The organism is Jonquetella sp. BV3C21 (assembly GCF_000468895.1).
GTDB classification, from domain to species: domain Bacteria; phylum Synergistota; class Synergistia; order Synergistales; family Dethiosulfovibrionaceae; genus Jonquetella; species Jonquetella anthropi.
This window is the reverse complement of record NZ_AWWC01000029.1, coordinates 1-57,671: the sequence shown is the minus strand read 5'-3', so window position 1 is coordinate 57,671 and position 57,671 is coordinate 1. Positions and strand designations below refer to the sequence as shown.

Below are 57,671 nucleotides of genomic sequence, written 5' to 3'. Positions count from 1 at the left end.
AGAGGGTTGCCCGCCACAGCCTGAACAGCCGCGCCGTTGGAAGCGACGACCAGTGCTTCCGTGGTTACCCGCGCCTTGTTCATAATCTTTTCTTCCCACACTTCGAAGGTGCCCGAGCTGGTGTCCCGACCCACGACGGCGATGGCCTTATCTTCGCCGCCGACTTCCTTCCAGTTGGTGATCTCGCCGGCGTAAATGCGCTTCAGCTGATCCTTGGAAAGGTCAGTCACCGGGTTGGCCGGGTTGACGATCGGAACCAGCGCGTCCAGAGCGATTTCAAAGGGAACCGGGTACCGTTTGGCGTCGATAGCTGCCTTGACCTCCGCGTCCTTGATGAATCGGGACGAGTTCGCGATGTCCGTGGAGCCGTCGATCAGCGCCTTGATGCCGTTGCCGCTGCCAGAACCGGAAACGGTGATCGTCACGTCCTTGTGGGACTCCATGTACTTCTCCGCGGCCTTCTGGGCGATCGGAAGAACGGTGGTAGAACCGTTCATGTCGACGGTCTTCTTTTCAGCAGCCCAGCTGCACCCGGCAAACACCGACAAGCACATCAGCGACAGAAGAACTTTTTTCAATTCGCTCATCCTCCTCAAAATTTATCTTCCTGTGACAGTTTGAGTGTATTCGCCCTCCCTTAACAGAACGCCACGGAAACGTTACAGCTTTGTTACAGTCCCAAGGGGCTCTTCTCTGTTGCGCCGACACAGCAAGTTCGTATAATAAAAAGCATCGGCAGCCCGCCCGCCCCGAGAGGGACGGCGACGGGCTGACACGAGCGAAAGGATGGATCGCCATGCAGACTGCTGTTATTACTGACCGCATTTGGTGGGTCGGCGTGAACGACAGAACAACCGCCCGATTCGAAAACCTCTGGCCGCTGAAACGAGGGGTGTGCTACAACTCCTACCTGATCGACGACGAAAAGGTTGCCCTGATCGACGGAGCCCGAGCCGGGTTCCTCGACGACTACTTGGGACACATCGAGTCGGCCCTGGGGAAAGACCGGCAGGTCGACTACCTGATCGTCAATCACATGGAGCCCGATCATTCCAGCGCTATTTCTATGCTGCGCCGCCGCTTCCCCCGCATGACAGTGGTCGGCAACAAGCAAACCCTCCAGCTAATGCGCCAGTTCTACGGCCCAATCGACGGGACCCTTCAGGTCGGGGAAGGCGATCGGCTCGAGCTGGGGAGCCACGTCTTAAAGTTCATTCTGGCCCCGATGGTCCACTGGCCGGAGACGATGTTCTCCTGGGAAGAGACGACCGGCACGCTGTTCCCCTGCGACGCCTTCGGCAGCTACGGCGCGTTGGACGGCTCGGTCTTCGACGACGAGAACGACTTGGACAACTTGGAAAGCGAGACCCGCCGGTACTACGCCACCATCGTGGGCCGTTTCGGCCCGTTCGTCCAAAAGGCCTTAGCCAAGTGCAAGGACCTGCCGATTCAGCGCATCTGCCCGTCCCACGGCCCAATTTATCGGTCTCATGTGAGTCGGATCGTGTCGCTGTACGACCGGCTGAGCCGGCAGGAGACCGTCCCCGGCGCCGTGCTGGCCTACGGCTCCATGTACGGACACACCGCCCAGATGGCGGAAGCCTGCGCTCAGGGCCTGAGGGAAAAGGGCATCCTGTCGGTCAAAATTTACGACGTCTGCGGCTCCGACCTGTCGGAAGTCATCGCTGACGTGTGGCGCTACCGCGGTCTGGGCCTGTTCGCCTGCTGCTACAACATGGGCCTTTTCCCCGGCATGATGCCGCTGCTGGAAAAACTCAGAAACTGCAAGGTTTCTGACCGAATACTCGCCTTGGGAGGCAACTACAGCTGGAGCAAAGGGCTGGAACTCAAGCCGCTGATCGAATTTGCCCAAGAGGGCAAGTTCGTCATGGCGTCCGACCCGATAGAAATTCAAAGCGCCGCGACGCCCGAACAGCTTGAAGCCTGCCGCGAGGCCGGGCGGCGCATGGCCGAGATGATGGCCCAAGCGCCTCAGGCCTGAGGCGGCCGACCGGATAAAAAAGTCTCGCGCTCCTCTGTAAATAAGGAGCGCGAGACTTTTGCAGGTAAAAAAATTTGTGTTACTCGGCGAGGGCGACGACCTCGATCTCAACCTTGCCATCCTTGGGCAGGCGGGCCACCTGAACCGCGCTGCGGGCAGGCTCCTGACCGTTGAAGTAGGTAGCGTACACGCCGTTCATCTTGGCGAAATCGTTCATGTCGGCCAAGAAGACTGTGGTCTTGACCACCTTGTCCATCGACGAGCCGGCGGCTTCCAGAATGGCCTTGACGTTTTCAAGGGACTGTTTCGTCTGCTCCTCCACAGTGGCGGGGAAAACGCCCTCAGCGTTCATGCCCAGCTGACCGGACGTGAAGACGAACGGGCCGGCGCAGATGGCCTGGGAATACGGGCCGATGGCTCCGGGAGCTTTTTTCGTGCTGACTACTTTTTTCATAAGAATACCTCCCTCACTCAAGCTGAAAACGGCGCCCACCGAACTCTAAGCGCCCTTATTATTATACACGAATCGGAGAGTGGTCCTGAGTGCTTCGTCAACTGTTCACGGCTCTTTTCGCGCTAACCGCGGCGGCCCTTCCTGCTCTGGCGGTCCCTGCCGCCGGGAGCCAAGGGAACGCCTTGTCCGCTAGCTTTTTTCAGATGTTCATCGACGGCTTTCACCCCGAAAGCGGCAAGATGGTCATGGCATATCCGCCCCACGACGACGGGCTGATCCCAAGGGTTTACATCTCGCTCAAGGGGCTTCACATTCAGGGGATGAGGGTCGCGGAAGCGGAGCTGTCCGCGTACAATCTCCGCATGACGCCGCCGGAACAGTGGAAGGAACTCAAGCGGCCCCAAGTCCTCGGCTTTTTGGAGTGCAACGCCCGCGCCGTCGTGAACGAGCAGGACGTGAAGGACTTCTTATCCGGGCGCACGTTCAACCACGGACGCTGGAAAGACGGCACCGTCGACTTCTTCCCCGACTACGTCGATATGTCCTTCCGGCTGAAGGTGGACCTCAAGCTCTTTCACACGACCTTCAAGATGAACGCCCAGACGGCGTTCGACGTGAAGCAGGGTTCCCAGCTGTGGCTGGACGTCAAGTCGTTCTCGGTCAACGACCGGTCAGTGCCGCTCTCGACGGTCAACCAAATGATTCGGGGGGTTCAGCCCATCTTGGACCTGAAGAAGTTCGGCCTCCCGCTGAAGCTCGCCCATATCAAGGTGACCGACGAACAGGCGACCGTCGAAACGCTTCGCCTGCCGCGCCAGTTCGACGGGCCGACTTGGACGTGGAACGGCAAAGCGGTGAGCCGTACCAAATAGAACGCACCTGGAGGGGGGCTTCTGCTATGCCACGGCTAGAAAGCAGCCGGGCGCGGTGGCGCGTTACGGCGCTGAGTCATCTGGTCAACGACCTGCACGCCCAATTTGTTCAAGTTTTCACCCCGCTTTTGGCCGCCCGGCTGGGCCTTTCTCTCGGACAGGCCGGCGCTCTGACCAGTCTGGGCGGGGTCATGCACATGGTCGTTCAGCCGGTGGCCGGCTACCTGTCCGACCGAAGCGGCAACAACCACTTGATCGTGGGCGGCATGCTGGCCGCTGGCTTTTTCAGTTTCCTGATTCCTCTGGCGTCGAACTTCGCCACCGCGCTGGCGTTCGTCTTCCTCTGGGGACTCGGCACGGCCTGCTTTCACCCCCAAGCTCAGGGAGCCGCCAGCTATTCGGCCCGCCCCGAGGAGCTGAGCCGGTCGATCTCCCTTTTTTCGTTCGGCGGCATGCTCGGCTCGTCGCTGAGCCCGCTTTACGGCGTCTTCATGTACCAGACGTTTTCGCCGGCGATTTTGCCGCTGGCTGGCTTAGCCATTCCGCTTCTGGCCGCCGCCGCTGTGGTCCGCGTCGTGCCGCAGGTTAAGGACCCGGCGTCCGAACCTTCTGGGCTGAGACGGCTGCCAAGCAAGCTCGCCAACATGTTCGGCCGCATTTGGCCGGTCTGGTGCGTCACGTTCCTTCGCGACACGACCTGCAAGGCGCTGTCCTTCCTGCTGCCCCTTTTGGTGGCCCTGCGCGGCGGCGACTTGACCCAGGTGGGAACAGTGCTGTTCTTTCTCACGTTCTTTTCCGCGCTGGCCCCGCTGGCCCTCGTGCGGCTCTGGCCTTCAGCCCGTGCCTCTCGGCTGCTTCTTTTTACCCTGCCAATCGCCGCAGCGTTGCTCTTCGTCTCCCGGTGGCTGCCCCTGTGGACTGCCGTCGGCGCGATGAGCGCCGCGTCGCTTTTTCTGACCTGCTCCACTCCGCTGGTGGAGGTCATCGCCCAGTCGATGGCTCCCAACGATCGGAGCACGTCCAGCTCCCTCACGATGGGGCTGTCGTTCGGCGCCGCCGGCGTCATGATGACGCCGCTCGGCTTTTTGGCCGGCCGAATCGGCATCGAACACGCCCTGTCGCTGACCGCTCTGCTGCCGATCGCGGCGCTCGGCGTCGTGACTTTCATCTGGCCGCGCCGCATTCCCGGCGCGGCGCTCGGCAAGTAACGTCCCCATCCGCCCCTGAAAGGAGAAATGCTTATGCCGTTTCAATTCGGAGGTTTCGGCAATTTTCGGGACTTCTCCCGCCGCTTCACCGACGACTTTTCCGACGACGCGCCGTCTGAAAACCAGCCGGTCTTCCGCCGCGGGTTCCCTCTGCGGAAGCGAACCGTCGTCATCGGGCTCGTTCTGCTGTTCGTTCTGGTCGGGCTTCCGGCGCTGGCCAGATTCTTGGCGTCCTACTGGTGGTACGCCGCCGAACGCCTGACGCCGGTCTTTTGGACGCAGGTCCTTCCCCAGTGGGTCCTCTTGGGGGTCTTTACGATCATCGCCTGCGCCGTTTTGGCGCCGTCTCTCCTGCTTGCCCGCCGGCGCGGACGCCAGTTCGCGGAGAACTCCGGCAACGAGCTGGCCCCGCTGTTCGGCTTCCGCACGTCTCTGATCGTCGTTTGGGTGGCGGCGATCCTGCTGTCCCTCCGGCTGTCCCTGCCAGTGATGGACCAGTGGCCGATGGTGCTCCAGTTCCTCTACGGCAAGCCGTTCGGCACGACGGAAACGATCTTCGGCCGGGACGTCGGGTTCTACGTTTTCACCCTGCCGTTCCTGAGGTTCCTGCGCGGCTGGCTGGTGAACCTGCTGTTCGTCACCATCGTGGCGTCAGCGGCCGTGTACGCTCTCGCGCTGTTCGCGGCGCTGAAGCAGGGCGGGGTCGCGGCGATTCCTCACCCGGTCAAAAGTCACCTGCTGGGCCTCGGCGCGCTCCTGACGGTCTTGTGGGCCATCTCGTTCTGGCTCCGCCGGTATGACCTGCTCTACTCGCCCCGGGGCGTGGGGTTTGGCGCCAGCTACACGGACATGCATGCGGTGGTCTGGGCTTACTGGGCTTTAGCGCTTCTCGCCCTGTCCGTCGGAGTTGGCCTTCTGGCGGCAATTCGGGCCAACAGGAGCTGGAAATTCGTCGGCATCATGCTGCTGAGCTTCGTCGCCGCCAGCGCCGTGCTGCAGTCCATCGTCCCCTCGCTGGTCGAGAAGTACGTGGTCGAACCCAACGAGTTCCAAAAAGAAAAGCCTTACATCGAGTACAACATCGCCGCGACGCTGGCGGCTTACGGTCTGGACAAAGCCCAGATCAGCCCGATTGAACCGACGCCCGCGATAAGCCAGGCGGACGTCCAGTCCGACGCCGAGACGCTGGACAACGTGCGGCTCTGGGACTACCGCGCTCTGATCCGCAGCTACAAGCAGCTCCAAGAGATCCGGAGCTACTACAATTTTTCGGGCGTCGACACGGACCGGTATGTCATCAACAGCCGCCAGCGCCAAGTCATGCTGGCCGTTCGGGAGCTTGACCCTTCGGGCATGCAGAACCCCACCTGGGTCAACAGCCACTTGGAATTTACCCACGGGTTCGGCCTAGTGATGAACCCGGCAGGTCAGGTCGCCGCCAACGGACAGCCGCCGCTGTGGATTCGGGACCTTCCGCCGGTCACGTCCGTGCCGATTAACGTTCAGCGGCCGGAAATTTACTTCGGCGAGGAGACGTCGGACTACGCCTTCGTTAAAACGAAGGTGAAGGAGTTCGACTACCCGATGGGCGAGGCGAACGCCCGATCGTTCTATCAGGGAACCGGCGGCGTGCCGATCAACTCGCTGTGGCGTCAGCTGGTCTTCGCACTGGCGTTCAACGACTCGAAGATCCTCTTCTCCGACGTGTTTGACGACGACAGCCGGGTCATGTACCAGCGCAATATCATCGACCGGCTTAATCAAGCCGCGCCGTTCCTCCTCTACGACAGCGACCCGTACCCGGCGATCGTCGACGGGCGAATCATTTGGATTGTGGACGCCTACACCGTCACGGACCGGTATCCCTACTCGGAGCCGACCCAGCTTCACATGAAGGACCCTCGCTCATCCTACCGTTCCCTGACGCTGAACTACATCCGAAACAGCGTCAAGGCCACGGTCGACGCGTACGACGGCACGATGAACTTTTACGTCGTCGACGAACAGGACCCGCTGATCGCCACGTGGAGCCGGATTTTCCCGTCGCTCTTCAAGCCGGCGTCCCAGATGAGCGACGACCTGAAACCTCACCTGCGCTATCCGAAAGACCTGTTCTCCGTTCAGGCCAACGTGTACGCCACGTACCACATGCAGGACCCCAACACGTTCTACAACAAGGAAGACGTGTGGCGGACTCTGACCGGGACCGGCGGCGAAAACAGCTCGGTGGAATCGGACTACGAAAGGGACTGGCGGACTATTCCCGAGCTGACAAGCGGCAGCGGCTCGTTGGACTCGTACTACGTGACGCTGAAGCTGGAAGGCGAAAAGAACTCCGAGTTCATGCTGATGACGCCCTACACGCCGGTTGGCCGAGACAACATGATCGCGTGGCTGGCCGGCCGCTGTGACGGCGACAGATACGGCGACCTGTTGGTCTATCGGTTCTCCAAGCGAACTCTGATCTACGGCCCCAATCAAGTGGCCGCCCTGATCAACCAAACGCCTGAAATCTCCGCCCAGCTGTCGCTGTGGTCCCAGCGCGGCAGCGACGTCATCAGAGGGCACCTGCTGGTGATCCCGGTGGGCAAGTCGCTGCTCTACGTTCAGCCCTTGTACCTGAAGGCCGAGACCAGCGAAATGCCGGAGCTAAAGCGAATTATCCTGTCCAGCGGCGGGCGAGTCGCGTGGGACGAGACATTCGCCGGGGCGCTGGAAAAACTTCTGGCCCAGACGGCCGGCGGCGCCCTGCCGCCTCAGCCGAAGACCCCAGAGCCGCAGGAGAAGGCATCCGGCGGACAGACCGCTGGGGGGAACGCGGCAGAACTGGCCCGACAGGCCCAAGAGGCTTGGCTCGACGGACAGGCGGCGATGAAAGCCGGAGACTGGGCGTCGTACGGCAAGTCGATGAACCGGCTTGAAACGATCCTCTCCGGGCTTCTCGAGGCGACCGGCGCTCAACTTGAGGAACCGGAAGGCGCTCCAGCTGCTGACTCTTCCAAGTAGACCGTCAGTGGACGTTCCGTCGTCCCCTGACTTTTCCTTTTCCCGGCGGAACTGAGCGCGGCGGGCAAAAGCATGAACTTTTCAAAGGAGAAGTGACTTTTATGGCATCTCAAGACGTCTATCAGCGTTCTATTGACCTTCACCGTTCCTGCCGCGGCAAGGTGGCGATGAGCCCTAAAATGGCCGTCGGAAACATGGCCGACCTCGCCTTGGCTTATACGCCCGGCGTCGCCGGCCCCTGTCGGGTGATCAGCTCGGACCGGCAGGAGATTTACGAGCTGACGGCCAAGGCCAACACGGTGGCCGTCATCTCCGACGGCAGCGCCGTTCTGGGGCTGGGGAACATCGGCCCCGAGGCAGCGATCCCCGTCATGGAGGGCAAGTGCGTCCTCTTTAAAACGTTCGCGGACCTCGACGCGTTTCCGCTGTGCCTGAGAACTCAGGACCCAGACGAAATCGTCAAAATCGTCTCCGCCCTGACGCCGACTCTGGGCGGCATCAACCTCGAAGATATCTCCGCGCCTAGGTGCTTCGAAATTGAAACCCGTCTGAAGGACGCCTGCGACATTCCGGTTTTCCACGACGACCAGCACGGCACGGCGACCGTCCTGCTGGCCGCGCTGCTGAACGCGCTGAAGGTCACGGGCCGGAAGATGGCCGAGACGAAAATCGTCATCAACGGTGCCGGCGCGGCCGGAACGGCCATTGCCCTGTTGCTGGCCCAGGCGGGCGCGTCGGACATCGTCCTGTGCGACTCCCGGGGCATCCTGTCCCGTTCTAGGGATCTTTCCCCGTGCAAGGCGCGTCTGGCGGAGGCCACCAACCCGCGCGGCGTCGAAGGGACGCTGGCCAACGCGGTCAAGGGGGCGGACGTTTTCCTCGGCACGTCGGTCGCCGGGGCGCTCACCGGGGCGATGGTCAGGTCCATGGCGCCCGACTCGGTGATCTTTGCCATGGCCAACCCGGTGCCGGAGATCTTCCCGCAGGAAGCGAAGGAGAACGGCGCGGCGGTCGTCGGCACCGGCCGAAGCGACTTCCCCAACCAGGTCAACAACTGCCTCGGCTTCCCCGGCATCTTCCGTGGGGCGCTGGACGTCCAGGCCTCCTGCATTAACGACCGCATGACGTTAGCCGCAGCCGACGCGTTGGCAGGCCTCATTCCCGACGATCAACTGAGCGCCGACTTGGTCATCGCGGACAGCTTCGATCCTCGCGTCGTGCCGGCCGTCGCGGCCGCCGTGTCGAAGGCCGCGCGAGAGACCGGCGTCGCCCGACTGTAACATTTCTGAACCGCCGGGCCGTTTCCGCCTCACTGGGGGAACGGCCCGGCGTCTTTGTCATCAGTTCTACCGAATATCGGGGAGACGCGGGCGTTTGACTCTTCTAACTACTCTTCCAACAGGATAATCTTGCGGCGTTCTACGTTATAATTCACTTGTTTTGAGTTGACCCGGCCTGCCGGGTGATGAGGTGAGACGATGAAAAACATATCAACCGGCCAGAGACGGCTGGCTGCCATTTTAGGGCTGTCACTCGCCGGATTTGTCAGCTTGGCCGTCCAGAACCGAACCGGGCTCGCCATGTTCTTCGCCGGTTCCCTTCTGGCGTTCGCCCAGTGCGGCGCGCTTCTGGCGTCCGACGAGCTTCGCCGGCTGTTCGGCCCGTCGGACCGAGAGGACGCGACGAGAAAGAAGACGGTCGTTCCGCCGTGGCTCAGGACGCTTGGCGCGATCGTTCCGCTCGTCCTTTTGGCCGCCGTGTGGAGCTGGTTTTTCCTCATCGTGGGCGACTTGCCTCCCCAGGAGACCTTGTCGTGGCTCGACGGCATTTTGGCGGTCGTCCCGCTTCTCGTTTCGATTCTCTTGGCCAGTTGGTGGAGACTCTTTGAAGATGATGTCGCCGACGGCGCTCTGATCGGCGCGTTCCTTCGGGCCGACCGAGTCATTTTCGGCATTCTGGCAGGCGGCGCGGCCCTGTTCATCTGGACAGGCGTCTCGATTTCCCTGCCGGTTCGGATCGCGTTCATCCTGCTGTGGGCCTACGCTCTCGTCTCGTTTGCCGTCGGCGCCGTTGGGTTCGTCCTGTCCCTCAGGAGCGGAAACGACGCGCAGTTCGCCATGGCCGGCCGGCTCTTCGGCGGCTCGACGCTGGTCGATCAGCTTTCCGCCCACACCGGCCTGTCGCTCCACTCCCTCTGGAGCCTCGGGTACCTGCGGAAAAAACTTCCCCTGACGGCTCTGGCCGTGGCGGGCATCATATGGTACGCCACAGGGTTCGTGGAAGTCGGCCCCGGCCAGCAGGCCGCGGTGTACCACTTCGGCCGGCTGTCGGCTCATAACATCACCGGCCCGGGGTTTCACATGGTGCCGCCGTGGCCGCTTGGACGAGTCGAGGTCTTCAACACCGACCGGATTCAGGCGCAGGAAGTGGGCTTTCAGCCCAACCAGTCAAAGGACTTCCTCTGGGCCCAGTCCCACAGCACCGACGAGATGTCGTTGGTCACAGGCGGCGGCAAGGAGCTGGCCGCGATTAACCTGATCGTGAAATGGCGGATCGGGGACCTGTTCAGCTACCTGACCAACTACGCTGACCCGGAGCGGCAGCTCATCGCCCAGTCCTACCGACTGTTGGTTCAGGAGACCGCGTCCAGCGATCTGGACACCCTCATTTCCAAACGGCGGCACGACCTGTCCGAACGGGTTATGAACGGGCTCAGGGACTTCTGCAACAAAAACGCCTTAGGTCTCCAAGTCGAAGACGTGGTGGTCAAGAGTATTCACCCGCCGATCGAGATCGGCTCGGTCTACCAGTCGGTGGTCAGCGCCCAGATCGACAAGGCGACCGCCCGACTGGCCGCGCAGGGCGACGCCGACGCCGCGATAGCCGGCGCGCAAAGCGACGGCAAGCGAATGCTGGACGATGCCAAGGCCGAGTCGGAGCTGAAAAACGCCGACGCCAAGTCGGAGGCGACGAGTTATCTGGCCAGCCGGGAAGCGTACCACTCCTCGCCGGCCTGCTACGAGTTCACCAAGACGATGGCCGCCCTGACTCAGGCCTTGGCCGGGCGGAAACTGTATCTGCTAGGAGACGGCGTCGCCCCCGAGCGGCTGATCCTCTCCAACGGCCAGTCTCAGCTCACAGGCGCCGACGGCGCCGCTTTAGACTCAACTCTCTATCAGGACGGCCAGAACGGCTCAGCCGGCGCCGCTTCGACCGCGCCATCCGCCGCCTCGGGGCAGGCGGCTGGCAGCCCGGCGAGCACTGAACGCAAATAGGAGGAATTGACGAATGGCTAAAGAAAGAACTCTCGCTCAGGTCTGCCTCAAGTGGGTACTGGCCGCCGTGGCGCTGGGCCTGATCGCCTTTTTCGGCTTTACCTTTCAGGTTCAGGAGCGTCAGCTGGCTCTGGTGCTGCGGTTTGGCGCGCCCCGGTCTGTGGTGACCCAGTCGGGCCTCCACTTCCGGCTCCCGTGGCCGTTTGAGGAAGTTCGGCACTACGACGGGCGCCTTCGGTACCAGGAGTCGGGCTTTTTGGAAACCCTCACCCGGGACAAGAAAAACGTCGTGCTCCAGACCTGGACGACCTGGCAGATATCCGATCCGCTCAAGTTCGCCACGGCAGTCGGCAACGACGAACAGGCGTCCAAATACCTTGACGACCTGACGACGAACGCCACCAACGGCGTGATGGGCAACTACGACCTGACCGCGCTCGTCTCGCTGGACGAGGGCGACCTGAAAATCGAGAAGATCGAAGGGGACCTGTTCGATCAGGTGGCCGACTCGGCCCAGCGCCAGTACGGCGTCCGAGTGACGGCGGTCAAGCTGCGCCGCGTCGGTTTCCCCTCGTCCAACATGGCCAGCGTGCTGAACCAGATGTCCGCCGACCGGCAAAAGCAGGTCGTCCGTCTGGCGGCCGAAGGCGAGCGCGACGCGTCGGCGATCCGCGGCGACGCGGACGTGCAGGCCGCCACGATCCGAGCCAACGCGCAGGAAGAAGCCGCGGCCATCACCGCCCAGTCTGAGAAGGACGTCTCGGCCATCTACGCGGCCGCCCACTCGAAGGATCCGGAGCTCTTCAAGTTCCTCACCAAGCTCCGCGTTCTTGAAGCTGCGGTGAACGAGTCGACGGTCCTCGTGCTCCGAACTTCCCAGAGCCCGTTTGACGTGCTGAGCGCCAACCCGCTGATCGGCCGCAAGCCCCTTCCCCAGACGCCAGCAAAAGAAAAGGCCGTCTCAACGCCGAACGAGCCGGCCGCGGAGAGCAATCAGTGAACCGCCAAGACTCCTCCGCCTTGGCCAACGCCTTGGTCACTCTGGCGGGGTGCTTCCGCTGGGGCGTCATCATCATCCTCGTCGGTCTGGCCTTTTCCGGACTTCGGATGATTAAAAACGACGAAGCGGCGGTGATCCTGCGGTTCGGCCGGCTGGTGGGCTCAAGCCGGCAGGAGCAGGTTCACGGCCCTGGACTGCTCGTCGCGTTCCCGTCGGTGATTGACCGCGTGGTCGTCGTGCCGGTCGGCCGCGTCCACGAGGTGACAATCGACGCGTTCGCGCCGGGGCTGTCCACTCTGGGACTGATTCGCGCCTCCGGATACGCCCTCACGGGAGACGGCAGCGCCGTCACGCTCCGCGCCACCGCCAAGTACCGCATCGAAGACCCGGTCGCCTGGGCCTTAGCGGTCCAAAACCCCGCCGATATCGTTAGAGGCACCGTCACGTCAGCCATCGGGCAGGCCGCCGCCGGCTCGCCGGTGGATCAGCTGCTGACCACCGGCAAAAAGGAGCTGGCCGAAAAAATTCTGTCCGCCGCTCAGAAACAGCTGGACAAGCTCGACACCGGCGTCGGGCTGATCGCGCTCGAGTTCCGCGCCATCGAGCCGCCGCGGGAGACGAAAGCGGCATTTGACGCGGTCATCGATGCGACGGTCAACCGGGAGACGGCGGTGAAAGAGGCGGTTCAGTACCGGGAGCAGATCGTCCCGGCCGCCGTGGCCGACGCGGCTCAGACGGTGCAGGACGCCAAGGCGCTGGCGTCTCACGCCTCGGCCGCGGCCAAAACCGACCTGGCCGAGTTCTGGGGCGTGCTGCCCCAGTTTCAGACGAGCCCGCTGGTCACGTCCGAACGGCTGTGGGCCGACCGGGTGTCCGAGCTTCTGCAGCGCATGAAGACCACGTGGGGCCTGCCGCCTGACGGCTCGCCGCGGCTTCTGCTGCCTTAGGAGGAACTCATGAAGCGCATTCATTCCATGGCCGACGACTCGCTGCGGGCCGCCGGCGGCAGCTCGCTCACAGCCAGCGAGCGGGAGCGCATCGAAAACCGCATTTTTCTGGCGCTGGCCGCTCTGGCCTGCCTTTTCGCCGGCCTAATTTACCGGAGCCTCTTCCCCTCCCAAACCGCCGTCACCGGCTTTATCTTCTTGGCCGGCTGCCTGATCGGCGCGTCCCCGGCGTTCGTCGCCGCCGCGCAGGGTTTTTTAAGCCCCAACACGACGAACAGCACTGAAATTCTCGTCACCATCGCCATTTTGGCGAGCTTCGTCAGCGGATCCCACGTGACCGCCGTGCTGATTCCCGTCATCCTGTCGTGCGCCCACTTCTTCGAAGAGCGCAGCATTCTGGGCGGGCGCGAGGCCATCGAGGGACTTCGCCGCATGCAGGCTAAGACGGCGCTGCTCGTCGAAGACGGCGCGGAACGGTCGGTAGACGCCGCAAGCCTTGTGCCGGGACAGATTGTCGCCGTCAAGCCGGGAATGACCTTCCCCATCGACGGGACCGTCCTGTCCGGCAAGAGCAACGTGGACCAAAAATCGCTGACCGGCGAGTCGCTGCCCCAGTCCGTCAAAGCGGGAGACCCGGTGTACGCTGGGACAGTCAACTTGGACGGCCCCCTGACAGTCCGGGTCGACAAGCCGGCGGACAACACGTCGTTCGCCAAGATTCTGGAGCTAATGCACCGGGCCGAGCGAATCACGATTCCCGAAGCCCGCGTCATCGACACGTTTCTCCACTACTACATCCCGTTCTCTTTGGCCGCAGCCGGAGCCGTGGGGCTTTTCACCCACGACATCTCACGGGCCATCGCCATTCTCGTCGTCAGCTGCCCGTGCGGCCAGCTGCTGGTCAGCTCCGCCCCGATGATCGCCGCGCTGGGAACCGCGTCGCGGCACGGGCTGCTCATTAAAAACTCCAAGTTCATCGAGGACCTGACCCGGGTCGACACGGTCGTTTTGGACAAGACGGGAACCCTCACGCTGGGCGAGCTTCAGTGCACCGACCTTCAGCCACAGCCCGGCGTCACGAAAAGTGAACTGCTCGAAGCGGCAGCCGTTGCCGCCAAAGACTCGCTTCATCCCATCTCCCGGGCCGTTGCCGCCGCTGCCGGAACCGCCGGCTCGTGGACGGACTGGGAAGTGCGGGAACACTCCGGCCGAGGCATGGAAGCCCGGCGCGGCGGCGACGTCATCCTTTTCGGCAGCGCCGGCTGGCTGACCGAAGAGGGCTTTGACGTGCCGGACGTCTCAAACATCGGCCCGGTGTCGTGGACTGCGAAAAACGGCCGCCTGCTGGGCTGTCTGCTCTTCGGCGACCAAGTGAGGAACAGCGCCCCGGAGGCCATGGGACGTCTGCGCCAGCTGGGCGTGAAGAGGATCGTCATGCTGACCGGCGACAACGACTCATCGGCTCAGGCCGTGGGGAAAGCCTGCGGCATGGACGATATCCGCTCCCGGCTCCTGCCGGAAGACAAGCTGGAAGCCGTCCGAGAGCTTCGAGGGTCCGGCGTAGTACTGGTTGCCGGCGACGGGGTCAACGACGTGCCGGCGTTGGCCGAAGCCGACGTCGGACTGGCGCTCGGCGCCATGGGCAGCGACGCCGCCGTGGACAGCGCGGACGTGGCTCTGATGAACAACGACCTGAACCACATCCCGTTCGCCCTCGACTTGGCCCGCTCCACCAGACGGATCATCGTCCAGAACGTGGCTCTCACGTTCTCGATCAGCTTCGTCATGATCGCCCTCTCGGCCGCGGGAATCGTCGTCCCTCTGACCGGCGCGGTGCTCCACAACGTGGGCGCGTTCGCCGTCCTGCTCAACAGCTCCCGGCTCCTGTCCCTGACGCCGGAAGGTTCCCTTTCGCGCTGACGGCAAATAAAAACGCCGCCGCCCTTTTGAGGGCGGCGGCATTTTTATTCGCCACGTTATCCGGGAAGTCGAAAGGCCAAGTGCGGCCGGCCGTCGAAGAGCGTCACAGCCGCGTCCACGCCGAACAGTTTCTTGACGAACGGGGCCGTCAGCAACTCGGCCGGCGTCCCGTACCCGGGCACTCGTCCGTCTTCCAGTGCCAAAATCCGGTCGGCGACGAGAGACGCCAAGTTCAGGTCGTGAATGACCACCGCGGTCGTCTTCTTCTCCTGCCGGAGCAGCGCCGCAACGGCCAAAGCGTGAGCCGGGTCAAGGTGGTTCATCGGCTCGTCGAGGACGAGCGCCGCGGCGTCCTGACACAGCACCCGGGCCAGCATGACCCGCTGCCGCTCCCCGCCGGACATATCGGACACCCGACGGGATCCGAACCCCTCGAGGCCCACCCGAGCCAACGCGGCCTCGGCGAATCCAAAGTCGTCCGCCTCGTACGCCCGGCCGAATCCGCGCTGGGCGTAACGGCCCATCACCACCAAATCGGAAGCGGTAAAGTCAGCTCCCAGCAGCATGGCGTCCTGTTCCAGCACGGCCAAGTTTCTGGCCAGCTGCCGGGACGACAGGGTCTCCAGCGGCACGCCGTCGATTTTTATCCGGCCTTGGGACGGATAGGTTCGGGTCAGGTGGCGCAGGAGCGTCGTCTTTCCGCTACCGTTCGGGCCGATGACCGCCGTGACCAGCCCGTCGCCGAACGAGCAGGACACGTGATCCAGCACGTACCGGTCCCCAAGCTGGCAGCTCAGATCTTTAATCTCTATCACGACTGGCCTCCGAACGAATAGTCTTTCTGGACGAGCCACACGAACAACGGCGCGCCGACCAGAGACGTGAGGACCCCGACCGGCAGTTCCTGAGGCGCGTACACCGTGCGGGCGAGCGTGTCCCCCCAGACGAGGATAATCGCGCCCAAGGGCAGGGCCACGGCCGTCAGCCCCTTGTGCCCCGGCCCGACGAGACGGCGGGCCAAGTGCGGCGCGAGTAGCCCGACAAACCCAACCACGCCGGTTTTAGACACCAACAGCGCCACCACCAGAGCGGACGTCAGGGCCGCGCCGATCCGAACCGGCCGAACGGGAATGCCCAGCGACGCGGCAGGTCCGTCGCCCAGCAACAGACCGTCCAACTCTTTGTGAGCGGCCAAGGTCCCGACCACGCCAGCGGCCAGCGCCAACAGCACCGGCGGCAGATCGGCCAGCCGGGCGGTCGAAAAGCTGCCCAGCATCCAGAACATCGCGCTGCGCAGCTCCGAGTCGTTGTGGGCCTCGCAGAGCGTGAACGCCGTTAAGGCTGAGAAAAACGCCCCGACGCCCAGCCCTAAAAGCACCAGCCGCAGGGCTGACGGCCTTTTTCCCGCCAGCGACAGCACGACGGCCAGCGAGAGCACGGCGCCGGCGAAGGCGCCCAGCTGGACGGCCCACCCGCCGGCCCACGGCAGCCCGCCGAAGATGATGATCCACACCGCGCCGGCCGACGCCCCGCTGGAAAGGCCCAGCACGTACGGTTCGGCTACCGGGTTGCGAGTCAAAGTCTGCATCAAGACGCCGGCCAGAGCCAAGACCGCCCCTCCAGAGGCGGCAAGAAGCACCCGGGGAAGGCGCAGCCCCCAGACGATCGCCTCGGCCGCTGGCCCTCCGCCCGGGCCGCCCCACAGGTGCGAGACGAGGACGGCCGCCGTCTGGGACAGCGGGACGTGAACCGCGCCGATGCCGAGCGACAGCAGCACCGAGACGACCAAGAAGACCAAAAGAAAGGGCAAAAGCGTGCCCGCTTTTGCCCTCCTGTCAGTTCTAGTCGCCATACACAGCCTTGCTCAGCCGCTCCAGAGCGTCGATGTTCCGGATGCCCGGGCAGATATCAGCCAAGCTCACCTGTGCGAACGCGTTGTTCTTGATGGCCGTCACGTCCTTGAGGGGCGCGAAGTTCTTAAGCCACTCGATCTTCGTGGGCGCGTCGGTCTCCTGGAAGCGAACGCTCTTGCTGTAGCCGATGACCACGATCACGTCCGGGTTTCCGGCCACGACTTCTTCCCAGCTGCACTTGCCCCACGTCTTCTTCACGCCCTTGCCGGCCAAAATGTTCTCGGCGCCGATCAGGCGGAACAGGTTGGTGGTGAAACCCTCATACACGGTGAACGCGTCGTCGCTGCCCGAATCGTAGATGAAAATCTTCTTCGCGGGCTTGCCGGCAATGCGCTTCTGAATCGCCGCCAGCTGCTCCTTCTGCTTTTCCACGTACGCCTTCGCCCGGTCTTCAACCCGGAAGATGCGCCCGAAGGTCATGAAATCGTCAAACAGCGTGTCCAGGTTGGCGTCAAAGTCCACGGTCGAACGGGGAATGAAAATCTTCACGTTCCGATCGAGCAGCGCCTGAGCTTCCAGCCCCTTCTTGGAGAAGGCGGTAGCCCAGCCGGTGGCGAAGTCCGGCGAAGTGGCCATGAAGACTTCCATCGACGGCCAAGTGTCGGACAGCACGGGGACCTTCTTGTACGCCTCGGCAACGGGCGGATAAATCGGCTCCTCGAGGAACGCGGTGCCGACCATCGACGGCTCGAGCCCCAGAGCCAGCATCATCTCAGTGGTGAAGTGGGACAGGCTGACCGCCCGCTTGGGCGCCTGCTCGAATTTGCAGGTGTACTTGACCCCGTCCACCTCGCCGGAGACGGTCGGCACGTCCTGAGCGCCGGCCCCTGACGCCGCCATCGCGAGAGCCGCAGCTGCAGCTCCCAGGGAAAGCAAAACCTTTTTGGATCCAAACATTCTCCCATTCCTCCTTTGTGATCTGTTCCTGCTGTCTTTAAAACTGGCTAAAAAAGCGACGGGCCTTTGCCCGTCGCTGTTGCCGCCGTTGGGGTAAGCGCCCTCGGCGAAACATCGAAGTTACCCGTAGGCCGCGGGCCATCGAAGACTCGCGTCCGGCCAGCAGTCTGACTCGCCGGGCCCCGAGGGGCCCGAGCTCACAGTGGCGGCACCGCGCCGGATTTTCACCGGCTTCCCTGGGCCGAAACGCGTTCATTTGACGTTTTGCTCATCATAAAACAGACCGCTCAGCCAGTCAAGAATTCTCTTTACAAAAAAGCCGACGCGAGAGCCATCCAAACGGCAGCCGTTCCGGCGCCGATGACGGTCCCACATGCCAGCAGGCCCGACAGGTACTCCGCGTCGAGGCCGATCGACCGGCCGATGATGTAACAGTTGAACGCTGGGCTGGCCGCGCAGGTGATGACCGTCGCCACCATAGCCGTCTTATCCGACAGAGGCCAAACGAGATAACAGGCGAAGACGAAAAGCGGCAGCAGAACCAGCTTGACCGCCAAGTCAGGCCAGCAGCCTTTCAGCGCCCGGGGGAGACCATGAAGGTCCAGCGACGCGCCGATGACGACGAGGGCCAGAGCCGTCGAGCCCTGCCCCATAATTCCCAAGGCCGTCAGCAGCCATTCAGGGATGACCGAGGCCGTGCCGGTGAAGACGAACCCCATCGCCAAAAGCGGCGCGATGAACACCGGGTTGACGGCGGTCCGCTTGGCCCCGTCGGCCAAGCCCTGCCAGTCAAACCGGCCGGACAGGGCGACCTCCGCCGCCATCAGCGGGCCGATGTTGTAGAACGGCGTCGACAGCGCGACGAAAGCCGCCATGGCCGACTCGCCGTCCTCGCCCAGCCACAGGGCGACCAACGGCATGGCCACGTAGATGATGTTGCTCCGCACGTCGGCCAGAAAGACCGCGCCGACCCGCCGCCGGTCAAATCCCCGAAGCCACGCCAGCAGTCCCGCCGCCGCCATCGCGAACAGGAACCCGCCATAAATGATCAGCGTGTACCTCAGCCCCTGGACCTGTCCGGGCCGGAACTTGAGCCCCGCGACGAACAGGGCCGCCGGCATGAAAGCATAAAAAAGCAGCTGGGTCATTCCGACCTCAGCCGCTTCGGTCACAATCCCGCGTCCATGGAGCCACCACCCCAAAAACATCAAGGACAGCAGCGCAATAACAGGTGAAACGACAGACATCCAATTCTCCTCTCCAGATGAACTACAGCAGATAAAGCACAGCGCCGTTTCTCTACGGCTTGGAAGGTTCCGGCACGAGCTCCTGAAGCTCTCCCGGCTCGGAAAAGATCGACGAAACGGTAAAAGAAACCGATCGCTTCCTGCCCGTACCGTCCATGACCGTCGCCTCGTGCTTGCCCGGCTTCATCGGCCACATCACCGAGTCAGTTCCGGAAGGCGACGTGCCGACGAACTGTCCGTCGACAAACCAGTGAACTTGGCCCGCTCCCTCGCACCGCAGAGCCAGCTTGCTGCCCTGCTCGTAGTACAGGTAGTCCGCCCCGTCCAACGGAGAGGCCACGATCATCTGACCGGGCCTGTCGCGGCCGGACATGTAGCGGGAAAGCTCCTTCGGCCAGACGGTCACCACCCGCCCGCCGTGGTATCGGTGCATTTGGCAAACCCCCGAAGGGGAGACAGCCGGAATGTACCAGTCGGACGTCCGAGTCGCGCAGGCCGGCGAAGGGGGTAGCCCCGACAGGGAACAGACGCTCCGCCGCTCGAGCCCCTCGGGACGAGGCACAGGCCACCCTTCAGGCAGATGACGGAAAATCTGGCTGGCCGCGGGAACCGCCGCTGACAGCCCGACAAGCGTGCTGTGAGGGCGCCCGGTCGGATCTCCCAGCCACACGACCAACGTCCACCGACCGTTCCAAACGGCCGTCCACGCGTCCCGAAGGCCGTAGCTCGTCCCGGTCTTAAAAGCGAACTTGCCCCGAAGGGCGTCCACCGACCGCAGGGTGATCGGCAGCCGGGACGGATCGGACAGGCAGTCGGTGACCAGCCAAGCGGCTTGAGGCGTGAACACCTGCTCGACGGCGCCAGTCCGACCGGCCTCAAATACAGGCGAAATTCGCTCCCCCAACCGAGCGAAGACCGTGCAGGCCTCCGCCAGCTGAAGGGGGCTCACCTCACAGCCGCCCAGCACGAGCGAATCCCCGTACCAGTCGGCTTCCTTTTTGATGTTTTCCAGTCCGGCCCGTCTCATCCGCCGCAGAAGCTCGTCAGCCGACACGGCCCGCAGGGCCCGGACGGCCGGGACGTTCAGCGAGTCGTTCAGCGCCCGTTTCGCGCTCACCGGGCCGCGGTACAGTTTGTCGAAGTTCCGCGGCGTCCGTCCGCCCATGCCGAGCGGCGTGTCGGCCATCAGCAGGCCGGGCGTCAGGACGCCCCGCTCGAAGGCCATCGCGTAGACGAACGGCTTGAGGGACGACCCGGGCGAACGAAGGGCGGAGGAACAGTCAACCCACTGGCCCGAGTTCCCGCTGCCCCATCGGGCGTTCGGCACCAGAGCCCGGACCGCGCCGGTCTCGTTTTCCAGCAGGACGGCCGCTGCCGTCACTTCCGGCGGCTGGTGGGCCAACGCGGTTTCAAGCGCCGAGCGGACTATCTTCTGACACGACCGATCAAGCGTCGTCGTCACGTCCTGCCCAATCAGCCGGTCGGTGACAGCCTGACAGAACAGAAGCTCCTGAGACGGCGGCTGAAGCAGTCTGCTGGGCAGAGCCTCGTCCAGCGCGCACTGGTACTGAAAGCTGTCGATAATCCCGGCATCCTTGGCCATCGACAGAATAAGATCCCGCCTGCGTTTGGCCGCCTGCGGGTTCAAGTCCGGACGGTACGCGGTCGGCGCCTTGACCATGCCGACCAGCAGGGCCGCCTGAGCGGCCGTCAAGTGCTGGCATGTTCGGCCGAACCACATCTGGGCGGCCGCCTCGACGCCACGGATATTGGAGCCAAAAGGCGCCCGGTTCAAGTACAGCTCAAGGATCTGTTCTTTCTTCAGCCGGCGCTCCAATGTGTCCGCCTGGGCGAACTCCCGAATCTTCGTCCCCAAGGTCCGCGGCGCGGGGTACGCCATGCGGATGACCTGCGTCGTGATCGTCGACCCGCCCCGGCGGCGGCCCCGGAACGCCCAGTCAACGGCGGCCGAAGCCAGCCCCTGCCAATCCACCCCGCCGTGACGCCAGAACCGTTTGTCCTCCACCAGCACGGTCAGCCGGGGCATCAGCTTCCCCATGGAAGACAGGGGAACCGGCACGCAGAACTCGCCGTCGGCGGACAGAGACATGCCGATGATAGTCCCGTCACGGGACCGAACGACCTGAGACGCCGGCCACGAGGCTAACCGGGCTTCCACCAGCTCAAGCGAACCGAGGCGGCGCCACCCCCAAAAGGAGAGAAGCGCCGACGCGGCAAGAACGCCAAGAATGAACAGCCGCTTCCGCGCCTTACTCATGGCAGCGGCGCGGTGGGACTCGGTAGAAGATCGAACAGAGCACCGGCACGATAATCAGGGTCAAGACCGTCGCCACGGTGAGACCGGCCATAATCGTCACAGCCAGCGGCGCGAACAGCTTGTCGCCAGCCAACGGGATCATTCCCAGAACGGTCGTCACGGCCGACATGCTCACAGGACGCAGTCGGCTCACCCCGGCGTTCACGATCACCTCGTACCGATCCTTGCCGGCGGCGAACTCCGACGCCACTTGATCCAACAGCACGATCGAGTTCTTCGAGAGCATTCCCATCAGGCTCAGGAATCCCAAAAACGCCAAGAACGAGAACGGCTGGTTGCTCAGGAGCAGCCCCCAAGTCACGCCGATCACCGTCAGCGGCAGGCACAGGAAGATGATCGTCGGCTCAATGAACCCGTTAAACAGCAGGACCATCAGGAAGAACATGCCGATCACGCCGTACGGCAGGAGCTGAATAATCCCTCGAACGGCTTCGCCGCTGGTCTTGTACTCGCCGGCCCATTCCAGCTTGTACCCCACAGGCAGCGGAATGGCCTCGACTTTCGGCCGCACGGCGTCCAAAAAGTCGTTGGCGTTTTGGTTCAGCGCTACCTCGCTCTGGACGAGAATCGCCAGCTGCCGGTTGTAGGTCCAAAGGATCTGGTCCTCCCAGTCGCTTTCAAAGGACGTCACCACCGACGAAAGGGGCACAGTCCCCAACGCGGCAGGAGCCCAGATCGGCAGGGACCGAAGCGCGCCGTAGTCAAAACGAATTTTCTTCGGCACGGTCGCCAAAATCGGCAGCAGGTCCTTGCCGTCCCGGTAAAGGCCTACCGTCGTCCCGCCCGAGACCATGTGAATCGTCTGGGCGATCATCGGCCGGGTCAGTCCCAAGTGGCGCATTCGGTCCACCGAGATCTGGGGCTTGAGCACCTTCACCCGGTCGCGCCAGTCCGTGCGGGTAAACCGGCTTCCCGGCGTGGAGCGGAAGATCACCGCCGCCTTGTCGGCCAGCTCGCGCAGGACGTTCGGATCGGGGCCGCTGAACCGGGCCTCGACCTTAGCAGTCAGACCGCTCCCCTTGCTGAACAGCTTGCAGACGCCTTCCACTCCGGGCATCTGGGACATCATCCGCTCGGCGTCCTGAAGGGCGGCCAGCGGGCCGTCCTCCCCGTCCGTCTCGACGATCATCTGAGCGAACGAACTGTTCGGGTCCGGCGGCGCAATCGTCAGAAGGAACCGAAGCCCGCCGCCGCCGGCCACGACCGTCACGTGCTTAACGTCTTTTCTCGCGCTCAGCCCGAGGGCTATCGCCCGTGCCTTCTCAAGGTGACTGTTAATATCCGTCCCCTGAGGCGACCACAGGTCGATGATGAAATACGGGCTGTTCGAGTTGGGGAAGAACGACTTCTTCACCGACTTGAACCCCGCCACGGAGACGGCAAAACATCCGATCGTCATCAGGATGACGAGGAACCGCCAACGAATGCACCACTCTAGGAAACGGCGGTACCACCGAAACAGGAAACTGTCATACGGGTCATCGACTACCTTGGTGCCGTGAAGCAGGAACGAGCCCAGCGCCGGCGTGGCAGTCAGGGCCAAAACCCAGCTCCACAGCAGGGAAATGGAGATGACCTGGAACAGGCTCCGGCAAAATTCGCCGGCCGCCTCGTTCGACAGGCCGACGGGCATGAACCCGAGAATGGCGATCAGGGTCCCGCCCAGAAGCGGCCAGAAATTGACCGTCACAGCTTTTTCGGCCACGGCCGTCAGCTCTTCGCCCCGCCCGACCCCGACGAGCATCTCTTCGGAGATGACGATCGCGTTGTCAACCAGCATGCCCAAGGCGACGATCAGGGTGCCGAGGGACACGATCTGAAGGAAAATCCCTAGGACCTTCATTGTCGCCAGAGTCGCCGCGATGACCAGCAGAAGGACAAGGCCGATGAGCAACCCCGTCCTGAGTCCCATGAAGATCAGCAGAATGCCGACCACGATGGCTACCGACTCGATGACGTTCATGACGAACTCGTTGACCGACTGAGTCACGCCGTCGGACTGCAGGTACACCGGCTGAAGCTCCATTCCGATGGGCATGAAGGGCTTCAGCTTTTCCAGCCGCGCCTTGACGGCCTCGCCCATCGCGACCACGTTGCCGCCCTCGACGGTCGAAATGCCGATGCCGAGCGCCGGCCGGTTGTCATATTCCATCAAAAGCTGAGGCGGCTCGGCCGGGCCGCGGGTGACCTGACCGAGGTCGGACAGGCGCACCAGTGAGCCACCGCTTCCGCCCACAACGAGATTTTCCAGATCACTGAGGCTTGAAATGCCGCTTGTCGGGTCAAGCCGAATCAGCCGGTCGCTCAGCTTCACCTGACCGGCGTCGGTCACCGCGTTCTGCTGATTCAGCACCGAGTACAGCGCCAACGGCGGCAGGTGCATGGCCGCCAGCCGTTCCGGCGTGAACTCTATGCGCACCACGTCAGGCCGGTCGCCGATGATTTTGACGCTCGCCACGCCGGGGACCAAGACCAACTCGCGCTTGATCACGTCGGCGAAGTCCTTCAGCTCCTTCAGCGAGTATCCCTCGCCGGTCAGGGCGTAATACTGGCCGTACACGTCGCCGAAGTCGTTATTAACGACAACCGTCACGCCCGGCGGGAGCTTGATCTTGGCGTCATTCACCTTTTGCCGCAAGATATCCCATATTTCCGGCAGAGCGCTCGTCTTGTACTTCGCCTTCATCTCCGCGTAGATGATCGCCATGCCGGGCGTGCAGCGGGTTTTTATCTCTTTCAGCTGCCCCATGGCCTGAATGGCCTCTTCGAGCGGATCGGCCACCTCGCGGCGAACCTCGTCGGCGCTCGCGCCGGGGTACACCGCCGCCACGATGGCCGTTTTAATCGTAAAGGTCGGGTCTTCCAGCTTGCCCAGCTCGAAGTACGAGACCGCCCCAGCCACCGCGATGAGGAAGCAGAAGAAAAGTACCGATACGCGCCGGACGATAGAGCCCCGTCCCAGTTCCATTTTCTACTCGCCCTCCAGCGTTCGAACTTTCTGCCCCTCGTGCAGGAACGAGACTCCCGCCACGGCGATCCGCTCGCCGACGGCCAAGTCCCCGGTCACCAGAGCCCGGCCGTTCACGTACCGAGTCACCTTCACTTCCCGCTTCTGGGCCTGTCCGTCTTTGATGACCCACACGACCGTCCGGCCGTCCGGCGACGCCAGAGAGTTCGACGACACGGAAAAGACCTTCTCGTCGCCCGCCTTGGGCTTGGTCGACACGGTGACAGTCACGGGCATGCCGGGCAGGAGGAAGACGCCCTGAGGCGCTTCCGTCAGGGACACCGTCACGGGGTACGTGCGGGTCATCGGGTCAGCCTTCGTCCCCATGTCCTTGAACTTGAGCGGGAACGACTTGCCAGGGGCGGCGTCAAACGACGCCTCGCCGGTCAAAAAGTCGATGCCGGGGAACCGAACCATATCCAGATCGGGCACGTTGATCTTAATATCCAGATCCCCGACCGTCTGAAGCTCGACGATCGGCTGGGACGCCTGGACATCTTGGAAGTTGTCGACAAGCCGGCGGGCGATCACGCCGTCGAACGGCGCCTCGAGCCGGGTATCCCGAAGCGCGTCTTGGGCGGCCGCCAGCTGGGCTTTGGACGACTCTACCCCAGACGAGGCGAGCCGATAGGCCGTCTGAGCCTGCTCAAACGCCGCCTGAGCGATGGCGCCGGACTTGCGCAGCGCCGAAGCCCGCTGAAAGTCGTTTTTCGCCTGAGCGAGCCGGGCCGAGGCGACCGACAGGCCGGCCGTCGCGTTCTCCACCTTAGTTCGGTAATCCCTCTCGTCGAGCCGAGCCAGTAGCTGCCCCTTCTTGACTGCATCGCCCTCCGACACGGGAAGCTCCACCAGCGGGCCGTACACCCGAAACGACAGGCTCACCTGCCGGGAGCCCTCAAGGGTCCCGTAGTACTTAAAGGTCTGGGCGTCCTGAAAAAAAGAGACGGCCTCCACCTTCACCGGCCGTTCCGGCTCAACGGGAACTGGTTCCTTCTGAAACCCCCGCCACGCCAGCACTGTGCCGCCCACAAAGAGCAGCACCACACAGCCCAACAGCAGGGCTCTCCCAAACAGCCAGAACAAAGGAGTCTTCTTCATGGACTTCCTCCCAAAAACATTCAGCCACCGCACCCTTCAGCGACTGTATTATCTCTTCGTGCCGTTATTTTAACACAGTTGGTGAAAAAACCACCCGTCTTCCGCCCGAGGCCCCCTCGCAGGATTACCTATCTGCATTGACTCTCCATACATGTCGTACTATAATTCATATGAACAACTATAGGAGGTGTTTATATGAAAGCTGAGACTTCCCCTGTTGATCTGTTCCCCGAAAAGCGGCTGGACGACCTGGCCGACCTGTACCGAATGTTTGCCGACACGACTCGGGTCCGCCTGCTGTACCTGCTCAGCCAAGGAGAGCTTTCAGTCAATGAGCTGGCCCACCGGCTCTCCATGAGCCAGTCGGCGGTGTCCCATCAGCTCCGGCAGCTTCGGATCGCCAAGCTGGTTCGGACGCGGCGCGAAGGGCGCACGATCTATTACTCCCTCGCCGACAGCCACGTTGAAGCCCTGCTCCACGTCGGGCTGGAACACGTGAGCGAGCCGTGAGCTCGGCCATCTACCGCTGGCCCGTCGAAGGGCTGGCCTGCCCGGACTGCGCGCGAAAAATTGCCCGCGAGCTGACGTTCCTGCCCGACGTCCGCTCCGCCGCGTTTGACCTCTCAAGAGGCCTGCTGACGCTGTCAGCCCGGGACGGCGCCGACGAGGCGGCCCTGCGCCGCCAGTGTCAAAAGGTTGGCCGGCAGATCGAGCCGACCCTGACGATCGTCGGGCCGCAGGCGCGAGGAACCATGCCGAAAAACGCGTTTCTGGGCGCCGCGCTCCGCTCGGGCCTGCTGGCCGGAGCCGTCCTGCTGTTTGCCGGGCTCTGCGCTTCCGGCGCGCTCCGAACCTTCCTGCTGTTTGCCGGCTGGGCTACCGCGGGCTGGACGACGGTCCGCGCCGCGTGCCGGACCGTTCGGCGGGGAGACTTTTTCAACGAGTTCGTCCTCATGACCGCGGCGACGCTCGGCGCGTGGTGTCTCGGTCAGGGCGCCGAGGCCGCGTCGGTCATGGTGTTCTACCAGTTGGGCGAGGCGCTCCAGTCGTTGGCCGTCGCCAAGTCCCGGCGGGACATCGCCGCTCTGATGGACATCCGCCCCGAGACGGCCCACCTTCTCCGAAACGGCGAACCCGTCACGGCCACGCCGCAGGAGCTGCGCCCCGGTGACACCGTCGCCGTTCTGCCCGGCGAAAAGGTGCCGGCCGACGCGGTCGTGACCGACGGCCGGTCCAGCATCGACTCGTCGGCCCTCACCGGCGAGTCCCTTCCAGAGGACGTGACTGTCGGAAGCCCCCTGTTGGGCGGCACGCTCAACCTGACAGGCCGGCTGGAAGCGAAGGTCACCGCCCCGTTCAGCGGCTCGGCGGTCGCACGGGTCCTCGCGATGGTCGAAGGAGCCGGCTCGCGAAAGGCCCGGCTGGAGCGGTTCATCACCCGCTTTGCCAGATACTACACCCCAGCGGTGTTCGCCGCCGCCCTGCTGACCGCTCTCCTGCCGCCCCTTCTGTTCCTCCAGCCGTGGGCGGTCTGGGCCTATCGGGGACTCGTGTTCCTCGTCATCTCCTGTCCCTGCGCCCTCGTCATCGCGGTCCCGCTGACGTTCTTCGCCGGGCTGGGCGCCGCGTCCCGACACGGCGTTGTCGTCAAGGGAAGCACTTACCTTGAAGCGCTGGCGCGCGTCCGGGCCGCCGCCTTCGACAAGACCGGCACGATCACCACCGGCAGGCCGGCTGTCACGGCGATCCGCGGCGCGTCCCTGGCTGAAAACGATCTGCTGGCTCTGGCCGCGTCGCTGGAGTCCGGGTCCAACCACCCGATGGCGCAGGCCGTCGTCCGCCTGGCGGCAAGCCGCGGGCTGGCCGTCTCCCGGGCGGGAGACCTGCAGGAACTTCCCGGCCGAGGCGTCACCGGATCGGTGAACGGGGAAACGTACTTTCTCGGTAACTCGGCCCTGATGGCCGATCAGGGCGCCAAGATTCCCGATGAGTTCGCCGACGCTTCGATTCACCTGTGCCGCTCCGGCGAGTGGATCGGCTGTCTGTCCGCCGCCGACTCGGTCAAGCCCGACGCGGCTTCCGGCCTGAAAGCGCTCCGGCACTTGGGAGCTGGCTTCCAAGCCATGGTCACAGGCGACAGCAAGTCGGCCGCCGACGCGGCCTCGAGCGGGTTGGAACTTGACGAGGTCAAAGCGTGCCTTCTGCCCGACGAGAAGGTCCTGTCCCTTGACGGCTTCAGACAATACGCCGGCAGCGGTTCGCTGATATTCGTCGGCGACGGCATCAACGACGCGCCGGTTCTGGCGGCCGCCGACGTGGGCGTCGCCATGGGCGGCCTCGGCAGCGACGCCGCCGTAGAAGCTTCCGACGCCGTCGTCATGAACGACAAGCTCACGTCGCTGGCCGACGGCGTGTCGGTCGCCCAGCACACCGTGCGGGTTGCCCGGTGCATCGTCGCCGCCGTGCTGGCCGTCAAGGCCGGTGTGATGATTCTCGATCTGTTCGGCCTCGCCGACATGTGGCTCGCCGTCTTCGCCGACGTGGGAGTCACCATGGTCGCCGTGGGCGTCGCACTCTCCATCATCCGCTGGTGTCCTCACCGACACAGAAACTGCTACTGCTCCGGCTTTGAAAGCCGCTGACAGGCAAGAACAAAGCCCCGTCCGAAATCGGACGGGGCTTTGTCGTACTCGAAAGTTACAGTCCCAGCGCGTTGGGAAGCCACAGGACCAGCGACGGCACGTAGGTCGTCAGCAGCAGCACCGCCAACAGCGGTATCAGCATGATCATCAAATCCTTGAACATCTCGCGCAGCGACGTCTTCGCGATCTCGCAGGACACGAACAGACAGACGCCCAACGGCGGCGTGCACATACCGATCGTCAGGTTCACCGCCACGATGACGCCGAAGTGCACCAAGTCGATGCCGAACGTCTTCACCAGCGGCAGGAACAGCGGGACGAAAATGGTAATCGCGCTGGTCGTGTCGATGAACGTCCCGGCGATCAGCAGGATCACGTTCATCACGAGAAGCGCGCCCCACTTGGTGTGAATAACCGACAGCAGCGCGGCGGCGATGGACTGGGGGATCATCTGCACGGTCATGAACCAGATAAACAGCCGGGCCGTCATCAGCACGGTCAGGATCACTCCGTTCGTGACCGCGGCGCTGACGAACGCCTCCCAGATCGACTTCCAGCTCAGTTCCCGGTACACCAGCCCGCCCAGCACGAGCGAGTACGCCACGGCGACCGACGCCGATTCGGTGGGAGTGAACACGCCGCCCACGATACCGCCCACGATGATGACCGGCATGATCAGAGCGAGCAGCGCGTCCTTAAAGCCCTGCCGCAGTTCCTTGAATGACGCCCGCTTGGCGCGCCCGACGTAGCCGCGCCGGCGGCTGATCAGCCAGTTGGCCAGCATGAGGAAAAAGCCCATCAGCAGGCCGGGAATCATGCCGCCCATGAACAGTTTAGCGATGGAGCTGCTGACGATGACCCCGTAAACGACCAGCGGAATGGACGGCGGGATAATCGGCCCGATCGAGCCGGACGTCGCCACGAGAGAGGCGGCATACGGCGCTGAGTACCCCTTGGAGAGCATCTCGGAAATCAGAAGCGCCCCGATGGCCGCCGTCGCCGCAATGGCAGAGCCTGTGACGGCGGCAAAAATCATCGACGCCACAATGGCAACCATGCCCAGCCCGCCGGGCCAGTGGCCGACCAACGACTCAGAAAAGTCGGTAATGCGCTTTGAAATGCCGCCGACCGCCATCAGGTTGCCCGCCAAAATGAACAGCGGAATGGCGATGAACGCGAAGTTGTCCACGCCGCCGATCATCTGCTGAACTGTCACCTGCATGGGAAGCCCCGTGCCCAGCAGGCCGGTCAGGGTCACGGCCCCGAGAGAAAACGCGATCGGCACGCCAAGAAGGAAGACGGCAAAAAGCCCGACGATCCAGAGCACGGCTACCGCCTCCCCGCCTCAGCCTGCTTGGCCCCGCTCAGGGCGCGAACCTGACGGACCGCCTGAACCGCCAGACAGGCTAGCATCACAGCCACAGTGATTGGCACGCTCACGTACATCACGCCCATCGGCACGCGGACGTAGTTTGCCATCTGGTCCATGTTGCTCTGCACGAACGGAATCGAGTACCAGAAAATAGCCGCCAAGAAGAACAGCATGACCGCCGTCGCCAGCAGGTCAAACCACGGCCGAAACTTGGCGGGGAAGGCCTGAACGAGCACGTCAATGTTCAGGTGCCCCCGTTTCATCACGCCGACGGCCATGCCGAGAAACACCGAGTAGACGAACGCAAAACGGGTCACGTCCGAAGCCCACGGCATGGACACGTGGAAGACGTACCGTTCGATCACCTGACCGAACGTCACAAGAAAGACAATTACCAGGCAGAATCCGGCAATCGCCGAAAAGACAGCCTGCAGCTTTTTCATCGCTTTCCCCCCTATCTGCGGCAAAGGGGCCGAGCTTCTGCCCGGCCCCTTTCGTTATCGCCGGTTCAGCCCGCAGTCGGCGCCTATTCGGTCACCGACGCCGCAATCGCCTTGGCCTCTTCCATCAGATCGGCCGGCACGGTCTCCTGAGCCAGCTTCGCGATGCTCTCCGTCGCCTTGGCAAACGCGTCCAAATCCGGGCGCTCTTCCACCTGAACGCCGGCGACCTTGATCTCCGCCAGCCGCTGGGCGTCCAGCTCGGCCAGCTTGGCGCGCTGCCAAACCGCCGTCTCCTTCGCCGCGTCCGTCAGGATCTGCTGGTACTTGGGATCCAAACTGTCAAACCACTTGGGATTGGCCAGAACGAGCGCCGGCTCGTAGGTGTGCCGCGTCAGGGACAGGTACTTTTGAACTTCGTAGAACTTCATCGAGTAAATCGTAGCGATGGGGTTTTCCTGACCGTCCACGACCTTCTGCTGAAGGGCGCTGTACAGCTCGCCGAAGGGAATCGGCGTGGGAATGGCTCCCAAAGCCTTGATGAGCTCCATCTTGAGCTTGGACTCCTGAACGCGGATCTTCATGTCCTTCATGTCTTCCGGCGTCTTCACCGGCTGACGGTCGTTCGTCATGTTGCGGAAGCCGACTTCCCAATAAGCCAAGTTGTGGAAGCCCTTGTCGAGCATGATCTTATTCAGCTTTTCGCCCACGCTGCCGTCCATCACGGCGTAGACTTGGGCAGGCGTCTTGAAGAGGAACGGCACGCCGAACAGGTCAAACTCGGGGACGAACCCGGTCATGTTGCTGGGACTCAAGGAACCAATCTCAACCGTCCCCATGCGGACGCCCTCGGCCAGCTCCCGCTCGCCGCCCAACTGGCCCTGCGGGAAAATCGTCACCGTCAGTTCGCCGCCGGACTTCTCCTCGACCAACTGTTTGAAGTGCTCCGCGCCGATGTTGTACTGGTGTTCCAAGCTGCCCGAGTGGGCGAACTTGATATTGATCGCCCCGTAACAAGCCGTCGCCATCACCATCGCACCAACCACCGCTGCCGCAAACCGAACCTGTTTCATCTTTTTCCCCCCTAAAAAATTTGATTTACCGTCTCAAATCTCGTTCTTGCTCTGTCGCCTTCTGCGCTTTTTGAGGCTACGGTCTGGGACAAAAGTCTCCCAAGCTGTAGATCCCCGGGCGCCGATCCCTGAACACGTTAATTGAGCTGCGAATGTCCCGGATAACCGACAGGTCAAAATCGGCGCTGATGATTTCCTCGCTCTTGCCGGCCCGCGCCAGCGTCTCGCCCCACGGGTTGATCAGCGACGAATTTCCGCCGTACTGGGTTTTCCCCGCCGTCCCGCAGGAGTTGCACAGAGCCAGGAAAACCTGATTTTCAATCGCCCGAGCCTCGGACAGGACGGTCAGGTGCGGGATCCGAACTGAAGGCCACTGGGCGACGACGAACAACACGTCGATGTCCTTCAGCGTCATAGTCCGAATCAGCTCAGGAAAACGAATGTCGTAGCAGATGATGACTCCGCACCGAGCGTCGTCCAGCTGAAAGACGCTTGTGTGGTCGCCCCACGCGTAGGACTGATGCTCCGCCATCGGCGTGAACAGGTGAACCTTGTCGTACTCGGCAACGACGCCCCCCTGACGGTCGAACACATAGGACGTGTTGTAGATCTTACCCCGCTTCACGTTGCTCACCGACCCGGCGACGATGTTGATCTTGAGCCGCCGCGCCAGCGCCCCGATCTCCGCCTTGACCCGCGCGCCGTCGGCGTCGCAGAGCTCTTTCAGCCCGTCGGTCGGGAAAAATCCCGTGTTCCACGTCTCCGGCAAAAGGACCACGTCGGGCTTCCCCTCCGCGGCCCGGCAGATGAGTTCAGCCGCGTGGGCGAAGTTGGCGTCGACGTCGCCGAGTTTCATGTTCATCTGAATTGAACTGACTTTCACCAGTGCGTTCCTCCTTTCGGATTTTTGTCAGGAAACACCCGCCCGAACTAGTTTCTGTCAGGCAGCTGCCTGACCGTGTAGGCCATTTTAATTTCCCGGCCTAGGACCGGATCGGTCAAGCTCAGCTCCCACTTTTGGCCGAAAACCGTCTCTCCGCCAAGAATCGGCAGGGTGCCGCTGAACAGGGCGTAAGGCTCTTCCGGCAGCGGCGAATCCGCTCCGGCCAGCTCCATCAGCTTTTCCGGCTCCAGCATCTGGCCGAGCTTGCCGGACTGGTAAAGCTCGCCGTCCACAAACGTCTTGAGCTCGATCTCGTCCCAGTGATCCCGTATTTCGTCCACCAGCCACGCCACGGGCGCGACCACCTTGGTGCAGACCTGCTTCGCCTTGGAGACGGAGACCTTTTCAATCGCCCGGTCGGTGTGCTCGCTGGCCGGCATCACGACCAGCCGGCCGCAGCAGGTTCGGGCGAGAAAGACCTCCCCTTCGCCGGACGTCGAGCCCCCCACGACCCAAAGCTCGCTTCGGTCAGTCACCCGGGCCGGCTCAATCCAGTACATCGTCGGCACCTTGGCCGGAGCAGGGACGCCCAGCTTGCGCAGCTCCTCCACGTGGGCCCGGACGCTTTCCTGATTTCGCCCGGTATAGCCGGCCGCCACGCACGACTCCCAGACGAGCGCCGCCTTCCGGCTCAGTCCGGACTTCTCGATCACAACCGTTTCCATTCTCATGTTGCCTCTCTCCTTTCGATGAAGCTCCAGTTCCCCCCAAAACCCCGCGGCTTACCACACCGCCAGCTCCCGGGGCGAACGGGTAATGAACTCCGGCCCCCGGGGCGTTATCTCCACCATGTCCCCGATCACCGCGCCGCCGACGGCGGCCGAAAAAACGTTCGGGTGCAGCTCAAAGACCATGCCGGGACGGACTTCCACGCTCTCCGGCTCCTGAGCCGGCGGGGCGTAGTCGTGAGGAAAAGGCCCGGTGAGAATCGGCTCCTCGTAGTCCAGTCCCAAGCCGTGGCCGTCCCGGAACCGAAAGAGGCTCCCCCACTCGTCCCGCTTCCTCCGCTCCAGCACGTCCGTCATCGCCCCAGCGGCGTTCTTCAGATCATTCCCGGGCCGCAGCTTCCCGAACCCGGCGTCCTCCATGGCCTTGACCGTCTCGAACAGCTCGACCTGCCGGGCGTCAGGCGTCCCGACCGCCCCCGTGCGGAGCTCGTGTCCCCAGTACCCTTCGTACATCAGGAAGATGCCCAAGAGCACCTGATCTCCCGTCTGAGGCGTCCGCAGCCCCTCGTCTCTGGTGAAGCGGCACCGGTCAGCCCGGGGCGCGACGGTGAGCCACGTCTGAGCGTATTCGGCCCCCTCGTCCTTGGCGATGTGCTCCAAAGCCGCCTGTATCTGATACGCCGGCTTCCCGCTCCGAACCAGCCCGCCTAGGCTGGCGACCATACGGTCGCAGATCTCGCCGCCTCGCCGGTGAAGCTCCAGCTCCCACGGCTCCTTGACGGTCCGCCGGCGGGCCAAAAGCCCTTCGCCGTCGCCCCAGCGCGGCCCGCAGCCACTCAGAGCCGCCCACAGCGGCCAGCTCATCCAGTTTTTCCCCGCCACGGCGACCAGCTCGCCACGGGCGAAAAGCTCTCTGACTCGGGAAGCCGCTTCCGCGGGGAACTGATCCGGCGGCACGAAGAGGACCTCGACGCCGGGCAAAGTCTCTGAGGCCCGCGCCGCGTAGAACACGTTCTGGACCAAAAGAACCGGCCGGCGCCGGGCCTTCAGAAGGAGCAAGGCGAACGAGTTGAGCGGGTTAAAGTCCACCAAGTACCGCAAAAAGCCGAGAGAACCGTTGGCGACACCTAAAGCCGATCCCCACGCCCCGACGGCCAGCCCGGAAAATTCCTCCGCCGCCAGATCGGCTAGGACGTCTGAGCGCCGAGCCTCAAAAAGGTCAGACTTCCAGCTCATGGCAGCCGCCCCGATCCTCCCCGCCGACGTCGTTGGTAACCAACATCTGTTCGGTGATGTTCAGGTGTTCCTGCAGGCTCTGCCGAGACAGTCGCACCTTGCCCAAGCGCAGGGCCTCGACGACTTTTCCGTGCTCGGCCAGCACGTCGCTGTACCGAAACGGCGTCATAGCCAGCATGCCGTACCAGATCATCTCGTCGCTGACCGTCTGCCAGAACCGAAGCAGGGGCTTGTTGCCCACCACGTGGAACGGCACGGCGTGAAACATCTGGTCTGTGACGATGAACTGAAAAAGCTGTCCCTCCAGTTGGCTCATCTTCCCGTCCAACCGTTTCATCTGCTCGGCCGCTTCGGCGGTACGGCCGCAGGTAAAGAGCATCTCGAGAACCGCCAGTTCCAGCAGCGACCGAGCCTGAAACGTCTGGCGCATCTCATCAAAGTTCACCTCTCGGACGTTCAGGCACTTCCGGGCGCTGATTTTCAGCCACCCCTGCTGAGCTAGCCGCTGAACGGCCTCCCGCACAGGCGTTCGGCTCATGTTCAGTTCACCAGCCAGCGCCCGTTCCTGCAGAACGGTCCCCGGCTGGTACTCCAGCGAAAGAATCTCCCGTTTAATTCGGTCGTACGCGACCACCGCGAGTTTGTCCGGTTTATCTGGCATGCCAGCGCCTCCTCTGGTATACCACTTGATTGTACAACGCCGTGCCGTTTCGTCAATACTCTAACAAAGTAAACTGGAACTTTTTCTTTCAAAGTTTTTGTGGGCCGATCGACTTGGACGCCCGCCATGCAAAATATGCCTCAAACTTCCCCAAGCCCAAAGGGCAAGACAAGCCTCGGGGCTTACGTCTCTAGGGGCACGCTCCGAGCGCGGGCCTCTGCGAAAGGCCGCGTCATTAGATTTCCCCAAAAACTCAAGAGCAACGCGCCCTTCCCGTCTTGCGCCTCTGGCAGGAGCACAAGCACGGGTGTCCTGTACGAAAGACACCCCCCAGACCTTCCGAAGCTCAAAGGACAAGACAAGCCACAAGACTTCCGTTCCCGAGCCGCGCAGGCCAAAGCGCCGCCCTGCACGGCAGTCCCCCAGACTTTCTGAGGCTTAAAGGACAAGGCGAGCCTTGGGGCTTTCGTCTCTAGGGACACGGGCGCGAGCATGGCCCTCTGTGAAAGACGGCGTCATCAGACTTCCCCAAGCCCAAAGGGCAAGACAATCCTCGGGGCTTTCGTCTCTAGGGGCACGGGCACGAGCGCGAGCCCTTTGTGTAAGGCCCCGTCATTAGATTTCCCCAAAACTCAAGAGCAACGCGCCCTTCCCGTCTTGCGTCTTTGGCGGGGCCACAAGCACAAGTGTTCCCTGTGAAAGACACGCCCTTAGGCTTTCTGAAACTGAAAGGGACAACTCGAGGCCGCCATATACGAGCCACGACGCCGATTGATTTCCATCAAAAAAGGCCGTCCGTCGCTTTAAAAAGCGACAGACGGCCCGATATGGCGTTTATAGGCTATTTCAGCAGGTTCGGGGACCGGCGCAGGAAACAGTTGTAGAGCCGGACGAACAGAAAGGCGTACAGCGGAATGGTGAAGCACTGGGCGATGAACGCCGGGGGCATGGTGACAGCCGGCGACACGTGGAAAAAGGCCCAAATGCACAGGGGCACGGCCGTGGCCGATACGAGCCCGGAAACGGCCATCGGCAGTAGCGTGCCGGCGAACGAGAGCTTTCTTCCCGTCAGGTCCCAAACCAAGGCCGGGAGCATTCCGCGAATGCCGGCGGTCAGAGTGAAGACCGGAATGTACGGCCCCATCGGGTTGATCATGTAGCCCAGCAGGTCGCCGATGGCGCCGACGGCGAAGCCGGAAGCCGACCCAAACGCCATGCCGGCAAAAATCGGGGCGAGCGGGCCAAAGCCGATCCGCACGCCTTCAATGCTGCCCATCGGGATCCGCAGGCTGAGTATTCTGCTTAAAACGATATTCAGGCTCACGAGAAGAGCCAGCGCCGCCAGACGGCGGGGAGACAAACGAGAGTTCATAGATGACACCGATCCTTTCATAGCGGTCCCTTATTCTAACTGACGCCCAAGATTTGGTCAAACACGTCAGAAGGAACCAGCGAACCGCCGGTCAGCCACGCCAAGGCCGGCGTCGGCCGCCCAGCGGCCTCCCAGCCGGCCAGCGCCGCCGCGGCTGACGGCTCGGCTTTAACTCCCCGCCGTCTCAGCCGCCGGGACCAGTCGATCATGTTCTCGTTCCTAACCGTCAAAGCGCCGTAGACTAACGGCTCCAACACGCGAAGCGCCAGAGCGGAGGCCGTTCCCACCGCCAGACCGTCAGCTTCGGTCTGGCCGCCCAGCCCCCAGTCGGTCACTGGGAACGGAGCGCCGGTCAGAAGCCCCGCCAAAACGCAGGGGAACTGAACCGGCTCGACGAGCCAGAACCTGACGCCCGAACCAAGGGCACAGGCCAGCCCGAACGCGACGCCGGCAGGAGCGCCGCCCACGCCGCAGGGCAAAAAGACGTTCAGCGGACGATCCGCGCTGAACGCTATTCCTTCAGCGGCCAGCTGTCGGGCTGTTTCCGGCCCGGCCGCGCTGTAGCCGGCAAAAAGAAGCGGCGAGTTCTCGTCGTCCACAAAGTGGGCCATCGGGTCGCCCTGACAGGCTGCCCTTCCTTGGGCGACCGCTTGGCTGTACGGGCCGTCGTGTTCCACCACTTCCGCGCCCCGGCGTCGAAGGAGTTCTTTTTTCCACGCCTTGGCGTCCCGGGACATGTGGACGGTCGTCTGAAAGCCCAACGCCGCGCCAATCGAGCCGACGCTCAGTCCTAAGTTGCCGGTCGAGCCCACAGCGAGACGCCGCGACGAGAAAACCGCCCGCGCCTCGGCGCCGGCCAGCTCAAGAGCCGTCCCGGCGACCAAGCCCGATTCAAGCGCGGCCCGCTCGGCGTGCCGCAGGACCTCGTAAAAGCCGCCGCGGGTCTTCACCGAGCCGGTGACCGGCAGACAACAGTCCATTTTCAGCCAAAGTCCGGCTTCGCCCTCACAGCGGACGACCGGCGACTCGACCGCGCCGCCGGCCATTGACGGGAAAAGGGCGGCCAGCAAGGGCGCCCACCGCCTGAAATCCTCGGCGGCCCGAAGGGGCACGTCCGTCGGCTGACCGCAGGCTGAAACGGCCGCTTCCATCGGCAGACGACGCGGCGCGAGCCACCGAACCGGCTGGGCCTCTTTGACGAGCTGGACGCTGAAACGCTCCGACCCGGCGGTCACCTGCAAAACCTCAGAGGACTTCTACCAGAGTGACTTCAAAGTTCAGCCGCTTGCCCGCCAATTCGTGGTTCGCGTCCAGCTCCACAGACGCCTCGTCGACGCTGGCAATCTTCGCCGGCGCGTGTCCCACCAACAGGCGGTCTCCGACCTTCGGCGAGTACCCTTTCGGCAACCTGTTCCGAGCCACCCGGAACACCATATCGCTTCGGTACTCCCCGTACGCGTCGGCCGGATCCAGCTTCAGCGTTCTCGTCTCGCCCACGGCCATGCCCTCGACGCCCCGGTCGAACCCCGGGATCATCTGGCCGGCTCCCACGACGAACTCCAGCGGCTCGCGCCCGTCAACCTTTGACGAGTCGAAAACCGTCCCGTCGTCCAGCGTGCCGGTGTAATGAACTCGGATTTTTTTGCCCTTCTCGGCTGTGGTCATTGCCTTTCCTCCTGCGCCGGATCCTTTCCGGCCTCTATCGCCCCGATGATCTCCATCAGGGACTCCCATCGGCTCATCCGCTCTTCCAATCTCGAAACGGCCTGCGCCCTGCCGATCATCGCGCTTTCCAGCTTCGTCCCGCTGGCGATGACCGACGGATCGCACAGCTGCCCGTCGAGTTCGGCAATCAATGCCTCGTCGGCGGCAATGTCCTTTTCCAGTTCGGCCAGCTGGGCCGCGTACTCTTTCTTCCGCCGGTAAATCTCGTTTCGCCGCTCGCCTTCCTCTCGGCGGCGGGCCCGCCGGTCGTTTCGATCCGCCGCGCTCTCCGCCGGGGACGAGGCTTCGGCCGCGGCCATCTGCCGCTCCCGCGCGGCGATGTACCAGCTGTAGTTCCCCTGATAGTCGAACAGCCGATGATCTCGGATCTCGAGCACCCGATCGGCCAGCAGGTTTAAAAAGTACCGGTCGTGGGACACGATGAGCAGCGTGCCCGAATACGCCAAGACCGCCTGCTGAAAAAGCTCTCGGGTCGCCATGTCCAAGTGGTTGGTCGGCTCGTCCAGAATCAGGAAGTTGGACGGCTTCATCAGGATTTTTGCCAGAGCCAGCCGGGACTTCTCGCCGCCGGAAAGGACGGCGACGCGCTTTTCCAAGTCGTCCGGGCCGAACAGGAAACAGCCCAGCAGCCCGTGCCTCTGGCCCTGAGTCCAGTCCGGCGACTGGGAGACGGCCTCCTGCCAGACCGTGTTCTCGTAGCACAGGTTCTCCGACGACGACTGAGAAAAGTACGCCGCTTCCACCCCGTGCCCCAGCGTGACGGAACCGCCGCTCGGCTTTTCGACGCCGGCCAGCAGCCGCGACAGCGTGGACTTGCCCGCGCCGTTGACGCCCACCAGCGCTACTTTTTCGCCCCGCAGAATTTCAAACGTCAGGCCGGAGAAAACCGGCTCGTCGTACTCTTTCGCCAAGTTCTCCGCCTTCAGGACGACCCGCCCGGACTGGCGGCAGTCTGGAAAGCGCATTGAGACCGTCCGTTCCTTCTGAACCGTCTGGACGGGCTCCATCTGCTCCAGCCGCTTGATTCGGCTTTGCGCCTGCGTCGCCTTGCTGGCCTTGTACCGAAACCGCTCCACGTAGGACTGCAGGTGCTCCATCTCGGCGCGCTGCCGTTTCGCCTGCTTGGCGAGAAGTTCTGCCTGAGCCTCCGATATGGCTAAGTAATCGGAAAAGTTTCCTCTCGTGCAGGTCAGCCGGCCGTTTTCCAAGTGAGCCACCGACGTGACGATCTTGTCCATAAAAAACCGGTCGTGCGAAATGGCCACCATCGTGCCGTCATAGCCTGACAGCCAGCTCTCGAGCCATTCCATGCTCTCGGTGTCCAGGTGGTTTGTCGGCTCGTCAAGCAGCATGTGATCCGGCCGGCAGAGAAGGAGCGCCGCCAGCGATATTCTCATCTTCCAGCCGCCGGAAAAGTCCGAGCACCTCTTTCCCGCGTCGCCGGGACGAAAACCAAGGCCGCCTAATGTCTTGGCGGCCATGCTCTCAAACTCATATCCGCCCAGCCGTTCGTACTGGGCCTGCAGTCTGGCGTGCCGGTTCAGGTCGTCCGGCCCAGCGGACGCGCCCATTCGGGCCTCGGCGTCCTTCAGCCGGTCGGCGGCCTCGGTCAGGCCGGTTCGTTCTTTCAGGTACTCCATCAGAGGAATCGGCGGCAGCTCGGCCAAATCCTGCGGCAGGTATCCGACCGTCGCGCCGGACGGAGATATCCGAATCTCGCCCGAATCGGCGGACACCTGCCCCACAATCGTCCGCAGCAGCGTCGTCTTGCCGACCCCGTTGGCGCCCACCAGAGCCGTTCGGGCCCCGTCGGGCACCTGCCAGTTCAGCCCGTCAAAAAGACGCCGGCCGCCCGGCAGGGTCAGGCACAGATCAACAACTTGAATCATCCGTCGTTCTTCGGGGACTTCGCCTTGGCGTACAGCTGCCGGCGCACTTCCTCGGTCTTCATGTTCAGCTTGGTCTCAAAATCGGCGCGGGCCGCCAGCAGAGCCCGCTGGTGATCCTCCGCCGCCTGAGTGAGCCGGAAATCGGCCATGCGCAGCTGGCGCTCTTTCTCGTCCAGCTTCTGACGCAGATCCTCCTCGACCGAGTGGGCCTTGATTTCCACCTTTCGCACCCCAGCTCGAATCCGACGATCCACGTCCTTTTGAAGGTCCTGAAACGCCCGCTCCTGATCGGCCAACTGGCTTTGGACGTGAAGTAGCTCGCCCCGTACCTTGTCGAACCGATCCCGATCCTCCCGTTTCGCCCGCTCGGCCTCGTCAGCCAAGAGCTTATTCATCTCCTCGGACTGACGGAGCTGTTCTTCCGATCGGGTCAACGCGGCCTGAAGCTGCGTGGCCCGGTCTTCGGCCGCGCGGACGCTCTCGCCGGCGACCAGCTGCTCTTGAGAATGTTTGAGCTTCAAACACTCGGCGGCGTCCTTGTGCAGCCGTTCCGCCCGAGCCATTTCGGCTTTCATTTCCTCGATCGTCGCCTTTAACAGCGCCGATTCCGACCGGGCGCTCCGAAGATCCGCGTTCAGCTGCTCCGAAAACGCCACGTCGTGGCGATAGTTGCGCAGGGCCTCGGAAAGCTGCTGGGTCTGAATCGACATGGAATTGATATTCCGCTGCGCCTCAGCCAGAGCGCTCCGATTTTCCATCAACTGTTTCTGCAGCTGATCGATCACGTCGTCTCTCTGCTTGATATCGTCGCGGAAACTCTTATCCGCCGACGCGGCCCGCGCCCGCTCAGAAGTCAAAGTCTCGCCCAACTCGGCACAGCACGCGAACAGCCTGTCGCCCAACGACGACACCTGTTCAAGCGCCCGCTTGTATTCTTCTACGTCAGGTACTGACGGGGCCAAAGAGGCCGGGTCAACCTCTGTTTTCTTCATCTCGTCGCTCATGACTTCCTCCCCGCGTCCTCGTTCCGTTTTTTAGAATCCTTCGCCCTGAAGCCTTTCCAACCGGCAAAGTCCCCCGCCGCTTTCCGCGGCCGCCCTCCGCCGTCAGCGCCCCGAACCGGATTTTTCCCGTCGTCGGACCGAGGCCGGTCAAATCTTTTAGGCCGCTTCTCCTCCTGCGGAGCCGGCTTCTCCGACGAGCATCGGGCGCTTCTGCCCTCAGGCCCAGCGGCTTTTTTCGGCCCCTCGGCTCTGGGGGGAAAGTGCCGAGTCGGCGCCTTGTCCTTTGGGTGAAGAACCGCATGTCCCCGCCACTGCCGCGCGGCCGACTCGGCCTTCTGAGCCGCCGGAGCCGGCCTGTGATACCCTAAAAGCTCCGCCGCCGACTGGCCAGCCAGCCAGCCGGTTGTCCAGCAGGCCTGCAGGTTGTACCCGCCGGTCGGGCCGTCCACGTCCAACAGCTCGCCGGCAAAAAACAGGTTCGGCACCTTCGTGCAGGCCATCGTCTTGGGGTTCACGTCGTCAAGGCTCACGCCGCCGCGGGTCACAATCGCCCAGCGGAACCCGGCCAGCTCGGTCGGCGTGACGGAAAACTCCTTCATCGCGTCAACCAACGCCGCCTTGTTCTCCGGCGTCAAGCTCCCGGCCGGATCGCCTTCCTGAAGCCCCGCCAGTCGAATCACCACCGGGATAATCTCCTTGGGCAGCATCTTCCGCAGGGCAAACCTCAGCGGCAGATCCCCCTCAGCGGGGAACTCCCGGTCAAGCCGGGCGATAAACCGATCCCGATCGAGCGCCGGTTTCAGGTCAATACGCAGCCGCAGTTTTCCCTGCGGCAGCAGCTCACCAATTCTCGCCGCCATATCCATTGCCGTCGCGCCGGTCACGCCGAACGGGGCGAAGTCCATCTCGCCAAACCGCTCGTCCACCGGCTCGCCGTTTAAAAACAGCGTCAGCCGAACGTTCTTCAGCTTCAGCCCGTTCAGCTCGGCGCAGAATTTCTCCCGGCACTTCACCGGACATATCGCCGGGCGCGGCTCTTCAATCGTACAGCCCACCCGCTTGGCCCATCGGTACCCGTCGCCGGTCGACCCAGTCGCTGGGAACGACTGGCCGCCCGTCGCCAAGACGAACGCCCGGCCGTCGATCTCTCCCTGTCGAGTGATGACCCGTCGAATCTTTCCGCCCGACGCGTCCAGCCCCTTCACCTCGGTGGACGACAGCACCAGCACCCGGCGGGCGTGCAGCTCCCGCCGCAAAGCCGCCGTCACGGCGCTCGAGTCCTGCCCCATCTGGGGATAAAGCCGCTTTCCCCGCTCGCGGACGGCCCTCACGCCGCAGGAAGCGAAAAACGCCACCGTCTCGTTCAGCCCGAACTCCCGCAGCGCCTGCTCCATAAACGCCGCGCCTTTGCCGTACCCCTGAGCGAGGACGGCCGCGTCCGGCTCGTCGTGAGCGAAGTTGCACCGGCCTCTGCCGGTCAACCCCAGCTTGCGCCCCAGCTCGTCGTTTTTCTCAAGCAGCAGCACCGACGCGCCCATCTGGGCGGCGCGAAGAGCGGCCATCATCCCGGCTGGGCCGCCGCCGATTACAATCACGTCAAAACTGTTCATGGCTCGCTCCTCCGTTCGTCAAGCTTCGACCGAATTGTTTTATAGTACCACGAAGCGCCGACGCCGAGAAGTGTCAGGCATCAAAACATCCGCCAGCCGGCGGGCTTGGCAGCCCCGCGAAGAAAACCCACCAAAGGCTTCTTGGCAGGAAGACGCCGGCTCGGTATCATGAAAAGATCAAGACAAAACAGAGGGGATTGATCCGTATGAAAAACGCCTTCCTATTCGTCGATATCCAGCGGGACTTCTGCCCCGGCGGCGCTCTGGCGGTCGCCGACGGTGACAGCGTCGTCCCGGTCGCCAATCGGCTTTCAGCTCTCGCCGCCCGTCATGGCTGCCCCGCCTTCTTCAGCCGCGACTGGCACCCGGCAAACCACGTCAGCTTTGCCGCCTCAGGCGGGCCGTGGCCGCCCCACTGCGTCGCCCAAACGCCGGGCGCGCAATTCGCCGACGGGCTCACGCTTCCGCCCGAAAGCCGCGTGATCAGCAAAGGCACGTCCCCCGACCGGGACGCCTACTCGGCGTTTGACCGCACTGGCCTCGCCGAACTGATTCGCCGCACCGGCGCGGAAAGGCTCTTCGTCTGCGGGCTGGCAACCGACTACTGCGTCGCCGCCACGGTCAAAGACGCCCTGACGGAAGGGTTCGCCGTCTCGGTCGTTCAGGACGGCTGCCGGGCCGTGAACGTCTCGCCCAGCGACGGCGACCGAGCGCTGGAAGAAATGCGCCGCGCCGGCGCCCTGTTGACCGACTCGGCCGCAGTAGCGGAGCTCCTCCAATGAAGACATACCTCGCCTTCGACGCCGGCACCATGGGCACGAAAACCGCCCTGTACGACCTGTCAGGCCGCCTCTTGGCCGAAAGCTACTGGGAGAACCCAATCGCCTTTCCTCGGCCCGGCTGGGCCCAGCTCGACGTCATGACCTTCCTCGAAAACTTTCGTCACGGCGCGGCCGAATGCCTCGCCGCCTCCGGCGTCAACGGACAAACCGTCGCGGCCGTAACAGGCAGCGGCATCATCTGCGGCGTCGTCGGCGTCGACGGCGCTTTCAACCCGGTCACACCCTTCATTCCTTACTTAGACAACCGAGCCGCGCCCTTGGCGGCCCAAATGCGCCAGACCTGCCCGCCCTACTGGCAGGAAGAGTGCGGCTGCGCCCAGCTCGACGAGTTTCTGCCTCCCGTCGTCGCCCGCTGGCTCTTGAACTCGCCCGACGGCGACAAAATCCACAAAATCGTCAACAACGGCCCGTTCGTCCTGTCCCGTCTCGCCGGCCTCTCGGCCCGCGACGCGTTCATCGACTGGGCCACCCTCTCCGGCTGGATGGCCGGCTACGACGTCAGGACGCGGGACTGGTCGGCCAGACAGCTCGAAGGGCTGAACCTCCCCCGCCGCTACCTGCCCCAAATCGTCGAGCCGTGGAAAGTCGTCGGCGGCCTCTGCGAAGCCGAAGCCAGCGCCCTAGGCCTCAAACCGGGAATACCGGTTGTCGCCGGCGCCGGCGACGTCATGCAGGCCATCCTCGGCGCCGGGGCGGTCTCGCCGGGCGATGGCGTCGACATCGCCGGGACGGCGTCCATCTTCGCCCTCTCGGTCCAAGAACCCCTTGGGCCGGTCAGCGCTCGGCCGGGCTTTTACTACGCCATGGGAACCGAGCGGGACAGCTCGTTCTACTGGACCATGATCCGCGCCGGCGGCCTGTCGCTCCGGTGGTTCCGCGATCAGATCTGCTGCAAGTCCCAGGACCGGGCCTTCTACAGCCGAATGGACGACGCGGCGGCCCAAACGCCCGAAGGAAGCGACGGCGTACTCTTCTACCCGTACATACAGGGCGCCGGTCCCGACCTGCCGGGGGCGAGCGGCGTCTTCCTCGGCCTTCACGGCTCCAGCGGACGCCCCCTGCTCTGGCGGTCAATCCTCGAAGGCATCGCCTTTGAGTACCGGAAAGTCGTCGACTTTTACCGAAGCTGCGGCCTGCCTGTCCTCCGCGTCGTCGGAACCGAAGGCGGCAGCCGAAGCGACCTGTGGAGCCAAATAAAAAGCGACATGCTCGCCTGCCCGTACGTCCGCCTCTCCCGCCCTTCCGGCGGCCTGATGGCCAACGCCGCTCTGGCCGCCTTCGGCTGCGGCGACCTGTCCAGCCTCAGGGGAACGTTATCGGGCTGGAACGCGCCCCGGGACGCCGTCACACCTCGAGAGGACGTCTCGAACCTCTACAGCCGCCGTTCAGCCGAGCGGCGAAAAATACTCGCCCACCTGTCCCACATCTGGGCCCTCTGACCGACCGACAAAAGAACAGACAAAAGAAAGGAGCGCTGCCCCAAAGGGCAGCGCTCCTCTTTGTCGTTCAGTTACTTTCTCTTTCCAGCCTCGAGCGCGTCCAGACGCTTCATCATCTGCTTCATCATCTCGTTCTGCGCCTTGATCGTCTCGTTCTGCTGATTGATCGTCTCGTCCTGATGCTTCACCGTGTCTTCCAGATCGTTCACCTTCCGCAGCGCGGCCATCTCGGTGGTGCTGATTCTGACGGTCCTGCCGTCCGACCGCGTTACCGTCGGCGATGAACCGAGCCGGAACGAAGCTCCCAGCTGGAAGCTCTTCTCGTCTCCAGAAATCGCCATGCCGCCCCTAACCATAACATCCCGGTTGATGTAGTGGCTCAGGCCCAGCGCCACCGCGCTCTTGCCGCTGTAGTAGCCGTAGCCGATGCCCAGCGACGTGCGGTGCGTTTCGTCGTAGGCCATCGGAGGCACCGCAGCAAACGCCGCGGCCATGGCGCCGACGTTGTCAACCCGGCTGTCCAGCTCGTCGACCCGCCGGGCGATTCGGCCAAGGCTCTGACCTGTGCCGCCGGTTACCTTGTTGATCTCGTCTCGAACCTGACCGACCGTCGCCGCGTCGTTCTCGTCAACGCCCTTGCCCAAATTGCTGACCCGTTTGCCGCCCGCGTCGATACCGTCGCGGGTCACGCTCGGGCCGCCGGAAATCTTCAGACCGTCCTTGTCAACCGTCACCTTCGAGTTCTTTCCGTCGCCTACCGTTAATCCGTCGCCGCCGAACGACGCCTTGCCGTCGTTCGAGACGAACCGCTCGGCCTGCACGGCCCCGGAGAACTTCGGAGCGTCCGCCAGCTGAATTTCCAGTCCTCGGTCCGTTGCGACGGTCTTGACGTTCGCGCTGCTGTACGTCCCTTCCGTCTTCGCCAGCCCGTAGACTTCCAGAATCTCGCCCAGCTTGCGGTCGATGTTCTTTCCTTCGTTGGCCTTGAACGTCATCGGCTTCCCAATCTGAGACTGAACTTCGCCCTGCAGGTTTTGAATCGCCGTCTTATTAGCCGCAATAGCGTCCTTGTTGGCGGCTACCTGCTGGTTGGTGGCGTAAAGCTGCGATCCGTTGACCGCCTCCATGCTGTGCTCGCTCACGGCGCCGGCCTTGACGTTGGCAAGGGTCGTTCCTTCCTTGCCTTTCAGCGTCACTTTGCTGTTCTCCGCGGTGTCGTACTGCACCGCATTGGTGCTCACCTGCGTCACGCTGTCCTTAACTGCCGCAATCGCATCGCTAATGGTGTCCTGGCCGGTGCCACCGATGTTCGTCGACGTCAACTTTCCGTCGGTCATCGTCGCGTTGCCGCCGACGAGTACTCGGACCGACTCCATCGAATCGGTCAGCTGATTGCCAGTGACCGCGTCGTGCGAGCCGTTGCCGATGGCGCCATCCGCGACGTCGGTAATTTTCTTTCCGCCGCCGCTCAGCCCGGCCGCGGAGACGAACGTCGTACCGCCCACCGAAATGCCGCCCTCGCTCAGGTCAATTCTCGTCCCGGCGCCGGCGGCGCCTTCAGCCTGCTGAACGATCAGACCGTTAAAGACCGGCTTCGTGCGCATCTGAAGCGAAATGCCGTTCGAATTCACGATCGTCATCAGGTTTCGGCCGTCAAACTGATCCGCGTCGCCGACTCCGGTTCCAGTAATCGAAACCATCGCGCCCAGATCAAACGTCTTCTCGCCTATGTTGCCCTTAAAGCCTCGGCCCTTAGCCGTCAAGTTCTGGGAAAGGTCTGTTACAGCGGCCTGCAACTGGTCTTCCGTCGCGGCCCGGCCTGTCGTCGCCGTGCCGTTCCACGCCGTGTTCGTCAGGCCGGTAACCTGCGAGCCGTCCAAGGTCGTTGTTCCAACCTTTACCGAACCGTCGGTCCCGTTAATCGTCACAGGCTTGCCTGAGCCAATCGTCAGGACGTCGGCCAGCTTCAAGCTCAAGAGCTTCTTGTTCGTGTCAACCGACACGTTCAAGTTGCCGTCGCCCATCAGCCCAATCGTTCCGCCGTCCTTGAGCGAGAAATCGTACGAGTTTCCGGGCTTCATTTTGCCGTCCTTGTCGAACGCCTGAACGGATATCTTCGCCGCGCCCAGAGCGTCGAACTGCCTTTTGTTCACCGCGTCGGTCGGATCGACCGCGTCGCCAACACCCTTAATCGGTTTGCCGTTGGCGTTCAGGCCCGCGGCAGAGACGAAGGTCTTCATAGTTCCGTCCACGTTGAACCCGAGACCGTCTTTGAGCAACAGCGCGTCCGGCGAGTTCGAATCGCCGATGATTACCTCGTCAAACTGAGGCTTCTTCGACATCTTGACTGTCAGAGTCGGGGCATCTTCCGTTGCGTTGTTGGAAGCCACGACCGTCAGGTTCTTCTCCGAGAAGCCCCCCGTCGCCGGAACGTCGGCGCCCTTGATCGTCAGCCGGCTTCCCAGCTTCACCAAGCGGGTCGTGCTGCTGTTGTTGCCGAGGAATTCAAGTCCCGCATCGTTGATAAGCGTTGTCGCTGATTCGGCCACAGCCTTCAGCTGTTCTTCCGTCGCCGCCCGTCCCATCGTGGCAAAGGTTGGAGCCTTCAGATCCTTGTTCGCCAGGCCGGTTACTACTCCGTCCGTCCCGTTGACCGTCACCGCGCCGAGCTTCACCTTGTCGGCCAGCTTCAAGCCTAGGGTCTGCGCGGTCTTGTCGGCGGTCACGATGATGTTGTCGTCGCCTTTCAGGCCGATTCGTCCGCCGTCTTTCAGGGCAAACGAGTACTGACCGCCGGCAGCGTAGCCGGATTTGTCCATCGCGGAAACGGTGACCTGGGCGTTGTTCAGGGCGTCAAATTGCCCTTTGTTCACCGCGTCCCCGGGGTCGACCGCGTCGCCAACGTTCTTAATCGGGTTGCCGTTGGCGTTCAGGCCCGTCGGGGTGGCATATGTATTGCCGCCCACGGTCAGGCCGCCGTCGGAAATCGACGTGTTGCCAGTCGTCACGGATGTGAAGGTCGGTTTTTCGGCCATCTTGATCGTGAGAACCGGGGCGCCGGCCGCGTCCTTTCCGGACTCGACCGTCAGGTTCTTCGTCGAGTAGCTCGCGCCGCCCGCCGGGTCGCCCGCCTTGATTGCCAGCGTGCTTCCCAGCTTCACTAGGTTCGTCGTGCCGGTGTTCCCGATAAACGTCAGACCGCTGTCTTTCAGTTCGCCAGACGCGGCGACGGCGACGGCCTTGAGCTGGTCTTCCGTGGCCGCCCGGCCTGTCGTCGCTGTGCCGTTCCACGCCGTGTTCGTCAGGCCGGTTACGAATCCTTCCGCCCCGTTGACTGTCACGGGGTTAGCCGCCCCGATTTTCACCGTGTCTCTCAGCTTCACGCCCAGCGCTTGGTGCGTCGCGTCAGCCGTCACGGCGAAGTTCTCGTCGGAAAGCAGCTTGATCGTTCCGCCGTCCTTTAAGGCAAACTCATATTTTTCTCCTATAGGCTTGCCGTTTTGGTCCAGCGCCATAAAGGCGATTTTCTTGTTCGCCAGTTCGTCGAACTGCTTGAAGTTCACCGCGTCGCCTTCCTCCGTGCCTTCGGCGACGTTAGTAATCTTCTTGCTGTTGGCGTTCAGACCGGTCGGGGTCACATACGGCTTGCCGCCCACGGTCAGGCCGGCGTCGGAAATCGACGTGTTGCCAGCCGTCACGGTCGTGAAGACCGGGCTGTTGGTCATCGAGATCTTCAAGCCCGCCGGGTTCGTGCCGTTCGCCTCAGTAGCGGTGACCTTGAGGTTGGCTGACGTGTAGGTACCGCCCGTCGTCCCGTCGGCGGTCACGGCCAGGGTATTTCCCAGCTTCACCACGCCGGTCGTCGAGCTGTCGTTCCCCGTAAAGGTCAGGCCGCTATCCTTCAGTTCGCCCGAGGCGGTGCTCGCCGCGTCAGCGACGGCTTTCAGCTGGTCTTCTGTGGCTGCCCGACCGGATGTCGGCGAGCCATTCCACGTCGTGTTCGTCAGGCCGGTGATCTGCGAGCCGTCCAAGACCGTTGTTCCAACCTTCACCGAACCGTCGGTCCCGTTAATCGTCACCGGTTTCGCCGTGCCGACAGTCACCGTCTCGGCCAGTTTGAGGCCCAGAGTATTCGTGGCCTTGTCAGCCGACAGAACCAAGTTGTCGTCGAGGGCTTTCAGGCCCACCTGCCCGTTGCTCGAAAGGGCAAAGGAATAACTGCCCTTATCGCCGTCGGCCTTATCGAACGCCTTGACGGTGATCGTCGAGCCGCCCAGAGCGTCGAGCTGTTTCTTGTTGACCGCGTCGCCATCCTCCGCCGCGTCGCCGACGTTCTTAATCGGGTTGCCGTTGGCGTTCAGGCCGATCGGGCTCACATACGTCTTGCCGCCCACGCTCAAGCCGCTATTGGAAATGGACGTGCCGCCGGCCGTCACGGTCTCAGCCGTCAGAGCCTTAAAGGTCGGGCTGTCGGCCATCTTAATCGTGAGGACCGGGGCGCCGGACGCGTCCTTTCCGGCCACGACCGTCAGGTTGTCCGTCGAGTAGGTCGCGTTATTCTTCGGGTCAGAGGCCACCACGTCCACGGTGCTCCCCAGCGCGACCGCGCCGGTGGTTGAGCTACCCGCCGCGCCGTACGACGCTTTGTTGCCGTTAAACGTCAGCCCATCGGTTTTCGCCTTATCAATGGACTTCTTCACGTCCTTGAGCTGGCTCACGTTGACCGCGTCATTGTCCTTCGTCCCGGCGGCCACGTGGCCGAGGACGACGTCCTCATCCAGCAAGACCCTATTGATGTCCGTGGGGCCTGTCAGCGACAGCCTGATTTGGCCCGTAGGAACCAGATGAGCGTCCGGGTCAGTGATAGTGTCCTTTAGGCTGATGCCGTTCTCAGCCACGTCCTCCAGCCGGTAATACCCCGCCTTGTTATACGTGTTCGTGTGGTTCAGCGCCGGGTCTCGCAGCCAGACGATCCGCTTGCCATCGGCGTCGGTGAAAACGGTGGTTCCCATCGTGCCGGTCTTGGCGGCGATGGCAATTGAGCCGATGTTGTTGTACGTCCGTCCCGGGAGCTCGTACTGCGGCAATTTGATGTCGCCATTGTTCTCGTCCAACGTCATGTCGCCGCCCAGCGAGGTCAGGATCTTCTTGATCTGATAAACCGTCGCCGCCTCGGTATCGGCTTTCCCCGGCAACAGGCCGGAAATACGGCCGCCGTCGTTGATCTTCACAAGGCCAAAGACCGGGCTGTCGGACAAGGTAATCTGTAGCGTCTTCGTTTCTCCGCCGCCGGACAGCGCCGTGGAAATATTCTTGTCACCGACGACCTTCACCGTGTCGCCGGACGCGATTTTCTTCGCCGCTGAGGCTGCCGCGCCGTCCTGCAGGTTCCAGCCGGCGTCAACTTTATCCGACACGACTTTCAGCTGGTGCATGTTCACCGCGTCGCCCGGGTTCACGCCTTCCGCCACGTTGGTGATCGTCACGCCGCCAGTGGGGTTGTTCGTCGGGTCGTACTTGTTGTGCACCGTGTCGCCCAGCGTGACGGTCTTCTTTTGGTCGTTATCATAGGTCACTGCTGGAGCTGCCGCGTTCGGGTCAAGGCCAAGCTTTTTCAGCTGGCTCACGTTCACCGCGTCGTCCTCCAGCGTCCCGGCCGCGACGTTTTGGATCTTCACCGGCGTGCCGGTCGTGCCGGTGGCCGGGTTAGCTAGGGCGTAGGAAATCTTATCCAGAGAAAGCGGATTCGCCGTGATTTCCTTGGGCTGTAGCAACTTCCCACTGTTCTTATCGACTAGGTCGGTTCGCCGGAAGAAGCCGGTCTTATCTTCAGCTGGGCCGACGTTCTCCAAGTAGACCAGCCGGGTTCCGTCGCCCGAGTCCTTCTCCACTGCCACCAGCGAGCCGACCGTTCCCCGGTCGATCGCCGTCAGGGCTTCGCCCACGCTGTGGTACACCCGCGACGCCGACGTGGTGGCTGACACGAGGTATGTCGGCCTGACGAACTTGCCATCTGCTGTTATGGTGCTTTTAGCTCCGAATGACGCCGCCACCCTTTCGAGCTGTTCATAGGTCACAGCTTGGCCGTTTTCGATCGCCGGGTGTAATCCGCTGATCCGGCCGTTGCCGCTTTCGTTGATCTTGATCGACGGGCCAAACTCCGCGGAAGCATGCCCCCCGTCAAGCACGATGCCAGTCCCCGCTGCCCCAAGGGTGATTTTGTCCTTCAGGCTGACGGTGACGTTCCCGACCGCGTCGGCGACCGTGGCAATGTTTTTGTCGTCTCCCTTGACCGACAAAGTTCCGGTGGACAGGTTCACCTTGCCGTTGCCGCTGTCCCCCGCGTAGGACAGGTTGGACGACGCCGCGACCGTGTCGCTGACGGTCTTCAGCTGGTCTTTGAGGTATTTGCCGCTGACGGCTTCGCTTTCTCCCGTCCCGGCGTCCGCCGGCAGGCCGGTGATTTTGTTCGTCGTCTTGTCAATCGTCACGGTTCCGACGGTCAGTTTGTTGGTGTCCACGCCAGCCGGCGTGATGGTCGTCGTGGGCGCACCGGCCGAGCCGACTGTTACCTTGTTATCGGCATGAAGCGTCTCCGCGTTCACGCTCTTGAAGGTGGGCGCGGTGCTCATTTCTATTTTTAACGTGGAGCCGGTCACGCTGGCCCGAAGGTTGTCCGACGAGGCGTCGGCGTTCGCGGCTAAATCGCCGGTGATCGTGAGGCCTTCGCCCAGTCCGACGTCCGCTTTGCCGGTCGTGCCGGAGAAGGCAATTTTGCCCGACGCCGCAACGGCGGCCTGTTTGACCTTTTCGTTGACTGCGGACAGCTGGTCTTCTGTAGCCGCCCGGCCGGAAACGATCACGGGGTTATCGGTGTTCCAACCGGTATTCGTCAGGCCGATTATGTTTCCTTCCGTTCCGTTAACGGTCACAGGGTGGCCGCCAGAGCCGCCGATGGTGACGACGTCGTCCAGCTTAAAGGTAACTTTGCCGTTTTCAGCGACGGTGGAAATTTGGTTCGGCGTGCCGACGAAGGCGGTCCGATCGTCCAGAGCGTTTTCTCCGGTCGTGTCGCCGTCGCCGCTGTACTTGATTTTGAACTGGTCTGTTTTGAGGGCTACCTTGTACATGGTGCCGCCGGTTCCGATAGGCTCATCTGTAACAACCACTCGGCTGTCGGCGCTGGATACCTGCGTGCGGCGGCCGTCCACGTAGTTTTTCACCGTCGTCCCGGTGACGAGGTTGCCGTCCGTTGTTCCGCCAATGGTTCCGCTGCCCAGTTTCCCGGCCCACGCGGTCGGGTCAGTGATGTTGTTTCCGTTCGTTTGGGCGTAATTCGACAGGTCGATTCCCACCGTGTAGGTGGTTGATCCGGCCGCGTCCGTATCAGTCTTCATCATCAGCGGGGCGCCGGTCACGGCAACTTTCGGCAGGGCCGCCGTCTTGGCGTACGGAGCCAACGCCCCTTTCACGGTGGTTCCTGTCACCAGTCCGCCGTCGGTCGTGCCGTTAATTGTCCCTGTGCCCAGCTTTCCAGCCCACGTGGCCGGGTTTGTCACGTTGCTTCCGTTCGTCTGCGCGTAGTTCGACAGGTCAACGCTCACCGTGTAGGTCGTCGAGCCGGTGCTTCCATCCTTCGACGGATTAACCGAAACATTGGTACCCGCCGCCACCTTTGTCAACGCCTCGGTCTTGGCGTACGGAGCCAACGCCCCTTTCACGGTGGTTCCTGTCACCAGTCCGCCGTCGGTCGTGCCGTTAATTGTCCCTGTGCCCAGCTTTCCAGCCCACGTGGCCGGATTCGTGATGTTGCTTCCGTTTGTCTGCGCGTAGTTCGACAGGTCAACGTTCACCGTGTAGGTCGTCGCGCCGGTCTTGGGGTCCGACGAGGGCGACACCGACACAACGTTGCTCCCGCCGGCCACGTTCACACCGGCGGCCTTGAGCTGGGCCACGTTGACCGCGTCGGTGTCCCGGCTGCCCGCCGCCACGTTGACGATCTGACGGGTGGCTGCTGAACTGCCGACCGACAGGACGCCGGCCGTCCCCTTGGCCGTCGCCGCCACGTTTGCGGCGCTGCCGAGATACGCGGCCGAGCCGACGCCCGAAGCGTCTGAAGCAACCGAACCGGACCCCAGAGCGACGCCGCCCGACACAGTAACCGACGCGCCGCTGCCGATAGCCAGCGCGTTGTCTGCATTCTTCGTCTGAGCGCTCGGCCCGATGGCGACCGAATCAACCCCCGAGGCGCCGTTGTTGTTGTAGTTGGAACCATCCGTCTTGTTAGTGCTCGAAACGCTGAAATATCGGTTCTGAGCGGCCTCAACCGCCTCTTTTACCGTGTGGTACGTCGCGGCCCCAATCACGAAGTCAGGCGCTTGATACGTCGTGTTGTCCGACGCGTACCCTGTGTACAAGGCGCCGCCAATTGACTTTGCCAAGTTGTTGTTCACGTACTGTAGTTGCCTTACGTTGACCGCGTCGGTCGCATTCACGCCGCCGGCCACGCCGATGATTCGCCGGGGCGTCCCCTCGTTGGCGATGGCCAGCATGCCGTTCGTCGTATCATTGAGCTTCTGGTGGGTAAACGCCTCGTACTGCCCGTCAGCCACAGGCGTACTCAGCACCGTTCCCGAGCCGATGGCCAGCGAGTTATTCACGCTGGCGGATACCATCGAGTTGTAGCCGATAGCCACCGAGCCCATTGCAAGAGCCTGCGCGTTATAGCCGATCGCCGTCGAGAAGTCGGTACCGTATTGCTGCCCAGCGACCGACAGGCCGCCGACCGCCACTGACGAATTGCCGTTTGCCTGAGCGTAGTACCCAGACGCAAACGATGAAGTACCGGAGGCCTTTGACCCAAATCCAGAAGCGAAGGACATTTCTCCCATCGCCTGAGATGAGCTGCCCAAGGCAAATGAGTTCTTGCCGGAAGCTGTTGCCATCGTCCCTATGGCAACAGCGTTGTCACTTAAAGCTTGGGCCGCCCGCCCTACCGCCATGTCACCGCCCGCGGTGACTAACGAGGATGCGCCGAGGGCTATAGCATTTGCGGTAGTGTGTTGAACCCCTCTACTAATCGTGGCATTCACGCCGATAGCTATGTTGTTATACCCGGTATCAATATTGGAACCGAACCCCATGGCAATGGAGTTCTCTGCTGAACCGATAGTCGGCCTGGTTCCATTAGGGAAGCCCTCTTCGGTATTTCTCGGAGTGTTCGAATACACGATGATAGGGTGTAGACTGCCTATACCGGTAATTGTCGCCCCCAGCGCTGGGTCAGCTCCGTAAGAGCCGACGAAGGCGAACAGCCCGAGTGCGGCTGCAGAAGCCGCCCAACGGAGAGAACGCGATTTTCCTGCTGCTCTGACTTTTTTCATTATTAAACCCTCCAAAACAGAACACCTGCAGCGCTGATCGCCGCAGCTTATCTACGGGTAACGACACAAAAAGACGCCGTTTCACCTTAGCCCGAGCGAAACGCCGCAAAAAAGAGCTGATAATCCCACGACAGCCTCTTAGATCAAGACCGCAATAATTGCCCCGGTGGCCCTCCAGTCGTCCGAGAGAGACGAGACCCAGCGTCCTGAACCGTTTTTCTTGCTTCTTTCTTCGTTGGTCATCCCCCTAGATCCTGCGCCACGTCAGCGAAAACTATCAGCCAGTGGCCGTGACTTCCCTAAAGTTCATCCTCTTCGAGTTTCGCGGGTACTTATGCAAACACCGCCTTACCGGCAAAATCCACCGTCGTACAGTAGACAAAGCGCCGCCGGATTTTATAACAGTTTCAGCTCCCGATCCGACGGCCCTCTCACAAACTACACATAACTTTGTTAGTGAATTTTACTTCTTTTTCCTAACCTGTCAAATGGATTTCCTACGGGGGGACGCGTTTTTAGGATTTATCCCTAACTTTTTCCAAGTCCTTTGAAAGCTCGTCTCTTAGGCGTCAAAGGCGGCATTTGCCCCGCCGTCTGATCACATCGGCAATGGCAGCCGATTCAATAACCGCCGCGCCGTTCGGTCCGAACTCGCCATGCCATTTGAGCGGCTGAGCCGACGAAAATCGCCCTTGAAACGGGACAAAATTTTATACAGGCCGTCCGGCTTTCACGAGCCCTCTCCCGCGCCGCCGGGCCGGCCCTCCACGGGCCGCAGGGGGAAACGATTGGCCGGCAAGCAAGCCGGGGGAAACCGCCGGAGAAGCAACAGAGCTGTCCCGCTCCGCAAACGCCCGACGAGTTGATAAACGTCCTACAGGCAAAAAAGACAACAGGGCAAGAACCAAGGCCCCGCCGAACTGATGGTGAGCGAGCCGCCGTCCGAACGCGCCCCGACAAACGGGGGACGGGCATGTAAACGCTCCGCGATTTGACGAACCGGCCGCGAAGCGATAACCGCCTCACAGAGCGGCGAACCGAGCGCGGCCTGAGAGCCGAGCGCGGGCTAAGCAAACGGAGAACGGCCCGATAACCGCCCTGCAAACTGGCATGGGGCAACCGAACGAACGCCCGCGAAGGAACCGCCGTCCCTTACCGGACAAGCGAAGGGAAGACAAACGGCCAACCGCCGCGGGAGCTGACAAACCGAACGCAAGCCAATAGCCGCTGACCCGCCGAACTTCCTGACACCAAACCGACGCCCGAGCGCGGGCTTGATACGCCGACCGGGGGCCGTGCTCTCCGTCTCGCCCTCTATTCAAACGCCGACCAACGGGCAGATTGGAGCCGGGAAAAACTTCCGGCCCGGTGAATCTTCTGTGATCTGGCGGCCCGAAACCGGACTGGTGACCGAACAATGGCCCGGCGAAGGATTAGCGAGCTGGCAAGCCGAAAATGAGCTGACGACCGACCGCCGAGCTGATGAGCCGCCGCCGAGCTGGCGGGCCGTTGACGGCCCGACGAATGCCCCGTGAATTGGCGAACCGAAAACGAGCTGGCGACCGAACAATGGCCCGACGAAGGGTTAGCGAGCTGTCAAGCCGAAAACGGCCGAGCGACCGACGGGCCGACGAACCGCCGCCGAGCTGGCGGGCCTTTGACGGCCCGGCGAATGCCCCGTGAACTGGCGGCCCGAAACCGGACTGGCGACTGAACAATGGCCCGGCGAAGGGTTAGCGAGCTGGCAAGCCGAAAATGAGCTGACGACCGACCGCCGAGCGGTTATCGAGTTGCGCTGTCCCTCATGAGGCGAGGGTCTGACACGTCGGCAAGTGCCGCGCAGCGAGACGAACCGTCAGCAGATCTTGTTCGGCCGCCGCAACAGCACGCGAAGGCGTTTGCCGTTTGGCCCGTTGTTTCACTGTTCTGAGCCTTCCAAGGGCGCGCCTGCGCGCTGCCCCGGCTCTTCAAATAGCGGCGCGGCGGGGTTGCTCGGGTTGGGGTAGCCTTTCGTTTTTCCCGTCATCTCTTCCACATCAACGACAAAGACGTTCACCACTTTTTTCATCGCTTCGTCCCGGCTCATATAGTCAACGTTGCCGTCGCTGTAATGGTCTTTTAAAACGGCGACCGCGCGGCGTTTTTCTTCCAAGTCGGTCAGGAAACGGACCGTCCCGGTGCCGCAGACGCTGCGGTAAACGCACCACAGCTTACCCGGCTTGCGCGGGCGGGGCACGATCTGAACCCCGCTGAGGACGTTAAAGGCCACGCGCGGGTTTTTACGCAGCGCGTCAACCTTCCGTCCGGCCATCGCCCCGTGGACGTAAAAACGGCCGTCGCTGTAGCCGTAGTTCAGCGGAATGACATACGGCTCGCCGTCGTCTGACATCGCCAGTTCCATGTAGAGCGCCTCGCGAATGACATCTTCCATCCACTCTTTTGACAGAACTTCCCGGTCCTTTCGCCTCATCATCGGTCCCCCCTCGTTCACGAGCGCCCTGCCGCTTGCTAGCCCGCGTCGCTGGCCGAAAACAGGGCCTCTTCCACCCTGCGCCCTTGGCGGCAAAAAGCGCGTCGTCCCGTTGTTAAGTATAGCCTATTCCTTTTGAAGGCACTCTCTTCGCCCGGATTAGATCGCCAAGCGGCCCCCGGCGGGGCGATAACCACCCGCGCTCCGAAAGCCGCTTGGCAAACGACCAATGAGCTGATAAACCGCACGCGGCGGCAATCGGAGCGCTAAATTGAGCGCCGCCCGCGAACTTGAAACCGTCTTATGAGCCGCGAAAACCACAATGGGCCGCCGAAACTCCCCAGCGAGCCTATATACCGTCTGCTCCCTCATGACCGCCACCGAGCCAATAATCCGTTTGCGACGTCGCAACCGCACGCTACCGCGATAAACGTTCTGGAAGTTGGGAACAACCGCCGACCTGATAAACCGATTGCGGCCTCACAAGCGGTCACCGAGCCGATTACCGCCCGTGGCCTCGTAATCAGTCTCTGAGCAGGTGACCGTTTGCGACGTCGCCAATAGCCAGCAAGCCAGCGACAGCCTCATTGCCTCGCCCCCTTCCTGTGGCCTCACCAAAGGACAGCAAACTAGAACCCGCCGCCCTAGCTGAGAAAGCCACAACGGCCCAATAAATCGTCTTGGCCTCAAAAACCGTTCGCGCGCTCAAAAGCAAAAACGCCCTGACGTCCAGCTCGCGCCCCAACAACCAATCGCTGCCCCGATGACCACTCCGTGCACTCGTAAACAGCCACAAAGGCGGTGAACGTCTGCGCTCTCATGACCGCTCCGCGGGCCAATAAACCGTCCGCGTCCTCACCAAGAGCCGACAAGCTTATAGCCACTTCACGAGTTCGCTATTGCCCGGCGAGCCAATAATCCGTTTGCGTCCTCGCAATCAGCCAATGAACCGCTGGCGCCCCCGCCAAGGGACAGCAAACCAGCAACAACCACGCCAACCAGAGAACTTACCGTCTGCCGCACAGCTAGGTCGGCACAAAAAAGCCGCGCGAGTTGCCCCAAGCCGCCCTCGAAAGGGAAAATGTTCAACGGCCGATAAGCCCGGCCGCCTCAAAAAACGCTCTCTAACATCGAATCGTCCGACGAGCCGATAAACCTTCTGCGTCCGTCGGCTGACGAACGACCGACGGCCAAACGCCCAACGACCGAACAACTACCCCGCGGCCCCGAAAACGCTCCCCGAGCCGGTAACCACCACTCGAGCTGACAAAACTTTCTGCACCCGCCACCCGACCGCCGGGCGAACACGGCCCGAAGACCAAAAAACGCCCTGACAAACGTTCATCGCCAACGAGCCGAAGGCGAACGAACAAATACCACACGAAAAAAGGAGCCGTCAGCGGTACGGTCAGAAGGTCAGGCACAAAAAAGCCGCGCGAGTTGTCAAAGAGGATCCGCGCGGCGGTATTTTCTTCTTTTAGCTCTCATAATCTAAACGAAGAGTTCTTTTTTTATCTCAACAGGTGACTTTTCTACCTTAAATCGCCACAGAACGTTCCTCTCGAAACACGCCACGCGACAGCGAAAGCGCTAGTTCTTCTCTTTTCCGGCGTTCCCCGCACACGGGCAAGGCGACTGTCTTCGCCCCGATTTTCTCTCCGCTTTCTTTCTTCTCTTTCTCGCGACGCTTCGCGTACTGGGCGCTCTTCCCTTTCTGA

At 62.7% G+C, this 57,671-nt stretch carries 40 protein-coding genes and 1 riboswitch (1 of these 41 running past the window's edge); of the genes, 15 read left to right on the top strand and 25 right to left on the bottom strand.

The genetic code is table 11. The features are described from left to right. Nucleotides 1-587: the 5' portion of a phosphate ABC transporter substrate-binding protein gene (locus tag HMPREF1249_RS07585; RefSeq protein WP_035786697.1), read on the bottom strand. It extends 244 nt beyond the left edge of the window; 587 of the gene's 831 nt are visible here — the first part of the coding sequence; the start codon lies at nt 585-587; its stop codon lies off the left edge, out of view. Nucleotides 588-796: 209 nt separating this feature from the next. Between HMPREF1249_RS07585 and HMPREF1249_RS07580 the strand changes: the two genes are divergently transcribed. Next, complete coding sequence (locus tag HMPREF1249_RS07580) at nt 797-2,002, top strand: FprA family A-type flavoprotein (protein ID WP_008520178.1); 1,206 nt, start codon at nt 797-799, stop codon at nt 2,000-2,002. 79 nt (nt 2,003-2,081) lie between these two features. Here the strand turns inward: HMPREF1249_RS07580 and HMPREF1249_RS07575 are convergent, their stop codons facing one another. Further along, nucleotides 2,082-2,456, bottom strand: a complete 375-nt coding sequence (locus HMPREF1249_RS07575; RefSeq protein ID WP_008520174.1) for a RidA family protein — start codon at nt 2,454-2,456, stop codon at nt 2,082-2,084. 89 nt (nt 2,457-2,545) lie between these two features. Here HMPREF1249_RS07575 and HMPREF1249_RS07570 point away from each other — a divergent pair, with 89 nt between their 5' ends. From HMPREF1249_RS07570 to HMPREF1249_RS07535, 8 genes are all read left to right on the top strand, one after another. After that, nucleotides 2,546-3,328, top strand: coding sequence for an LmeA family phospholipid-binding protein (locus HMPREF1249_RS07570; RefSeq protein ID WP_008522519.1), 783 nt, complete (start codon nt 2,546-2,548; stop codon nt 3,326-3,328). Between the two features lie 26 nt (nt 3,329-3,354). After that, nucleotides 3,355-4,536 (top strand): MFS transporter, encoded by a 1,182-nt coding sequence (locus tag HMPREF1249_RS07565; protein WP_008520172.1) that lies wholly within the window; start codon nt 3,355-3,357, stop codon nt 4,534-4,536. Between the two features lie 33 nt (nt 4,537-4,569). After that, the gene (locus HMPREF1249_RS07560) at nt 4,570-7,542 is read left to right on the top strand and encodes a UPF0182 family membrane protein (RefSeq protein ID WP_008522518.1); all 2,973 of its coding nucleotides are present in this window, start codon (nt 4,570-4,572) and stop codon (nt 7,540-7,542) included. Nucleotides 7,543-7,643: 101 nt separating this feature from the next. Then, a complete protein-coding gene (locus HMPREF1249_RS07555) occupies nt 7,644-8,822 on the top strand; it encodes an NAD(P)-dependent malic enzyme (RefSeq protein ID WP_008522517.1) in 1,179 nt (392 codons plus the stop codon). 198 nt (nt 8,823-9,020) lie between these two features. After that, nucleotides 9,021-10,817, top strand: a complete 1,797-nt coding sequence (hflK, locus tag HMPREF1249_RS07550; RefSeq protein WP_008522516.1) for a protease modulator HflK — start codon at nt 9,021-9,023, stop codon at nt 10,815-10,817. Between the two features lie 13 nt (nt 10,818-10,830). Beyond that, nucleotides 10,831-11,817, top strand: coding sequence for a protease modulator HflC (gene hflC / locus HMPREF1249_RS07545; protein WP_008522515.1), 987 nt, complete (start codon nt 10,831-10,833; stop codon nt 11,815-11,817). Beyond that, entirely contained in the window at nt 11,814-12,764 is a 951-nt protein-coding gene (hflK, locus tag HMPREF1249_RS07540; RefSeq protein ID WP_008522514.1) for a protease modulator HflK, read from the top strand. Before hflC ends, hflK (HMPREF1249_RS07540) begins: the two co-directional genes overlap by 4 nt. Nucleotides 12,765-12,773: 9 nt before the next feature. Further along, nucleotides 12,774-14,684, top strand: a complete 1,911-nt coding sequence (locus tag HMPREF1249_RS07535) for a heavy metal translocating P-type ATPase (protein ID WP_008522513.1) — start codon at nt 12,774-12,776, stop codon at nt 14,682-14,684. A 56-nt stretch (nt 14,685-14,740) separates the two neighbouring features. Here the strand turns inward: HMPREF1249_RS07535 and HMPREF1249_RS07530 are convergent, their stop codons facing one another. The 7 genes from HMPREF1249_RS07530 to HMPREF1249_RS07500 all read right to left on the bottom strand — a co-directional run bounded on the left by HMPREF1249_RS07530 (nt 14,741) and on the right by HMPREF1249_RS07500 (nt 25,184). Next, the gene (locus tag HMPREF1249_RS07530; RefSeq protein WP_021776113.1) at nt 14,741-15,499 is read right to left on the bottom strand and encodes an ABC transporter ATP-binding protein; all 759 of its coding nucleotides are present in this window, start codon (nt 15,497-15,499) and stop codon (nt 14,741-14,743) included. After that, nucleotides 15,496-16,536 carry a FecCD family ABC transporter permease gene (locus HMPREF1249_RS07525; RefSeq protein ID WP_008520157.1) on the bottom strand — a complete coding sequence of 347 codons (1,041 nt, stop codon included), beginning with the start codon at nt 16,534-16,536 and terminating at the stop codon, nt 15,496-15,498. The genes HMPREF1249_RS07530 and HMPREF1249_RS07525 overlap by 4 nt, the downstream gene beginning before the upstream one ends. Continuing rightward, complete coding sequence (locus HMPREF1249_RS07520; protein ID WP_008522512.1) at nt 16,526-17,494, bottom strand: ABC transporter substrate-binding protein; 969 nt, start codon at nt 17,492-17,494, stop codon at nt 16,526-16,528. The genes HMPREF1249_RS07525 and HMPREF1249_RS07520 overlap by 11 nt, the downstream gene beginning before the upstream one ends. Nucleotides 17,495-17,603: 109 nt before the next feature. Next, nucleotides 17,604-17,758: riboswitch (adenosylcobalamin (AdoCbl) riboswitch) on the bottom strand. Nucleotides 17,759-17,802: 44 nt separating this feature from the next. Then, on the bottom strand, nt 17,803-18,741 hold the full coding sequence (locus HMPREF1249_RS07515) for an AEC family transporter (protein ID WP_008522511.1): 939 nt from the start codon (nt 18,739-18,741) through the stop codon (nt 17,803-17,805). Nucleotides 18,742-18,793: 52 nt separating this feature from the next. Then, nucleotides 18,794-21,019 carry a penicillin-binding protein 1C gene (pbpC, locus tag HMPREF1249_RS07510; protein ID WP_008520146.1) on the bottom strand — a complete coding sequence of 742 codons (2,226 nt, stop codon included), beginning with the start codon at nt 21,017-21,019 and terminating at the stop codon, nt 18,794-18,796. Next, nucleotides 21,012-24,047, bottom strand: coding sequence for an efflux RND transporter permease subunit (locus tag HMPREF1249_RS07505; RefSeq protein WP_008520145.1), 3,036 nt, complete (start codon nt 24,045-24,047; stop codon nt 21,012-21,014). The genes pbpC and HMPREF1249_RS07505 overlap by 8 nt, the downstream gene beginning before the upstream one ends. A gap of 3 nt (nt 24,048-24,050) precedes the next feature. Continuing rightward, complete coding sequence (locus HMPREF1249_RS07500) at nt 24,051-25,184, bottom strand: efflux RND transporter periplasmic adaptor subunit (RefSeq protein ID WP_008520144.1); 1,134 nt, start codon at nt 25,182-25,184, stop codon at nt 24,051-24,053. Between the two features lie 195 nt (nt 25,185-25,379). On the opposite strand from HMPREF1249_RS07500, the gene HMPREF1249_RS07495 reads away from it, so the two are divergent. Both HMPREF1249_RS07495 and HMPREF1249_RS07490 read left to right on the top strand, forming a co-directional pair. Then, nucleotides 25,380-25,694 (top strand): ArsR/SmtB family transcription factor, encoded by a 315-nt coding sequence (locus tag HMPREF1249_RS07495; protein WP_008520143.1) that lies wholly within the window; start codon nt 25,380-25,382, stop codon nt 25,692-25,694. Next, nucleotides 25,691-27,826, top strand: coding sequence for a heavy metal translocating P-type ATPase (locus HMPREF1249_RS07490; protein WP_008520142.1), 2,136 nt, complete (start codon nt 25,691-25,693; stop codon nt 27,824-27,826). Before HMPREF1249_RS07495 ends, HMPREF1249_RS07490 begins: the two co-directional genes overlap by 4 nt. A gap of 55 nt (nt 27,827-27,881) precedes the next feature. Here HMPREF1249_RS07490 and HMPREF1249_RS07485 read toward each other — a convergent pair whose 3' ends face one another. From HMPREF1249_RS07485 to HMPREF1249_RS07425, 13 genes are all read right to left on the bottom strand, one after another. Next, nucleotides 27,882-29,153: a TRAP transporter large permease gene (locus HMPREF1249_RS07485; protein ID WP_008520141.1), complete on the bottom strand. Its 1,272-nt coding sequence runs from the start codon at nt 29,151-29,153 to the stop codon at nt 27,882-27,884. Between the two features lie 2 nt (nt 29,154-29,155). Then, a complete protein-coding gene (locus HMPREF1249_RS07480) occupies nt 29,156-29,641 on the bottom strand; it encodes a TRAP transporter small permease (protein WP_008520140.1) in 486 nt (161 codons plus the stop codon). Between the two features lie 83 nt (nt 29,642-29,724). Further along, nucleotides 29,725-30,711, bottom strand: a complete 987-nt coding sequence (locus HMPREF1249_RS07475) for a TRAP transporter substrate-binding protein (protein WP_008520139.1) — start codon at nt 30,709-30,711, stop codon at nt 29,725-29,727. A 76-nt stretch (nt 30,712-30,787) separates the two neighbouring features. Next, nucleotides 30,788-31,594, bottom strand: coding sequence for a carbon-nitrogen family hydrolase (locus tag HMPREF1249_RS07470; protein WP_008522505.1), 807 nt, complete (start codon nt 31,592-31,594; stop codon nt 30,788-30,790). Between the two features lie 47 nt (nt 31,595-31,641). Next, a complete protein-coding gene (locus HMPREF1249_RS07465) occupies nt 31,642-32,325 on the bottom strand; it encodes a DUF2848 family protein (RefSeq protein ID WP_008520135.1) in 684 nt (227 codons plus the stop codon). A gap of 51 nt (nt 32,326-32,376) precedes the next feature. Further along, nucleotides 32,377-33,558 carry a M24 family metallopeptidase gene (locus HMPREF1249_RS07460; protein WP_008520133.1) on the bottom strand — a complete coding sequence of 394 codons (1,182 nt, stop codon included), beginning with the start codon at nt 33,556-33,558 and terminating at the stop codon, nt 32,377-32,379. Beyond that, nucleotides 33,542-34,219: a GntR family transcriptional regulator gene (locus tag HMPREF1249_RS07455; RefSeq protein WP_021776095.1), complete on the bottom strand. Its 678-nt coding sequence runs from the start codon at nt 34,217-34,219 to the stop codon at nt 33,542-33,544. The genes HMPREF1249_RS07460 and HMPREF1249_RS07455 overlap by 17 nt, the downstream gene beginning before the upstream one ends. A gap of 841 nt (nt 34,220-35,060) precedes the next feature. Then, nucleotides 35,061-35,591 carry a folate family ECF transporter S component gene (locus HMPREF1249_RS07450; RefSeq protein ID WP_008520125.1) on the bottom strand — a complete coding sequence of 177 codons (531 nt, stop codon included), beginning with the start codon at nt 35,589-35,591 and terminating at the stop codon, nt 35,061-35,063. Between the two features lie 35 nt (nt 35,592-35,626). Beyond that, complete coding sequence (locus tag HMPREF1249_RS07445) at nt 35,627-36,826, bottom strand: D-serine ammonia-lyase (protein ID WP_008522504.1); 1,200 nt, start codon at nt 36,824-36,826, stop codon at nt 35,627-35,629. 10 nt (nt 36,827-36,836) lie between these two features. Next, nucleotides 36,837-37,256, bottom strand: a complete 420-nt coding sequence (locus HMPREF1249_RS07440) for an FKBP-type peptidyl-prolyl cis-trans isomerase (protein WP_008520118.1) — start codon at nt 37,254-37,256, stop codon at nt 36,837-36,839. Next, nucleotides 37,253-39,205, bottom strand: coding sequence for an ABC-F family ATP-binding cassette domain-containing protein (locus HMPREF1249_RS07435; protein ID WP_008520116.1), 1,953 nt, complete (start codon nt 39,203-39,205; stop codon nt 37,253-37,255). Before HMPREF1249_RS07435 ends, HMPREF1249_RS07440 begins: the two co-directional genes overlap by 4 nt. After that, nucleotides 39,202-40,209, bottom strand: a complete 1,008-nt coding sequence (locus HMPREF1249_RS07430; protein WP_008520114.1) for a hypothetical protein — start codon at nt 40,207-40,209, stop codon at nt 39,202-39,204. Before HMPREF1249_RS07430 ends, HMPREF1249_RS07435 begins: the two co-directional genes overlap by 4 nt. Beyond that, complete coding sequence (locus HMPREF1249_RS07425; protein ID WP_008520112.1) at nt 40,206-41,819, bottom strand: NAD(P)/FAD-dependent oxidoreductase; 1,614 nt, start codon at nt 41,817-41,819, stop codon at nt 40,206-40,208. The genes HMPREF1249_RS07430 and HMPREF1249_RS07425 overlap by 4 nt, the downstream gene beginning before the upstream one ends. A gap of 206 nt (nt 41,820-42,025) precedes the next feature. On the opposite strand from HMPREF1249_RS07425, the gene HMPREF1249_RS07420 reads away from it, so the two are divergent. After that, complete coding sequence (locus HMPREF1249_RS07420; protein WP_008520110.1) at nt 42,026-42,601, top strand: nicotinamidase; 576 nt, start codon at nt 42,026-42,028, stop codon at nt 42,599-42,601. Then, the gene (locus HMPREF1249_RS07415) at nt 42,598-44,100 is read left to right on the top strand and encodes an FGGY-family carbohydrate kinase (RefSeq protein ID WP_008520109.1); all 1,503 of its coding nucleotides are present in this window, start codon (nt 42,598-42,600) and stop codon (nt 44,098-44,100) included. Before HMPREF1249_RS07420 ends, HMPREF1249_RS07415 begins: the two co-directional genes overlap by 4 nt. Nucleotides 44,101-44,171: 71 nt before the next feature. Here HMPREF1249_RS07415 and HMPREF1249_RS07410 read toward each other — a convergent pair whose 3' ends face one another. After that, the gene (locus tag HMPREF1249_RS07410) at nt 44,172-53,243 is read right to left on the bottom strand and encodes a YadA-like family protein (protein ID WP_255348315.1); all 9,072 of its coding nucleotides are present in this window, start codon (nt 53,241-53,243) and stop codon (nt 44,172-44,174) included. A gap of 1,619 nt (nt 53,244-54,862) precedes the next feature. On the opposite strand from HMPREF1249_RS07410, the gene HMPREF1249_RS08000 reads away from it, so the two are divergent. Both HMPREF1249_RS08000 and HMPREF1249_RS07405 read left to right on the top strand, forming a co-directional pair. Then, nucleotides 54,863-55,018 carry a hypothetical protein gene (locus HMPREF1249_RS08000; RefSeq protein WP_155801280.1) on the top strand — a complete coding sequence of 52 codons (156 nt, stop codon included), beginning with the start codon at nt 54,863-54,865 and terminating at the stop codon, nt 55,016-55,018. Next, on the top strand, nt 55,015-55,197 hold the full coding sequence (locus HMPREF1249_RS07405; RefSeq protein ID WP_008520096.1) for a hypothetical protein: 183 nt from the start codon (nt 55,015-55,017) through the stop codon (nt 55,195-55,197). Before HMPREF1249_RS08000 ends, HMPREF1249_RS07405 begins: the two co-directional genes overlap by 4 nt. A gap of 204 nt (nt 55,198-55,401) precedes the next feature. On the opposite strand, the gene HMPREF1249_RS07400 is transcribed toward HMPREF1249_RS07405, so the two are convergent. Together HMPREF1249_RS07400 and HMPREF1249_RS08135 are read right to left on the bottom strand one after the other, a co-directional pair. Then, nucleotides 55,402-55,956, bottom strand: coding sequence for a pyridoxamine 5'-phosphate oxidase family protein (locus HMPREF1249_RS07400; RefSeq protein WP_008522502.1), 555 nt, complete (start codon nt 55,954-55,956; stop codon nt 55,402-55,404). A 1,534-nt stretch (nt 55,957-57,490) separates the two neighbouring features. Next, on the bottom strand, nt 57,491-57,671 hold a 181-nt coding region (locus HMPREF1249_RS08135; protein ID WP_021776107.1), incomplete at its 5' end, for a hypothetical protein.

Coding starts and splice junctions, on each gene's coding strand:
- HMPREF1249_RS07580 (WP_008520178.1), top strand. CDS start 797: ATGCAGACTGCTGTTATTACTGACCGCATTTGGTGGGTCGGCGTGAAC.
- HMPREF1249_RS07575 (WP_008520174.1), bottom strand. CDS start 2,456: ATGAAAAAAGTAGTCAGCACGAAAAAAGCTCCCGGAGCCATCGGCCCG.
- HMPREF1249_RS07565 (WP_008520172.1), top strand. CDS start 3,355: ATGCCACGGCTAGAAAGCAGCCGGGCGCGGTGGCGCGTTACGGCGCTG.
- HMPREF1249_RS07560 (WP_008522518.1), top strand. CDS start 4,570: ATGCCGTTTCAATTCGGAGGTTTCGGCAATTTTCGGGACTTCTCCCGC.
- HMPREF1249_RS07555 (WP_008522517.1), top strand. CDS start 7,644: ATGGCATCTCAAGACGTCTATCAGCGTTCTATTGACCTTCACCGTTCC.
- hflK (WP_008522516.1), top strand. CDS start 9,021: ATGAAAAACATATCAACCGGCCAGAGACGGCTGGCTGCCATTTTAGGG.
- hflC (WP_008522515.1), top strand. CDS start 10,831: ATGGCTAAAGAAAGAACTCTCGCTCAGGTCTGCCTCAAGTGGGTACTG.
- HMPREF1249_RS07535 (WP_008522513.1), top strand. CDS start 12,774: ATGAAGCGCATTCATTCCATGGCCGACGACTCGCTGCGGGCCGCCGGC.
- HMPREF1249_RS07525 (WP_008520157.1), bottom strand. CDS start 16,536: ATGGCGACTAGAACTGACAGGAGGGCAAAAGCGGGCACGCTTTTGCCC.
- HMPREF1249_RS07520 (WP_008522512.1), bottom strand. CDS start 17,494: ATGTTTGGATCCAAAAAGGTTTTGCTTTCCCTGGGAGCTGCAGCTGCG.
- HMPREF1249_RS07515 (WP_008522511.1), bottom strand. CDS start 18,741: ATGTCTGTCGTTTCACCTGTTATTGCGCTGCTGTCCTTGATGTTTTTG.
- pbpC (WP_008520146.1), bottom strand. CDS start 21,019: ATGAGTAAGGCGCGGAAGCGGCTGTTCATTCTTGGCGTTCTTGCCGCG.
- HMPREF1249_RS07505 (WP_008520145.1), bottom strand. CDS start 24,047: ATGGAACTGGGACGGGGCTCTATCGTCCGGCGCGTATCGGTACTTTTC.
- HMPREF1249_RS07500 (WP_008520144.1), bottom strand. CDS start 25,184: ATGAAGAAGACTCCTTTGTTCTGGCTGTTTGGGAGAGCCCTGCTGTTG.
- HMPREF1249_RS07495 (WP_008520143.1), top strand. CDS start 25,380: ATGAAAGCTGAGACTTCCCCTGTTGATCTGTTCCCCGAAAAGCGGCTG.
- HMPREF1249_RS07480 (WP_008520140.1), bottom strand. CDS start 29,641: ATGAAAAAGCTGCAGGCTGTCTTTTCGGCGATTGCCGGATTCTGCCTG.
- HMPREF1249_RS07475 (WP_008520139.1), bottom strand. CDS start 30,711: ATGAAACAGGTTCGGTTTGCGGCAGCGGTGGTTGGTGCGATGGTGATG.
- HMPREF1249_RS07465 (WP_008520135.1), bottom strand. CDS start 32,325: ATGAGAATGGAAACGGTTGTGATCGAGAAGTCCGGACTGAGCCGGAAG.
- HMPREF1249_RS07460 (WP_008520133.1), bottom strand. CDS start 33,558: ATGAGCTGGAAGTCTGACCTTTTTGAGGCTCGGCGCTCAGACGTCCTA.
- HMPREF1249_RS07455 (WP_021776095.1), bottom strand. CDS start 34,219: ATGCCAGATAAACCGGACAAACTCGCGGTGGTCGCGTACGACCGAATT.
- HMPREF1249_RS07450 (WP_008520125.1), bottom strand. CDS start 35,591: ATGAACTCTCGTTTGTCTCCCCGCCGTCTGGCGGCGCTGGCTCTTCTC.
- HMPREF1249_RS07440 (WP_008520118.1), bottom strand. CDS start 37,256: ATGACCACAGCCGAGAAGGGCAAAAAAATCCGAGTTCATTACACCGGC.
- HMPREF1249_RS07435 (WP_008520116.1), bottom strand. CDS start 39,205: ATGATTCAAGTTGTTGATCTGTGCCTGACCCTGCCGGGCGGCCGGCGT.
- HMPREF1249_RS07430 (WP_008520114.1), bottom strand. CDS start 40,209: ATGAGCGACGAGATGAAGAAAACAGAGGTTGACCCGGCCTCTTTGGCC.
- HMPREF1249_RS07425 (WP_008520112.1), bottom strand. CDS start 41,819: ATGAACAGTTTTGACGTGATTGTAATCGGCGGCGGCCCAGCCGGGATG.
- HMPREF1249_RS07420 (WP_008520110.1), top strand. CDS start 42,026: ATGAAAAACGCCTTCCTATTCGTCGATATCCAGCGGGACTTCTGCCCC.
- HMPREF1249_RS07415 (WP_008520109.1), top strand. CDS start 42,598: ATGAAGACATACCTCGCCTTCGACGCCGGCACCATGGGCACGAAAACC.
- HMPREF1249_RS07410 (WP_255348315.1), bottom strand. CDS start 53,243: ATGGGGTTCGGTTCCAATATTGATACCGGGTATAACAACATAGCTATC.
- HMPREF1249_RS07400 (WP_008522502.1), bottom strand. CDS start 55,956: ATGATGAGGCGAAAGGACCGGGAAGTTCTGTCAAAAGAGTGGATGGAA.